The sequence below is a fragment of the Actinocrinis sp. genome (assembly GCF_035653575.1).
In the GTDB taxonomy this organism is placed as follows: Bacteria; Actinomycetota; Actinomycetes; order Streptomycetales; family Catenulisporaceae; genus Actinocrinis.
This window is the reverse complement of record NZ_DASRBQ010000022.1, coordinates 1-57,671: the sequence shown is the minus strand read 5'-3', so window position 1 is coordinate 57,671 and position 57,671 is coordinate 1. Positions and strand designations below refer to the sequence as shown.

Annotated in this window: 37 protein-coding genes (1 of these 37 running past the window's edge); 20 read left to right on the top strand and 17 right to left on the bottom strand. The window is 71.1% G+C overall.

Going from position 1 to position 57,671, the window contains the following annotated elements:
- The 4 genes from VFA06_RS03570 to ppk2 all read right to left on the bottom strand — a co-directional run.
- A protein-coding gene (locus tag VFA06_RS03570; RefSeq protein WP_324838925.1) for a DUF3349 domain-containing protein crosses the window boundary here: on the bottom strand, positions 1-61 show its 5' end (the start). It extends 248 nt beyond the left edge of the window; the window shows 61 of its 309 coding nt (coding positions 1-61); it begins with the start codon at positions 59-61; its stop codon lies beyond the left edge, outside the window.
- Between the two features lie 83 nt (positions 62-144).
- Positions 145-420 (bottom strand): hypothetical protein, encoded by a 276-nt coding sequence (locus VFA06_RS03565; RefSeq protein ID WP_324838924.1) that lies wholly within the window; start codon positions 418-420, stop codon positions 145-147.
- A gap of 97 nt (positions 421-517) precedes the next feature.
- Positions 518-1,672, bottom strand: a complete 1,155-nt coding sequence (locus VFA06_RS03560) for an inorganic phosphate transporter (protein WP_324838923.1) — start codon at positions 1,670-1,672, stop codon at positions 518-520.
- Between the two features lie 91 nt (positions 1,673-1,763).
- The gene (gene ppk2, locus VFA06_RS03555; RefSeq protein ID WP_349260038.1) at positions 1,764-2,699 is read right to left on the bottom strand and encodes a polyphosphate kinase 2; all 936 of its coding nucleotides are present in this window, start codon (positions 2,697-2,699) and stop codon (positions 1,764-1,766) included.
- A 296-nt stretch (positions 2,700-2,995) separates the two neighbouring features.
- On the opposite strand from ppk2, the gene VFA06_RS03550 reads away from it, so the two are divergent.
- Positions 2,996-3,934, top strand: a complete 939-nt coding sequence (locus tag VFA06_RS03550) for an alkaline phosphatase family protein (protein ID WP_324838921.1) — start codon at positions 2,996-2,998, stop codon at positions 3,932-3,934.
- Positions 3,935-3,957: 23 nt separating this feature from the next.
- Here the strand turns inward: VFA06_RS03550 and VFA06_RS03545 are convergent, their stop codons facing one another.
- A complete protein-coding gene (locus VFA06_RS03545; protein WP_324838920.1) occupies positions 3,958-4,278 on the bottom strand; it encodes an AzlD domain-containing protein in 321 nt (106 codons plus the stop codon).
- On the bottom strand, positions 4,275-4,940 hold the full coding sequence (locus VFA06_RS03540) for an AzlC family ABC transporter permease (RefSeq protein WP_324838919.1): 666 nt from the start codon (positions 4,938-4,940) through the stop codon (positions 4,275-4,277). Before VFA06_RS03540 ends, VFA06_RS03545 begins: the two co-directional genes overlap by 4 nt.
- Positions 4,941-5,004: 64 nt before the next feature.
- Here VFA06_RS03540 and VFA06_RS03535 point away from each other — a divergent pair, with 64 nt between their 5' ends.
- The 6 genes from VFA06_RS03535 (at position 5,005) to VFA06_RS03510 (ending at position 14,355) form a co-directional block, all read left to right on the top strand.
- On the top strand, positions 5,005-5,577 hold the full coding sequence (locus tag VFA06_RS03535; protein WP_324838918.1) for an XRE family transcriptional regulator: 573 nt from the start codon (positions 5,005-5,007) through the stop codon (positions 5,575-5,577).
- Between the two features lie 148 nt (positions 5,578-5,725).
- Entirely contained in the window at positions 5,726-7,153 is a 1,428-nt protein-coding gene (locus VFA06_RS03530) for a glycoside hydrolase domain-containing protein (protein ID WP_324838917.1), read from the top strand.
- A gap of 256 nt (positions 7,154-7,409) precedes the next feature.
- Complete coding sequence (locus tag VFA06_RS03525; RefSeq protein WP_324838916.1) at positions 7,410-8,414, top strand: ABC transporter ATP-binding protein; 1,005 nt, start codon at positions 7,410-7,412, stop codon at positions 8,412-8,414.
- Positions 8,411-9,775 carry an ABC transporter permease gene (locus tag VFA06_RS03520; RefSeq protein WP_324838915.1) on the top strand — a complete coding sequence of 455 codons (1,365 nt, stop codon included), beginning with the start codon at positions 8,411-8,413 and terminating at the stop codon, positions 9,773-9,775. The genes VFA06_RS03525 and VFA06_RS03520 overlap by 4 nt, the downstream gene beginning before the upstream one ends.
- Positions 9,776-9,787: 12 nt before the next feature.
- The gene (locus VFA06_RS03515; protein ID WP_349260034.1) at positions 9,788-12,553 is read left to right on the top strand and encodes an alkaline phosphatase family protein; all 2,766 of its coding nucleotides are present in this window, start codon (positions 9,788-9,790) and stop codon (positions 12,551-12,553) included.
- A gap of 197 nt (positions 12,554-12,750) precedes the next feature.
- Positions 12,751-14,355 carry a dolichyl-phosphate-mannose--protein mannosyltransferase gene (locus VFA06_RS03510; RefSeq protein ID WP_324838913.1) on the top strand — a complete coding sequence of 535 codons (1,605 nt, stop codon included), beginning with the start codon at positions 12,751-12,753 and terminating at the stop codon, positions 14,353-14,355.
- Between the two features lie 16 nt (positions 14,356-14,371).
- On the opposite strand, the gene VFA06_RS03505 is transcribed toward VFA06_RS03510, so the two are convergent.
- On the bottom strand, positions 14,372-14,779 hold the full coding sequence (locus VFA06_RS03505; RefSeq protein WP_324838912.1) for a hypothetical protein: 408 nt from the start codon (positions 14,777-14,779) through the stop codon (positions 14,372-14,374).
- A gap of 206 nt (positions 14,780-14,985) precedes the next feature.
- On the opposite strand from VFA06_RS03505, the gene VFA06_RS03500 reads away from it, so the two are divergent.
- Genes VFA06_RS03500 through VFA06_RS03480 form a run of 5 tightly spaced genes read left to right on the top strand, consistent with a single transcriptional unit; the run spans position 14,986 to position 31,932 of the window.
- Complete coding sequence (locus tag VFA06_RS03500; RefSeq protein ID WP_324838911.1) at positions 14,986-15,774, top strand: electron transfer flavoprotein subunit beta/FixA family protein; 789 nt, start codon at positions 14,986-14,988, stop codon at positions 15,772-15,774.
- A gap of 15 nt (positions 15,775-15,789) precedes the next feature.
- Complete coding sequence (locus VFA06_RS03495) at positions 15,790-16,734, top strand: electron transfer flavoprotein subunit alpha/FixB family protein (protein ID WP_324838910.1); 945 nt, start codon at positions 15,790-15,792, stop codon at positions 16,732-16,734.
- Positions 16,731-18,380, top strand: a complete 1,650-nt coding sequence (locus tag VFA06_RS03490) for an acyl-CoA dehydrogenase family protein (RefSeq protein ID WP_324838909.1) — start codon at positions 16,731-16,733, stop codon at positions 18,378-18,380. The genes VFA06_RS03495 and VFA06_RS03490 overlap by 4 nt, the downstream gene beginning before the upstream one ends.
- Before the next feature lie 10 nt (positions 18,381-18,390).
- The gene (locus tag VFA06_RS03485) at positions 18,391-26,400 is read left to right on the top strand and encodes an SDR family NAD(P)-dependent oxidoreductase (protein WP_324838908.1); all 8,010 of its coding nucleotides are present in this window, start codon (positions 18,391-18,393) and stop codon (positions 26,398-26,400) included.
- Positions 26,401-31,932: a carboxyl transferase domain-containing protein gene (locus VFA06_RS03480; protein ID WP_324838907.1), complete on the top strand. Its 5,532-nt coding sequence runs from the start codon at positions 26,401-26,403 to the stop codon at positions 31,930-31,932.
- On the opposite strand, the gene VFA06_RS03475 is transcribed toward VFA06_RS03480, so the two are convergent.
- Complete coding sequence (locus VFA06_RS03475) at positions 31,883-32,737, bottom strand: 4'-phosphopantetheinyl transferase family protein (protein ID WP_324838906.1); 855 nt, start codon at positions 32,735-32,737, stop codon at positions 31,883-31,885. The two genes, VFA06_RS03480 and VFA06_RS03475, sit on opposite strands and share 50 nt — an antisense overlap.
- Before the next feature lie 148 nt (positions 32,738-32,885).
- Here VFA06_RS03475 and VFA06_RS03470 point away from each other — a divergent pair, with 148 nt between their 5' ends.
- Positions 32,886-34,655 (top strand): AMP-binding protein, encoded by a 1,770-nt coding sequence (locus VFA06_RS03470; protein ID WP_414639816.1) that lies wholly within the window; start codon positions 32,886-32,888, stop codon positions 34,653-34,655.
- Positions 34,656-34,790: 135 nt separating this feature from the next.
- The gene (locus tag VFA06_RS03465; RefSeq protein WP_324838903.1) at positions 34,791-36,026 is read left to right on the top strand and encodes an FAD-dependent monooxygenase; all 1,236 of its coding nucleotides are present in this window, start codon (positions 34,791-34,793) and stop codon (positions 36,024-36,026) included.
- Between the two features lie 45 nt (positions 36,027-36,071).
- Here VFA06_RS03465 and VFA06_RS03460 read toward each other — a convergent pair whose 3' ends face one another.
- The 4 genes from VFA06_RS03460 to VFA06_RS03445 all read right to left on the bottom strand — a co-directional run bounded on the left by VFA06_RS03460 (position 36,072) and on the right by VFA06_RS03445 (position 43,171).
- Positions 36,072-36,797 (bottom strand): ABC transporter ATP-binding protein, encoded by a 726-nt coding sequence (locus VFA06_RS03460; protein ID WP_324838902.1) that lies wholly within the window; start codon positions 36,795-36,797, stop codon positions 36,072-36,074.
- A complete protein-coding gene (locus tag VFA06_RS03455; RefSeq protein ID WP_324838901.1) occupies positions 36,790-37,740 on the bottom strand; it encodes an ABC transporter ATP-binding protein in 951 nt (316 codons plus the stop codon). The genes VFA06_RS03460 and VFA06_RS03455 overlap by 8 nt, the downstream gene beginning before the upstream one ends.
- On the bottom strand, positions 37,737-39,260 hold the full coding sequence (locus VFA06_RS03450) for a hypothetical protein (RefSeq protein ID WP_324838900.1): 1,524 nt from the start codon (positions 39,258-39,260) through the stop codon (positions 37,737-37,739). The genes VFA06_RS03455 and VFA06_RS03450 overlap by 4 nt, the downstream gene beginning before the upstream one ends.
- Positions 39,261-39,874: 614 nt before the next feature.
- A complete protein-coding gene (locus VFA06_RS03445; RefSeq protein ID WP_324838899.1) occupies positions 39,875-43,171 on the bottom strand; it encodes a hypothetical protein in 3,297 nt (1,098 codons plus the stop codon).
- A gap of 239 nt (positions 43,172-43,410) precedes the next feature.
- Here VFA06_RS03445 and VFA06_RS03440 point away from each other — a divergent pair, with 239 nt between their 5' ends.
- A complete protein-coding gene (locus VFA06_RS03440) occupies positions 43,411-44,142 on the top strand; it encodes a dienelactone hydrolase family protein (RefSeq protein WP_324838898.1) in 732 nt (243 codons plus the stop codon).
- Here VFA06_RS03440 and VFA06_RS03435 read toward each other — a convergent pair.
- Complete coding sequence (locus VFA06_RS03435) at positions 44,033-45,970, bottom strand: AMP-binding protein (protein ID WP_324838897.1); 1,938 nt, start codon at positions 45,968-45,970, stop codon at positions 44,033-44,035. The genes VFA06_RS03440 and VFA06_RS03435 overlap by 110 nt on opposite strands.
- A gap of 442 nt (positions 45,971-46,412) precedes the next feature.
- On the opposite strand from VFA06_RS03435, the gene VFA06_RS03430 reads away from it, so the two are divergent.
- On the top strand, positions 46,413-46,805 hold the full coding sequence (locus VFA06_RS03430; RefSeq protein WP_349260037.1) for a helix-turn-helix transcriptional regulator: 393 nt from the start codon (positions 46,413-46,415) through the stop codon (positions 46,803-46,805).
- Between the two features lie 69 nt (positions 46,806-46,874).
- Positions 46,875-47,315, top strand: coding sequence for a VOC family protein (locus VFA06_RS03425; RefSeq protein WP_324838895.1), 441 nt, complete (start codon positions 46,875-46,877; stop codon positions 47,313-47,315).
- A 22-nt stretch (positions 47,316-47,337) separates the two neighbouring features.
- Here the strand turns inward: VFA06_RS03425 and VFA06_RS03420 are convergent, their stop codons facing one another.
- Together VFA06_RS03420 and VFA06_RS03415 are read right to left on the bottom strand one after the other, a co-directional pair.
- A complete protein-coding gene (locus VFA06_RS03420) occupies positions 47,338-49,692 on the bottom strand; it encodes a sensor histidine kinase (RefSeq protein WP_324838894.1) in 2,355 nt (784 codons plus the stop codon).
- Complete coding sequence (locus VFA06_RS03415; RefSeq protein ID WP_324838893.1) at positions 49,689-51,080, bottom strand: hypothetical protein; 1,392 nt, start codon at positions 51,078-51,080, stop codon at positions 49,689-49,691. The genes VFA06_RS03420 and VFA06_RS03415 overlap by 4 nt, the downstream gene beginning before the upstream one ends.
- Before the next feature lie 163 nt (positions 51,081-51,243).
- On the opposite strand from VFA06_RS03415, the gene VFA06_RS03410 reads away from it, so the two are divergent.
- The 3 genes from VFA06_RS03410 (at position 51,244) to VFA06_RS03400 (ending at position 55,714) form a co-directional block, all read left to right on the top strand.
- Positions 51,244-51,918, top strand: coding sequence for a response regulator transcription factor (locus tag VFA06_RS03410; RefSeq protein ID WP_324838892.1), 675 nt, complete (start codon positions 51,244-51,246; stop codon positions 51,916-51,918).
- Positions 51,919-52,150: 232 nt separating this feature from the next.
- Positions 52,151-54,031 (top strand): CHRD domain-containing protein, encoded by a 1,881-nt coding sequence (locus tag VFA06_RS03405; RefSeq protein WP_324838891.1) that lies wholly within the window; start codon positions 52,151-52,153, stop codon positions 54,029-54,031.
- 297 nt (positions 54,032-54,328) lie between these two features.
- Positions 54,329-55,714 carry an ammonium transporter gene (locus VFA06_RS03400; protein ID WP_349260036.1) on the top strand — a complete coding sequence of 462 codons (1,386 nt, stop codon included), beginning with the start codon at positions 54,329-54,331 and terminating at the stop codon, positions 55,712-55,714.
- Between the two features lie 7 nt (positions 55,715-55,721).
- Here VFA06_RS03400 and VFA06_RS03395 read toward each other — a convergent pair whose 3' ends face one another.
- Both VFA06_RS03395 and VFA06_RS03390 read right to left on the bottom strand, forming a co-directional pair.
- A complete protein-coding gene (locus VFA06_RS03395) occupies positions 55,722-56,825 on the bottom strand; it encodes a LacI family DNA-binding transcriptional regulator (protein WP_324838889.1) in 1,104 nt (367 codons plus the stop codon).
- Positions 56,826-56,874: 49 nt separating this feature from the next.
- The coding region (locus VFA06_RS03390; protein WP_324838888.1) for a cellulose binding domain-containing protein at positions 56,875-57,671 on the bottom strand (797 nt) is incomplete at its 5' end.

The following is a 57,671-nucleotide window of genomic DNA, read 5'->3' as shown; positions in this document are numbered from 1 at the left end:
CCTGCGGATAGCCCTTGCGGACGAAGTCGATGATGGATTGCAGCAGCGGTGGGATCGGCATCGCGGACCTCGGGTGCGGGATGGGCGAAGCAGGGCGGGCCTAGCGATCCGGGCCGGCGGACCGGCCCGTGGGGTTACGCGGGGTTAACTGTGGCTGACGATGCTGTAGATACCCCACCCGATCGCGGCCAGCACCACCGCGAAGCAAAGCACCGCCAAGGCGAGTCCCGGCGATCCGGCCGAGGCGGCCCGGCCGCCGCCGTCCGGCCCCTGGCCGCCCCGCGTCGTTCCGGACTCGGCGCCGCGCGCCGGGCTCAGCGCCCGCAGCCCGACCGCGAACAGCGCGGGCAGCCCGGCCCCGGCCAACAGGCCGACGACCACGATCTTCCACAGCGCGGTCAGATTGATCCAGGAGTTCATCGCGGCCCGCCTCGCTTCCCTGCTCTCGCTCGATCCTGAGATGTCGTGTACGCGGAAGCCGGGCGCACGAATGCCGGGCGCACAGCGAGCGGGCGCGTCATGCGGCGGCGCCGATAACTTCGGGCGCCGGAGCCACCGAGCCGGTCCATTCGGCGTTGACGTTGCCCGCCGTCACCGGGGTGCGCCGGGAGTTGAGGTAGAAGGCCAGCGCGCAGGCCACCAGCACGACGAAGATCACCGAGACTCCGGCCGTTCCGCCGATGCCGTGCGCCGCCTCGTACGCGAGCGCGCCGACCGCGCCCGCGGCCGGGAGGGTGAACACCCAGGCGGTCGCCATCCGGCCGGCCACGCTCCACCGCACCTCCGCGCCGCGCTTGCCCACTCCGGAGCCGAGGATCGAGCCGGTGGCCACGTGCGTGGTGGACAGCGAGTAGCCGAAGTTGCTGGAGAGCAGGATGGTGGCGGCGGAGGCGGACTCGGCGGCCATGCCCTGCGGCGCCTCGATCTCCACGAGGCCCTTGCCCAGCGCCCTGATGACCCGCCAGCCGCCGACGTAGGTGCCGAGGCTGATGGCCAGCGCGCAGGAAATGATGACCCAGGCGGGCGCCTTGTGGCCGGAGGCCAGCGACCCGTTCGCGATCAGCGCGAGGGTGATCACGCCCATGGTCTTCTGCGCGTCGTTCGTGCCGTGCGCGAGCGAGACCATCGAGGCCGAGCCGATCTGCCCGATCCGGAAGCCTCGGTCGCGCGCGCCCGCCGTGACGCTGCGCGTCAGCCGGTAGACCAGATAGGTGCCAAGGGCGGCGATCGCGCCGGCGATGATCGGCGAGAGCACCGCGGGCAGGACCACCTTGGACACCACGCCGTGCCAGAGCACCGCGTGCCCGCCCGCGGCGGCCAGCGTGGCGCCGACGACCCCGCCGATCAGCGCGTGCGAGGAACTTGACGGGATGCCGAAGAACCAGGTGGCCAGGTTCCACAGGATGCCGCCGACCAGGCCGGCGAACACCACGGTCGGGGTGACCAGGTGGCTTTGCACCAGGCCGCCGGCGATCGTGGCCGCGACGCTGAACGAGAGGAACGCGCCAACCAGGTTCAGCAAACCGGACAGGGCCACCGCGACGCGCGGCGGCAGGGCTCCGGTCGCGATCGAGGTGGCCATCGCGTTGCCGGTGTCATGGAAGCCGTTGGTGAAGTCGAAGGACAGAGCGGTGACGACGACGAGGGTCATCAGCAGGTCGTTGCTGCTCACGTCGCGAACGTATGCGTGCGATGACTGAGACGGAAGGGACCATCGTCATAAAACACCCGCACGTCGCCGAATGTTCATCCGGCCCGCCGCCTCAGCGCGACAGCCTCGGCAGGATCTGCTGGGCGTCCGCGGTGCGCTCGGACAGCAGCGCCGCGGAGCCGACGATCAGCGGGTCCGGCGGCGCGGCGATCTCAGGGTCCTTGTCCGGGTAGTCGTAGAGCGAGAGCACGTGGCGCATCGCGCCGAGCCTGGCGCGCTTCTTGTCGTTGCTCTTGACCACGGTCCACGGCGCGTCGGCGGTGTCCGTGTAGAAGAACATCGCCTCCTTCGCCTCGGTGTACTCGTCCCACTTGTCCAGCGAGGCCAGGTCCATCGGGCTCAGCTTCCACTGGCGCACCGGGTCGACCTGCCGGATCACGAAGCGGGTGCGCTGCTCGGCCCGGGAGACCGAGAACCAGAACTTCACCAGCCGGATACCGTCGCGCGCCAGCATCCGCTCGAACTCCGGGGCCTGGCGCATGAACTCCAGGTACTGCTCCGGGCCGCAGAAGCCCATGACCCGCTCCACCCCGGCGCGGTTGTACCAGGAGCGGTCGAACAGCACGATCTCGCCGGCCGCGGGCAGGTGCGCGACATACCGCTGGAAGTACCACTGGCTGCTCTCGCGCTCCGAGGGCTTCTCCAGGGCGACCACGCGGGCGCCGCGCGGGTTGAGGTGCTCGGTGAACCGCTTGATCGTGCCGCCCTTGCCCGCCGCGTCCCGGCCCTCGAACAGCACGACGAGGCGCTGACCGGACTCCTTGATCCAGTTCTGCAGCTTCAGCAGCTCGATCTGCAGCAGGCGCTTGTGCAGTTCGTATTCGGAGCGGGAGAGGCGCTCGTCGTACGGGTAGTCCTCGCGCCAGGTGTCCACCGGCGAGCCGTCCGCGTAGTACAGCACTGGATCGTCGTCGTCGCTGTCGTCCACGCGCAGGTCGGCCGCGGCGGCGAGGTCCAGCGGGCCGCCCGGCTTGGGGCGGGCGCGCAGGTTGGACAGGTCGGTCTTCAGGCCGCGCGGCTGATCGGTCGGCTGGTCGGTCGGCTCGGTGCTCACGACGGAAGGATCACCCGGACCGGGCGCGCTCGCCAGGGGGCGGGCCAAGGCTGCACCCGTTGTTCATCCTGCGGCCACCCGCGCGAAGGGTCGGCGAATAGGGGACGAATCCTTACCGATCGGGCTTGCCCGCAGGCGTTTATGCCAGCACTCTGCGATTTTGGGTCGACCACCCGCGAACTGATCAGGGCTCGCATTCACCGGTACTCGGACTTTGCTAGGAGTCGCTTATGCGCAGCAGGATTCTCGCCCTGGCCGCGACCGTGGCGCTGGCGATCGGCGGCGTCGTGGGCGCCGCCGGGTCCAGCCAGCCCGCCGCGGCCGCCACCGGGCCGTGCGGCACGCTGAGCACGCCCCCGACCTACACCCACGTCATCTGGGTGTGGATGGAGAACCACAGCTACAGCGACATCATCGGCAGCTCCCAGGCTCCGTACATCAACTCGCTGGCTGGGCAGTGCGGCCTGGCCACCAACTACCACAACGTCTCGCACCCGAGCCTGCCCAACTACGTCGGGGCCACCTCCGGCCTCGCGGTCAGCTCGCTGAAGAACTTCGACTCCGACTGCAACCCGTCGACCAAGTGCAGCACCTCGTCGGCGAGCATCTTCGGCCAGGGTGAGAGCTGGAAGGCGTACGAGGAGTCCATGCCCTCGAACTGCGACAAGTCCAACTCCGGCGAATACGCGGTGCGGCACAACCCGCCGCCCTACTTCACCTCGCTCAGCGGCTGCTCCACCTTCGACGTGCCCTACACGCAGCTGGCGAGCGACCTGTCCGCCGGCACGCTCTCGGCCTTCTCCTTCGTCACGCCGAACCTCATCGACGACATGCACGACGGCACGATCGCGCAGGGCGACAGCTGGCTGTCGAGCAACCTGCCCACGATCCTGAACAGCTCCGAGTACCAGAGCGGAACCACCGCGGTGTTCCTGACCTGGGACGAGGGCAGTGGCGGCAGCTCCGGCGAGGACTGCTCAGCCAACACCACCGACAACAGCTGCCACGTCGCCACGATCGTGATCAGCCCGAGCACCCGGGCCGGCAGCACCTCGGGGACGCTGTTCAACCACTACTCACTGCTGGGCACCGCCGAGCAGCTGCTCGGCCTGCCGGCGCTCGGGCAGGCCGCCTCCTACCCGACCCTCACCTCGGCCTTCAACCTCTGACCTGATTTCAGTCAGGCGCCGCGTTAGGGCGCCAGCCGCAGCAGCGCGGTGGTGGCCGCCGCGGCGATGACGACAACGAGGATAGGCGCCTTACGCCAGGCAAGCAGCCCGCCGACGGCGACGCCGGCGGGTCTGGCGTATCCGGCGAAGTCATGGCCCTGAGTCAGTGCGGTCGTGGCGACCAGCGCCGTGAGCAGGACCACGGCCGCGCTCTCCAGCAGGCGGCGGGCCAGCGGCGGGAACTCGACCCGGGAGCGCAGCAACGGGCCGACGAGCCGGAAGACGAAGGTGCCGGCCGCGAGCGTCAGCATGGCGCTGACGAGCAGGACGCGGTTGCCGGTCATGCGCGGACGAAGCGGATCAGCAGTCCGCTCAGCGCCAGCAACTCGGGCAGCCCGGCAGGCAGGTAAACGGAGGCGACCAGCGCGATGGCCGCACCGACCAGCGCGGCCTCGCGCGTGACTCGCTCGCGCAGGGCCGGAAGGATCAGCGCCAGGATGACCGCCGGAAATGTCGCGTCCAGCCCGAACGCGCCGGTATCGCGTACCTGGGTGCCGCCCAGGCTGCCGAGGAACGCCCCGAGCGGCCAGGCGATGAGGATTCCCAGCCCGCACAGCCGGTATGCGGCGCGCTTGCGGACGAGGTCCGGCTGGGAGAGCGCGAGCACGACCGTCTCGTCGTTCATCAGATGCGTGCCCAGGAGCCTGCGCCAGCCCGGCTCGATCACCTCGGGCAGCGCCAGTCCGTAGGGCACATGCCGGGCGTTGACCAGCAGCCCGGCGGCGACCGCGGCGAACGGGTTGCCGCCGGCGGCCGTGATGCCGACGAACAGGAACTCCGAGGACCCGGCCAGTACGAGGGCGCCGGTCAGCACGGGCAGCCAGAGCGGGAAGCCGGCCGCGACCGCCGACGCGCCGTACGAGACGCCCACCATGGCGACGGAGCCGCAGATCAGAGCGATGCTGCGGAGCAGATCGGAATCCAGTGTTCTCCACGCCGAACGCATGTCCGTCATAGTGAACGCGGCGCGGCCGTTTGTCAAAGGGAACGCCGTTCATCAAAATGAACGAATGGCGGAACACCCGACAGCGGCATCCCGGCCCTCGGCCGAGGCCATCGCGGCGGCGCTGCGCCGCGAGCGGCGCCGGACCGGCCTGAGCCTGAGCGAGGTCGCCCGCCGGGCGGAGATCGGCAAGTCCACGCTCTCCCAGCTGGAGGCCGGCACCGGCAATCCGAGCCTTGAGACGCTGTGGGCGCTGTGCGTCGCGCTCGACATCCCGTTCGCCCGGCTTTTCGAGCAGCCGCGCCCCAACGTCCAGGTAATCCGCTCCGGGCAGGGACCGGTCGTCGCGGCCTCGCAAGCCGACTACCAAGCCACCCTGCTCGCCGCCTGTCCGCCCGGTGCGCGCCGCGACGTGTTCAGCATTCGAGCCGAACCCGGCAGCCAGCGCACCTCCGCCCCGCATATGCCGGGCGTGGTCGAGCATTTGGTGCTGTGCGCGGGCAGTGCACTCGCCGGTCCCGAGGAGGAGCCCGTCCAACTCGCCCCCGGGGATTACATCGCCTACCCCGGCGACGTGACGCACATCTTCCGCGCGCTGGAGTCGGGAACCTGGGGCGTCCTCGTGTCCGAACACGTCTAAGAACACGTCTAAGCTGTCACTCTCACGCTGCGCCGCGCTTGCGCACTGCTAGGATCTGCGCGGCTTGGAAGCGCTTGCCGAGTGATGACCGGGGGCATCGGTGCACATACGTTCGTGGCTTGATTCGCGGCGTTCGCGTATTTTCGGCGTGGCTGCCATCGCGGTCGCGGGGAGCGCCGTGGCGGCCGGCTCGATGTGGGGCGATGCCGGTTCGAGCGGAGACTCGCGGCCTGCCGCGGCGACTTCCGCCGCCGGGGGCGCGGTCGCGCAGGTGCTCTTGCCCGGGCCCGCATCGACAAGTCACGCGGCGGGTTCAGCGAGCTCGCGCCACAGCGCCGGCACCTCCAGCGCACCGGGTGAGGTCTCCGCCGCAGCCCGCGCCGTTTCCTACCTCGGGCACACGTTCACCGTTCCGGCCGGATGGCATCTGGTCGACTTGAGCGGGGACTCCTCGCGCTGCGTGCGCTTCGATGTGCACGCGGTCTACTTCGGCAGCCCGTCGGCCGAGCAGCGCTGCGCCGGTCAGACCAGCGGCTCGGTGCAGGGCGCGGTGCTGGTGGTGCCCTCACCCACCGCGACGAGCGCGAGCGCCACCGACGACCCGTTGAACCAGCGGATCACCGCCACGCTGCGCGGCGTGCAGATCACCGCCTCCTACGGCACCGACCGCTCCTCCGTGCTCTCGCTGCTCTCCCAAGCCGGCGTACCGGCGCCGGCCGAGGCGCCGACGAGCGAGTCGACCACCGAGGTGTCCGACCGCGTCGCGGCGAATCTCAGCGCGATTCACAGCTCGGTCACGCCGCAGATCGTCGGGGCGATGACGCAGGTTTTCACAGGGCTCGGATTCGACGCGTGCACCGCGCCGAGCACGACGGACATGGCCGCGTGGACCGGATCGCCGTTCGGCGCCGTCGGCGTCTACATCGGCGGCGCCGAGCGAGCGTGCGCCCAGCCGAATCTGACGGCCTCGTGGGTCACCACCGAGACCAAGGCGGGCTGGCGCCTGATGCCGCTCTACGTCGGGCCGCAGGTGGCGTACGGCACCGTCACCAACGCCGCGGCCCAGGGGAAGGCGAGCGCCGACGACGCCGCGACTCAGGCCTCTTCATTGGGCCTCGGCTCGGGAGCGCTGCTCTACTACGACATGGAGGGCGGCAGCTACACCGCCGCCCAGAACGCCACCGCACAGGCTTTCGTGAGCGCCTGGACCGCCGAGCTGCACGCCCTGCACTACCACGCGGCGCTCTACGGCAACGAGTCGGGCGCGGTCGGCGCCATGGTCGCGGTCTGGGGCAGCGCCGTCGAGCCGGATGTCTTGGACGTGGCCAACTGGAACGGCAACGCCGACGACGACCCCGGGGCCGACCCGGCCGACCACTGGCGCGGCCACCGCGTGCACCAGTTCCAGGGCGACGACACCCACGCGACCTACGGCGGTGTCACCATCGACATCGACCATGACTATTTCGGACTTGCCGCGCCCTGCGGCCCCTCGCTGCCGGGTGCCGTCGTACAACCGCGATTCATGACGAGCTGCGCGGCCTCTCCCGCGCCGGCGCCGTCCGCATCGCAGTAATCGCGGCAATCGCGATAAATCGCCGTTTTCGCTTCACGTAACCGGATTTCTCGGGCATAGCGGTCGCCCCTTGACGGTCGGCCGTGTAGTTGGCGTACCCGCTGAGCGCTCCTGACAGCCCGTCAGGTGTGTAAGGCCTCGTTCGTGTCCGCCGGTTTCTCTTCCGTTCCCTCACCATTCAACCGACTCAGGTCCCTACGTCATGTGACGTGCCTACGTTCCTGGGGGCTGGCCGAGGGAGGGGCGTGAGGGACGCATGGAGACGAGCGTTGCGATACGGGGCCGCGGGATCACCAAATGCTTCGGTGACGTCGTCGCGCTCGACCGCATCGACCTGAACGTCCCGCACGGCCAGATCCACGGGCTGGTAGGGCCGAACGGCGCGGGCAAGACGACGCTGCTCGGGCTGCTGCTCGGCCTGGCGGTCGCCGACGAGGGGCGCCTCGAGATCCTGGGCACGCCGGTCGGACGCGCGCTCGCGGCCCCGGACGGCGTCGCAGGCTTCGTCGACGGCCCAGGGCTCTACCCCACGCTCACCGCCCGGCAGAACCTGGCCGCGCTGGCCGCGCTGCGCCGCCGCGACGCGCGTGCGGCCGGGGCCGGCGACGTGGCCGACGTGCTGGACCAGGTGGGGCTCACCGAGGTGGCCGACGACAAGGTCCGCGGCTTCTCCCTCGGCATGCGCCAGCGGCTCGGCCTGGCCGCCGCGCTGCTGAGCAAGCCGCGGCTGCTGGTGCTCGACGAGCCCTCCAACGGGCTCGACCCCGCCGGCAAGAAGCATGTGCGCGGCGTGCTCGGCCGCCTCGCCGCGGACGGCACCACGGTGATCCTCTCCAGCCATCGGATGGACGACCTCGAGGCGCTGTGCTCCGAGGTCACCATTCTGGCGACCGGACGCGTGGTCTTCTCCGGGCCGCTGAGCAAGCTTTCCGCCGAGAACAGCGAGCTCGACTACCGGCTGCGCACCTCGGACCCGCAGGCCGCCCGCACCGTGGCGCTCGAGACCTCCGGCATAAGCGTCATCGAGGGCTCCGACGCCGTCAACCGCCACGACACCGAGGTGCTGGTGGTGCGCGCGCAGGTGCCCGCCCTGGACGAACTGGTGGCGCGGCTGGTGCGGGCGGACGTCGCAGTGCGCGAACTCGCGCCGGTCATCTCGCCGCTCGAGGCCGCATTCCTCGCCCTCACAGAGCACGAACAAACGGCTCAGGAAGAAACAGCGCACGAAGAAACAGCGCGGGAAGATGAGGCCGACCGATGACCGCGACGATCGCCGAAGCACCTGTCGCCGGCGCCCGGCCTCCGGCCGCGAGCCCGGTCCCGGTCTCCCGCGCGTACCGCTTCGAACTGGTCAAGCAGTTCTCCCCGTGGCGGGTACGGCTCCTGATCCTGGCCTGCTGGCTCGGCCCGGGGATCGCGGTCTTCGGAATCAACCAGCAGAGCAATCTGCCCTCTGACACCCTCTTCGGCCGCTGGATGCACACCACCGGCTGGGCCGGGCCGCTGGTGACCCTCGGCTTCTCCGGAACCTGGGCGCTGCCGCTGCTCACCTCGCTGGTGGCCGGCGACGTGTTCGCCTCCGAGGACCGGCTCGGCACCTGGCGGCACCTGCTGGTCGCGGTCCGCTCGCACCGCCGCATCTTCGCGGCGAAGGCGCTGGCCAGCCTCACCGTGATCCTGCTGCTCGTGGCCGGCCTCGTCGCGTCCGGCATCGTCGGCGGGCTGCTCGCGGTCGGTAACAAGCCCCTGATCGGCCTCGACGGTCACGCCCTCGCCCCCGGCGACGCCGCCGGCAAGGTCCTGCTCGCCTGGGCCTGCGCGCTGGCCCCGACGCTGGCGCTGGCGGCCATCGGGCTGCTCGGATCCGTCGCGCTCGGCCGCTCGCCGATGGGCCTGCTGCTGCCGGTGATCGTCGCGTTCGCGATGCAGCTGGCGCAGATGCTGCCGCTGCCGGTGGCCGTACGCCTGGCGCTGCCGGGTTACGCCTTCATCTCCTGGAACGGCCTGTTCGCCCAGCCGCAGCAACTCAGCCCCCTGCTGATCGGGGTCGCGGTCAGCCTGGCGTGGGCCGTCGTCGCGACCGCGCTGGCGTACCTGCTGTTCCTGCGCCGGGACTTCACGAACCTCACCAACGACGGCACCGGGCGCAGGGCCCTGACCGTCGGCGCGCTGCCGCTGGCCGGCCTGCTCGCGGCCACGATCGGCCTGCTCGCCGTCTCGACCGGCGCCACCGGCTCCGGCATCGATCAGGACAAGGTGCAGCAGTCGGTCGCCACCGCGTTCGGCCACCTCTACCGGCTGCAGGAGCAGCAGCTGCACCGTCCGGCGGTCACCGAGGCGCAGCTGCAGACGACGGCCTCGTGCGCCAAGAGCGAGGGGCTGGCCGCCCAAGAAGGGCCGGGCAACGACTGGCGCTGCACGGTCACCTGGCACATCCCCGGCGTCGCGATCACTGGTCAGGCCATCTACCAGCTCGACGTCACCGCGAACGGGCGGTACATCGCCGACGGCGATGGACCGAAGGAAGTTAACGGCTACTTCCTGGTTCAGACCCCTGATGGGACTGCGCCGAACCCGCTGTGGCAGTTCGACGGCAACGTTGATCTGCTTCCTTCTCACTAAAGGAATGACTCAATGCAGGTAACGCGCCGTAGACGGCCTGTCGGGAAGTCTCAGGGTGTTCCCGACGGCCAGCGTGGCCGACGAAGCTTCACGAAGGCCGGTGTGGCCTCGGTCGCGCTCGTCTTCACCGGTGCCAGCATCGGTTACGCGTCGACCGTGCAGTTCGGCACCCAGCATGTCAGTGAGCTGACCGGCAAGGGCGAGGTCATCTCGAGCGACCAGTACATCAAGCCGATCGGCACCCGGCTGGTCATCAACCAGGGCAAGATCATGGGCGCGACGGTCAGCCCGGACGGCACGCACGTGGCCGCCACGGTCGCCGACGGCGGCGTCGCCCTGGTCGTCATCGACCTGCGCAGCTACCAGGTGGAGCAGGTCATCGGCCACAACACCACGGCGAACCTGCAGATCAGCGGGAACGACGTCGGCCAGACCTCGCCGACCTACTCCCCTGACGGCAAGTCGCTGTGGATCGGCCGCACCGACGGCTACACCAAGTTCGACGTGGGCTTCGGCGGCCTGCTGTCCAACCCGGTCGACATCGCGATCCCGGCCAACGGCGCCGAGCACGCGCTGTCGGCCAAGGCGGTCTTCTCCGCGGACAGCTCGACCGTGTACGCGGCGGTCAACGGCCAGAACCGCGTCGTGGCGCTCAACGCGGCGACCGGCGCGATCGAGCAGAGCTGGAACACCGGCATCGCGCCGCGCGGCATCGTCCTGGTCGGCGGCAAGCTCTACGTAAGCAACGAGGGCGGCCGCACCGCCGTCGCCGGCGACACGACCATCAACTCCTACGGCACCAACGTGCCGGCGAACCCGCAGACCGGTTCCTCCACGACCGGTACGGTCAGCGTCATCGACACGGCGAACCCGTCGGCGGCCGTCGGCAGCATCGCCGTCGGCCTGCACCCGACCGCGGTGTACGCGGCCGGCAGCACCGTGTTCGTGGCCAACACCAACAGCAACACCGTCTCGGTGATCGACACCACCAAGAACAAGGTGGTCCAGACGATCTCCACCCAGCCGTGGCCGGAGGCCTCGGTCGGTTACGAGCCGGACGCGATCTCGCTGACCTCCGACGGCCGCCTGCTGGTGACCCTCGGCCGGGCGAACGCGGTGGCGGTCTACCGCTTCACCTCGGCGCACGAGCCGGTCAGCTACGTGGGCCTGCTGCCGACCGACTACTTCCCGGCGGAGGTGGCCACGGTCGGCAACCAGATCGTGGTCGCCAACACCCGCGGTGTCGACGCGCTGCGCCCGACCGTCGCGGCCGGCCACAACACCCACGACACCACCAGCAGCCTGACCCGGTTCACGCTCCCCAGCGACCAGGCGATCCGCAGCTACACGGGCAAGGTCTTCCAGTACAACGGCTGGACGCCCGGCTCCGTGCAGTACGCCAGCGGCAACGGCAACAAGAAGCCCGTTCCGGTCCCGGCGCGGATCGGCGACCCCTCGACGATCAAGCACGTGTTCCTGATCGTCAAGGAGAACCGGACCTACGACCAGGTCTTCGGCGACCTTCCGCAGGGCAACGGCGACTCCACGCTGACCCAGTACGGCGAGGCGGTCACGCCGAACCAGCACGCCCTGGCGCAGCAGTTCGGCCTCTACGACAACTTCTACGACGTGGGCACGAACTCCGCCGAGGGTCACAACTGGCTGATGCAGGCGGACGACCCGGAGTACACCGAGTCCTCCGCCGGTGAGTACCTGCGCAGCTACGACACGGAGAACGACGTCCTGGGCCACCAGGAGTCCGGCTTCATCTGGAGCGGGGCGCAGGCCGCGGGCAAGAGCGTCAAGGACTACGGCGAGTTCCAGTCGATCGAGAACAAGCCGGCCGGCGGAACCTGGCAGAACTACTACTGCGACGCCAAGACCATGGCCGCCACCGGCGCCCCCAGCGCCTACCCGATCCAGGTCGGCTCGGCGATCCCGTCGCTCAACGCCGTGTCGGTCCCGGGCTTCCCGCTGTTCGACACCACGGTGCCGGACGTGTACAAGGCCCAGGTCTGGAAGCAGGACTTCGAGAAGAACGGCCCGGCCAACCTGAACATGTTCTGGTTGTCCAACGACCACACCGGCGGTTCGGCCAGCCCGGCCGCGCAGGTCGCCGACAACGACCTGGCGACCGGCGAGATCGTGGACGAGATCACGCACAGCAAGTACTGGAAGGACTCGGCAATCTTCATCGTCGAGGACGACTCGCAGGCCGGCCTCGACCACGTGGACGGCCACCGCGCCCCGGTCCAGGTCATCAGCCCCTGGGCCCAGCACGGCGTCGTCGACGACCACTACTACTCGCAGATCACGATGGTCCGCACCATCGAGCAGATCCTCGGCATCCACCCGATGAACCAGCTCGACTCCGCGGCCACCCCGATGACCGACGCGTTCACCTCGAAGCCGAACTACGCGCCGTTCAACGCCGTACCGAACCAGACCTCGCTGACCCTCGGCGTCTCGCCCCAGCCGTCCTGCGGCTCGGACGTGCCTCCCGGCCAGACCTCCTCGTCCGTCGCAAAGGCGAACGTAGCGGCGACGGCCGTGCCGTCCGCCGAGGCGTCCGTGGCGGCCCTGTGGAAGGCATGGGCGTCGCACCAGCACCTGACCGGTCCGGGCGCCGTTCCGGACTACGCCAACCCGGAGCAGATGAACCGGTACGTCTACTACCAGACCACCGGCTGGACCAAGCCGTACCCGGGCGACAAGAAGATCTACGCCCCGAACGAGGTGCCCGGTGGCTTCCTGCCGTCCGCGGACTCAGACAACTGAGACCTCTTCGGACGGATGCCGGTGATCACTTGATCGCCGGAACCTGATACCGCTGCACCGAGACGCTCGGCCGGATCTCCCGGCCGGGCGTCTCCCTTTTCACGGGCTTTCATCGCCGCCGCGAGCCTGTCTGCGCGTCTTCCTCAGCAGACGGTTCGGGGGCTGACGAACGAGCGGCCGCGTCCTACCATCCCGCGGTGACCGAGACCGGAACCGAGGACGAGACCGGGGACGTCGCCGCCGGCGGCAAGCGACTGCGCCGGCGGCTCTGGGCAGGCGGACCGCGCGACGCGGTGGCTGCGCTGGCGGCCAACGCCGCCGTGCGCGGCTGGGCAGGACCGCTGTCGGTCACGGCGCTCGGCGCGTGGTTCCGGTTCGCCGAGCTGGCCAGGCCGCAGGACGTCGTGTTCGACGAGACCTACTACGTCCCGCAGGCCTTCGGCATCCTGCGCTTCGGCGCTGAGCACGCGGTCAGCAATTCCACCGACAGCGAGATCGCCGGCGGCAAGACCACTGACATCTTCGTCTACGGCGGCCAGTTCTCCGCGCATCCGCCGTTCGGCAAGATCCAGATCGCGGCCGGCGAGTGGCTGTTCGGGCTCAACCCGTTCGGCTGGCGGTTCGCCACCGCGCTGGTCGGCACGCTCAGCATCCTGCTCCTGGCCAGGATCCTGCGCCGGATGACCGGCTCCACGCTGCTCGGCTGCGTCGCGGGTCTGCTGCTCGCCCTCGACGGCCTCGAGCTGGCGATGAGCCGGACCGCGATGCTGGACATCTTCGTGATGTTCTGGGCGTTGGCCGGATTCGGCTGCCTGGTCGCCGATCGGGACCAGATGCGCGCACGGCTTCAACACCCGCAGAATGCAACCACCGCAGATCACGTAGACGCTCGCGACCCGAATTCGACGCAGGGCGTGCGCTGGTGGCGCATCGGCGCGGGAGCTTGTCTGGGTCTTGCGACCGCGTGCAAGTGGAATGGCCTGTTCTTCCTGATCGGGTTCACGTTGCTGAGCATCGGCTGGGAGTATGCGGCGCGGCAAGCGACCCCGCGCAGGGCCGAGTCCGTTCGTGCCGCCGCGTCCACGCTGGCCATCGTCTGGTTCACGGCCGCCGAGGCGTACCTCCTGACGTGGACCGGCTGGTTTTCCTCAAACATCGGCTGGGACAAGTACTACGCGCAACAGCACGGCGTGCGCACGCCGGTCGTCTCGGCGCTGTATTCACTGTTCGAGTACCACCGCGAAATGCTCTCGTACAACGTCGCGCTGGCCACACCCAACGCCTACCAGTCGCGGCCGTGGACCTGGCCGCTGCTCATTCATCCGGTCCGGCTCTACTACGCGGCGCCGCAATACGCGGAGAGCGGCTGCCAGCAGACCGGTGGCTGCGTGCAAAACGTGCTGGCCGTGGGTACACCGGCGATCTGGTGGGTCGCGATTGCGGCGCTGGCCGCGGTCCTGGTGTGGTGGCTGCGCAGCCGCGACTGGCGGGCCGGCGCCGCGCTCGCGGGCGTGGCGGCGGGATGGCTGCCGTGGTTCGCGTTCGCCGGACGAAGCCAGTACTCGTACTACGCGGTCTCGTTCGAGCCCTTCGTCATCCTGACGCTCACGCTCTGCCTCGGCCTCGTCCTCGGTCAGAAGGGGGCGCCGCGCTGGCGCCGTGTCACCGGCGTCGCGATCACCGCCGGATACCTCATCGCGGTGGCGGCGAACTTCGCGTACCTGTACCCGATCCTGACCGGTGAGCCCATTTCCCACGCCGCCTGGCTCGCGAGGCTGTGGTTCTCCGGCTGGTTCTACTGAGCGCGAAAACGCCGCGCTAGTTGAAGGTGATCGGGCCGCTGATGTCGCGGGCCTGCACGACGTTCCCGTGGATCCGTGCCTCGCCGCTGATGGTGTTGGTGACCTGCCCCGCGTGCTCGAGGGTTTCGGTCATCCAGGCCCGAAGCGCTTCGGCGACCGCCGGATCGAGCCGCGCCTGCGCGATGAGGTGCTCGGCGGTTTGGGCGGCGGCGGTGTGGTCGCCCGTCGCGGCCTGTTCCAGTGCGTTCTGAGCGGAATGGGACCGCTTGAAGGCGCGGCGTGCGAGCGCGAGCAGGCCGCTCCATGCGCCCTTGCCAGCTTCGCCGGCCGCGGCTCGCACGATCAGCGCGGTAAGAGCATCGACCGATAGCGGATCCATCAGTGGACCATCCTCCCCAACCTGACAACCCGTCAGCTGAATCACGTACAGCGTAAGCCGGATCCCACGTGATCGGCTGGGCGTCGCGGCGATCGGCGGACGGCGCGTGGTGCGGCGAACGGCGCGATCCGGCAGTCACATGCCGGGCAGTGACAAAGGTCCCGACGAGACCGGGAATCAGGACCCTGTAGGCGATTCGGCCCGCTGGCTACGGTCGTGGAATACCGCCGTAGTCCACAGGGAGCCGGCAGATGAAGATCCTGTGCCTGGTCAAGTCAGTGCCCGCGTCCACCGTCGACGCCGGCTTCCGCGCCGATCTCACCCTCGACCGCGACAGCGTCGAGGGACAGCTTTCCGAGCTGGACGAGTACGCCGTCGAGCAGGCCGTCCGGCTCGCCGAGGCCGGGCTGGCGCAGCAGGTCACCCATGTGACCATGGGACCGTCCGCGGCCTCCGCCGGCCTGCACAAGGCCCTGGCCATCGGCGGTGACGACGCCGTCCACATCCTCGACGACGCGCTGCACGGATCCGACGCCCGGACCACCGCGCTGGTGCTCGCCGCGGCGGCGGAGCGCTGCGGCTTCGATCTCGTGCTGTGCGGCATGGGTTCGACCGACGCGGAGATGTCGGTGGTCCCCTCCATGGTCGCCGAACTGCTCGGGCTGCCCGAGCTGGCGTTCGTCTCCGAGCTGAGCCTGGAGGCGGGCACCGTGCGCGCCACCCGGCGCACCGACCGCGCGATCGAGCAGGTGGCGGTCGCGCTGCCGGCCCTGGTCTCGGTCACCGACCAGATCGGCGAGGCGCGCTACCCGACCTTCCGCAACATCGTCGCCGCGCGCAAGAAGCCGGTGCAGGTCTGGACGCTGGCGGACCTGGGCCTCGACCCGGCGCTCGCCGGGCTGGCCGGCGCGGCCACCGCGGTGCGCGAGATGAGCGCCCGGCCGCCCCGCGCCGCGGGCACGGTCATCGCCGATTCGGACGCCGCGGCCGCGGCGCTGGCCGACTTCCTGGCCGATCGCAAGCTCCTTCCGCACCCCTAGCTCTGAGGACCCGCCATGCCGTGCTGCCTGGTATTCGCCGAACGCGTCGGGAACGACGACGTCGCGACATCAACCCTCGAACTGCTCACGTTGGCCCGGCGGCTCGGCGAGCCGATCGCGGTGGTCGGCGGCGATCCGAGCGAGAAGGTGATCGACCGGCTGGGCGCGTACGGTGCGGCAGCCGTCTACATGTATGACAACGCCGCCGACGATCCGGCGGCGCAGGCGCGCCTGCTCGCCGAGGTCGCCCGGCGGGAGGGACCGTGCGCGGTGCTCATCGCCACCGGTCCCGAGGGCAAGCGGCTCGCCGGCCGGCTGGCGGTGCGGCTGGACTGCGGGATCATCACCGACGCGGTGGACATCGAGCCCGGGCCGGTCGCGGTCCAGTCGGTGGGCGCCGGCGCGTGGCGGGTGCGCAGCGCGGGGCTGGGCGCGACGGTCGTGATCACGGTGCGCCCGAACTCTACGAGCCCTGAGATCGCCGCGACGACGCCGAAGGTGGAGCGGATCGAAGTGGAGGCGAAGGAACAGGACCGGGCTGTGCGGGTGGTTTCGCGCACGCCGCTGGAGGGTGGCAAGCGCCCGGCGCTCACCGAGGCCTCGACCGTGGTCTCCGGCGGACGCGGCGTCGGCTCGGCGCAGGGCTTCGGCCTCATCGAACAGCTCGCCGACGCCCTCGGCGGCGCGGTGGGCGCCTCTCGCGGCGCGACCGACGAGCAGTGGTACCCGCGCGAGTACCAGGTCGGGCAGACCGGCAAGACGGTCTCCCCGCAGCTGTACCTCGCCGCCGGGATCTCCGGCGCGATCCAGCACCGCGCGGGCATGCAGAGCTCCCGCACGGTCGTCGCCATCGACACCGACCCCAAGGCGCCGATCTTCCAGGTGGCCGACTTCGGTGTGGTGGGCGACCTGTTCTCGGTGATCCCCGCGCTGCTCGAAGAGATCGGGAAGCGGTCGTGAACGCGGCGGCGAGCACCACGGGACTGGACGCCGCCTCGCTGGGCCTGATGCTCGAGGCGCTCGACGACTTCACCGAGAACGCGCTGCCGTGGGAGCGGCGGCTGGAACTCGACCACGAAGACGTCTGCCCCGAGCAGACCGTGCGCGCGATGTGCGGCGAGGACCTGGGCGTGCAGCTGGCCTTCTTCCCGGAGGAGTACGGCGGGATGGGCGGCGGCGCGTTCGACTCGTACCGCATCTGCGAACGGCTCGCCAGGATCGACATCGGCCTGGCGACGTCCGTGTTCGCGACGTTCCTCGGCTGCGACCCGATCCTGTTCGGCGGCACGCCGGAGCAGAAGAAGCTCTGGCTGTCGCGCATCTGCGCCGACGGGGCCCTCTTCGCCTACGGCGCGACCGAGCCCGAGGCCGGAAGCGACCTCGGCGCGCTGCTGACGACCGCGACACCGGTCGACGGCGGCGGCGCGTACCGGCTGCACGGGCGCAAGCAGTGGATCAGCAACGGCACGATCGCGGACGTGTACACCGTGCTGGCGCTGACGCCGGGCGGGCCGTCCTGGTTCGTGGTCGAGAAGGGCGCGCCCGGCTTCTCCAGCGCGCCGCCCGAGGACAAGCACGGCATCCGGCTCTCCAACACCGCGGCGCTCTTCCTGGACGACGTCGTGGTGCCGGCCGAGAACCTGGTCGGGTTGAAGGAGGGGCGCGGACTGGTCCAGGCGCAGCTGGTGTTCGGATACACCCGCGTCATGGTCGCCGCCTTCGGCCTGGGCGGCGGCTGGTCGGCGCTGGACCGCGCGATCGAGTACTCGACGAACAGGGTGCAGGGCGGGGCCGCGCTGTGCGAGAAGCAGGGCTACACGCACAAGCTGATCGTCCCGCACGCGGTGCGGCTCGAAGCGGCCCGCGCGTTCCTGGAGGAGACCGCGGCCGCGCTGGACTCCGGGGCCGGCGGGCTCAACACCGAGGGCGCGATCGCCAAGTACCTGGCGACCGAGGCGGGCGACGCGGCGGCCGACGCCGCGATCCAGGCGCACGGCGGGTACGGCTATACGCGTCCTTACATGGTCGAGAAGATCAAGCGGGACGTGCGGATCACCCGGATCTACGAAGGCACCTCCGAGATCATGGAGATGACCATCGCCCGCGACCGCTGGCAGAACCACCTCAAGACCGGGGGCGCCTACTACCGCGACGCCGCGGCCGCCATGCGCGAGTTCGGGCCGCAGCAGGGTGCGCACACCGCGGCTCTCGCGCTCGCCTGCCTGGCCGCCGTGCTCGACGCGTGCCGCGTCGGCCGTCTCACCCGCAGCCAGCACGTGCTGCTGCGCTTGGGCGAGCTGATCGCCTACGCCGAAGGCTCGGCCGCGATGGCGCGCCGGGCCGCGGCCGCCGGGGCGGGCACGCTCGGCGCCAAGGCGGACCGGCGGTTCACCCCCGACGTCCTGTCCGCGATCAGCCGGATCTTCGCGCGCGAGGCGGCCATGAAGGTCGCCGAGGAGGGCGCGCGCCTGGTCGCCGGCGCTCAGGAACAGGGCTCTGATCTCACGGCGCGGCTCCCGCTAGACGAGGTGCGGGGCGCACAGGCCGGACTGCTCGCGGACATGGACCTCGTCGCCGACGCGCTCTACGAGCGCACCAAGGGCTGAGGGCAGGACGATGGACGTTTACACCCGCGAACCGATCGCGGTCGTCGGCATGAGCGCGATCATGCCCGACGCCGCCGACCTTGCGGCCTTCTGGGCCAACCTGACCGCCGGCCGCTACTCGATCGGCGACGTACCGGCCGGCCGCTGGGATCCGGAGCTGTTCTACGACCCGGATCCGGCAGTACCCGACAAGACCTATTCGCGCATCGGAGGATGGGTGCGGCAGTTCGTCTGGGATCCGCTGGGCTGGCGCCTGCCGGTGCCGCCCGCGGTCGCCGAGCAGCTCGACGACGGCCAGAAGTGGGCCGTCGCCGGGGCGCGCGCGGCGCTGCTCGACGCGGGCTGGCCCTCGTGGACGGTCGATCCCGAGCGCGTCGCCGTCATCCTGGGCAACGCGATCGGCGGGGAGAAGCACTACGACACGAACACGCGCCTGTCCTTTCCCCAGTTCGCCCGCTCGCTTTCCACCGCGCCGTCGTTCGCAGCCCTCGATGTCGCGGTGCGCACGGCGGTGATCGAGGAGACGCGGCGGGACTTCCTGGCCGGGTTCCGGCCGGTGACCGAGGACACCATGCCAGGCGAGCTGTCCAACGTGCTGGCCGGGCGGGTGGCGGCTCTGTTCAATCTGCGCGGCCCGAACTTCACCACGGACGCGGCCTGCGCCTCGGCCCTGGCCGGGGTGGCGTCGGCGGTACGCGGACTGCAGGCCGGCGACTACGACGCGGCGGTCACCGGCGGCGTGGACCGCAACATGGGCGCGAGCGCGTTCATCAAGTTCTGCAAGATCGGCGCGCTGTCGGCGACCGGGACCCGGCCTTTCGACGCGGGCGCGGACGGCTTCGTGATGGGCGAGGGGGCCGCGCTGTTCGTGCTCAAGCGCCTCGCCGACGCGGAGCGCGACGGCGACCGAATCTATGCGCTGATCACCGGCATCGCCGGTTCCAGCGACGGCAAGGGCAAGGGGATCACCGCGCCGAACCCGGTCGGCCAGCGCCTGGCCGTGGAACGGGCGTGGCGTGACGCCGGACAGGATCCGTGCTCGGCCACGTACGTCGAGGCGCACGGAACCTCCACGGCGGTCGGCGACGCGGTGGAGCTCGGCGTTCTCGACGAGGTCTTCCTGAAGGCGGGCGCCGCGCCGGGCTCGATCGCGCTCGGCTCGGTGAAGTCGAACATCGGGCACCTGAAGGCCGCGGCGGGCGCGGCGGGGCTGGCCAAGACCGTGCTCAGCCTGCATCACCGGACGCTCGCGCCAAGCCTGCACTTCGACCGGCCGAATCCGGGCGTGGACTGGGCGGCGACGCCGTTCCGGGTGAACACCACGCTGCGTGAGTGGCCTGATCCGACCGGCGGGACTCCTCGCCTCGCCGGCGTGAGCGCGTTCGGGTTCGGCGGCACGAACTTCCATGTGGTGCTGGAGGAGTACGTGCCCGGACAGCACCGGCCGCAGGGAGCCGCGCGCTCGTTCGCGTCTGCCGTACCGGCGACTTCCACGGCCACGACCGCTGTCGCCTCGTCGGCAGCCGTCACCGCGCCGACCATTACCGCGCCCACCAGCTCGCCCGCATCCGCGCCCACGCCGACCGCTCCGTCCTCGGCGGCTCCCGCACGCACGGCGCCGATTGCCGCTCCTCCCGCGCGCATCACTCCCCCGCCGGCCAACATCGCGATGGTCGCCGGGCGCGACGACGCCGAGGTCGTCAAGGGCCTGAAGGCGCTGCGCGCGCCCGCTCCTCCCGACGCCGCCAAGGCCGCCGCCCCGGTGCGGGTCGCGATCGCCTACACGGGCAAGGAGGACCTGGCCGCGAAGGCCGCCAAGGCGATCCAGGCTTTCACCGCGCCCGCGATGTGGCGCGCGCTGCGGTCGCAAGGCGTCTTCCTGGGCCGCGGCGCTCCGGGGAAGGTCGCGTTCCTGTACACCGGGCAGGGCTCGCAGTACGTCAACATGCTGGCTCAGCTGCGCGAGAGCGAGCCGATCGTCGCGGACACGTTCGCCGAGGCCGACGCGATCATGACGCCACTGCTCGGCCGCCCGCTCAGCTCGTTCATCTACGGCGCCGACACCGAGGCGCTGGAACTGCGGCTGCTGCAGACCGAGATCACCCAGCCCGCCGTGCTCACCGCCGACCTCGCGCTCACCCGGCTGCTGGCCTCGTACGGATTCACCCCCGACCTGGTGATGGGCCACAGCCTCGGCGAATACGGCGCGCTCGCCGCCGCCGGATCGCTGAGCTTCGCGGCGGCGCTCGAGGCGGTCAGCGCGCGCGGACACGAGATGGCGTCGCTGGAACTCGAGGACAACGGGGCGATGGCCGCCGTGTTCGGGCCGCTGGAAGAGATCGAGCTGATCGTCTCGCGGGACCCCGGGTACGTCGTCATCGCCAACATCAACAGCACCAAGCAGGCCGTCATCGGCGGCGGCACCATGGATGTCACGCGGGCGATCGCCGCGTTCCGGGCGGCCGGTATGACCGCGACCCGGATCCCGGTCAGCCACGCCTTCCACACGCGGATCGTCGCCCCGGCGAGCGAACCGCTCAAGGCCGCGTTGCGGCGGTTGAACATCGCGCCGCCGCAGCTGCCGATCGTCTCGAACGTGACCGGCCGCTTCTACCCGGCGGACGCGGGCGTGGAGACCATGCTCGACCTGCTCGGCCGTCAGGTCGCCTCGCCGGTGCAGTTCATCGCCGGTCTGCACACCCTCTACGAAGCCGGGGCGCGGGTCTTCGTCGAGGTCGGTCCGAAGAAGGCGCTGCAGGGCTTCGCCGACGACGTGCTCGGCTCGGCGCATGAGGATGTGATCGCGTTGTACACCAACCATCCCAAGACCGGCGACCAGACCTCGTTCACGAACGCGCTGGCCGGTCTCTACGCCGCCGGGCTGTATGCGGGCTCTGCTGAGCCGCAGGCGGAGGCGGCGCCGAGGCACGCGGAGCTTTCCACGCCGCAGCGCGATACCGCGACGGCGCAGGGCACGCGACTTTCCACCACCGCCTACGCCGAGCTGGGCAAGGTGTTCGCCGAAGCGATCGAGCAGGGCCTCAGGCTGTTCAACGGCGAGACCCCGCAGGCCTCCAGCTCCGGCGCGGCCACCTCGCCCGCCGAGCCGTCCGCGGCGAGCGAACCGGTCGCCGTGACCGGTGCCGCGCTGGGCCTGCCCGGCGTCGAGCGGGTCTTCGACGACGCGAACGTGGCGCGGATCCTGGCCGGGCAGCAGTTCATCGGCAGCGTGCCGCGGGCGGTGCGCAGCGCGATGGTGGACCGGCGCATCACCCGGCTGGTCAAGCGCGCCGCCGGCGACCCGACCTTCGAGAGCATCGACGACGAGGCCGAGGTCATCAAGCTGGCCGGGCGCAACGCCCCGCTGGACGTGGTGGCTGAGTTCGGCGTCGACGCCGAGCGCGACGCAGCACTCGACGTATCCACAAGGCTGGCCGTCGGCGCGGGCTTCGACGCACTGCGTGACGCCGGCATTCCGCTGGTCATGCACTACCGGACCACCACGCTCGGCACGCGGCTGCCGGACCGCTGGGGCCTGCCGGAGTCAATGCGCGACGACACCGGAGTCGTGTTCGCCTCCGCGTTCCCGGCCTATGACGCGTTCGCCGCAGACCTCGAGCACTACTTCACCGACCGCGGCCGGCGCGAACAGCTCACGGCGCTGCTGACCGTGCGCGACCGCATCGCCGAGACGGACCCGGCGCGTAAGGAGGCTGACGTGCAGATCGCGCGGCTGCGCGAGCTGCTGGCGGCCGAGCCCTACCGGTTCGATCGCAGGTTCCTGTTCCGCGCCCTGTCGATGGGCCACTCGCAGTTCGCTGAGATCATCGGCGCGCGCGGGCCCAACACCCAGGTCAACGCGGCCTGCGCGAGCACCACGATGGCGCTCGCGGTGGCCGAGGACTGGATCCGCACCGGGCGCTGCCGCCGCGTGATCATCGTCTCGGCCGACGACGCCACCAGCGACGCGCTGCTGCCGTGGATCGGCTCGGGATTCCTCGCCTCCGGGGCCGCGGCCACCGACGAGTCGGTGCAGGACGCGGCGCTGCCCTTCGACCGGCGCCGGCACGGCATGATCGTCGGAGCCGGGGCCGCCGCGCTGGTGGTCGAGTCCGCGGAGGCCGCCCGCGAGCGCGGCGTGCAGCCGATCTGCGAAGTGCTCGCCACCGTCGTCGCGAACAGCGCCTTCCACGGCACCCGCCTCGACGTGGACCACATCTCGCAGGTCATGGACCAGCTGCTGCGCCAGGCCGAAACCCGGGGCGTGCAGCGCGACCAGATCGCCGCGCACACGGTGTTCGTGTCGCATGAGACTTACACCCCGGCCCGCGGCGGCAGCGCGGCAGCTGAAATCAACGCTCTGCGACGCACCTTCGGGCCACGGGCAGACGAGGTCGTGATCACCAACACCAAGGGCTTCACCGGGCACGCGATGGGCGCCGGCATCGAGGACGTCGTCGCGGTCAAAGCCCTGGAGACCGGCATCGTCCCGCCGGTGCCCAACTTCAAGGAGCGCGACCCCGAGCTCGGGGACCTCAACCTGTCCCTCGGCGGCGCCTACCCCGTGCGCTACGCGCTGCGGCTGGCCGCCGGATTCGGCTCGCAGATCGCGATGTCACTCCTGCGCTGGACGCCCATGCCGGACGGCCGCCGCCGCGCGCCGACCGAGCTCGGCTACGCCTACCGCATCGCGGACCCGCAGGCCTGGCGCGGCTGGCTCAGCTCCGTCAGCGGCAGAGCCGAAGCGCGCTTGGAAGTGGTGACCCGGCGCCTGCGCGTCGCCGAGGACATCACCGCGGGCATGACGACAGCACCCGTGGGCACGATCGCGCCCGCGACCGCACCCGAACCCGACCTGGTGATGGACGAACCGCGGATCGAACCGGCCGTACCCGAACCAGTTTCGCAGCGGCCTGACATCGGCACCGGTGCAGGCGCCGCCACCGACGAGGTGGCCACGGCGGTCGTCGAGATCGTGTCTCAGACCACCGGCTACCCGCCGGAACTGCTCGAACCCGACCTGGACCTCGAAGCCGACCTCGGCGTCGACACCGTCAAACAGGCCGAAGTCTTCGCCGCCGTACGCCGACGCTTCCACCTCGAACGCGACGAAAACCTGCGCCTGCGCGACTTCCCCACCCTCAACCACGTGATCGACTGGGTCAAGCAGCGGACCGGCACGCCGGAGCAGGAGCCTGAGACGGTCGTGATCCCGATCACGTTCGCCGAGCCGGCCGCCGAGGAAGCGGTCACGCCGGAGCCGGTTTCACAGGGAGCTGACACCGACGAGGTGACCACGGCCGTCGTCGAGATCGTGTCCCAGACCACCGGCTACCCGCCCGAACTGCTCGAACCCGACCTCGACCTCGAAGCCGACCTCGGCGTCGACACCGTCAAACAGGCCGAAGTCTTCGCCGCCGTACGCCAACGCTTCCACCTCGAACGCGACGAAAACCTGCGCCTGCGCGACTTCCCCACCCTCAACCACGTGATCGACTGGGTCAAGCAGCGTCAGACGGCTGCGGCGGCGTCCGAGCAGCCAGCGCGAGGCGAGGCCCCGCAGGCCGCGGACGAGCAGGACGTGAACGTGCTGCGGCGGGTGGCGCACCCGGTGGCGCGTCCGGCGCTCGACCTGTGCAAGCCGACCGGGGCCACGCTCGGTTCCGGTAGCCGCGTCGTGGTCATGCCGGATTCCGGCGGAGTCGCCAAGCAACTGGTCTCCCGGCTGGAGAAGGAGGGCTGCGAGGTCGTGCTGCTCTCCCCCGACGGCACCTCAGACGTCACCGGGAGCGTCCAGGGCGTCTACTGGCTCGCAGGGCTCGATGACGAGGGCCCGGTCGAGACGATGGACCTGCCGGCCTGGCGCGCCGCGCTGAACCTGCGCGTCAAGCAGCTCTACCGGCTGATGCGCGCGCTGTACGAGCAGTCGCCGTTCCTCGTCACCGGCACCCGCCTCGGCGGCTACCACGGGTACGACGACGCGGGAGCGAAGGCCGTCATGGGCGGCGCGATCACCGGCTTCGCCAAGGCCTACCGGCGCGAGCAGCCCGAGACCCTCGTGAAGGCCGTGGACTTCCCGCGCAGCCGCAAGACCGCGTGGATCGCGGACACGCTGATCGAGGAGACGCTCAAGGACCCCGGCTGCGTCGAAATCGGCCACGCCGACGCCATGCGCTGGACGGTCGGCCTGACCGAGGAACCGCGCAGCGGCCAGGGCAGTCCGCTCGGTCCGCACTCGGTCTTCGCGGTCACCGGCGCGGCCGGCGGCATCGTCAGCGCGATCGTGGCCGACCTGGCCCGGCACATGCCCGGCACCTTCCACCTGCTCGACCTGGCCGAGTGCCCGGAGGAGGGCGACGAGGATGCGCGGCTGTTCAGCGCGGATCGCGAGGCGTTCAAGCTCGTGGTGGCCGAGCGGCTCAAGGCCCGCGGCGAGCGCCCGACCCCGGTCCTGATCGAGGCCGAACTCTCTCGCCAGGAGCGCAGCAACGCCGCGCGCCAGGCGGTCGACGCGGTGCGCGCAGCCGGAGGAACCGCCCACTACCACCGGGTTAACCTCACCGACGCGGCCGCGGTCGCGGCGACCATGTCCAGCATCCGCGAGCTGTCCGGGCGCGTCGACGTGCTCGTACACGCCGCCGGAATGGAGATCAGCCACGCGCTGGCGGACAAAGAGCCGGCCGAGTTCGACCGCGTCTTCGACGTCAAGGCGGACGGCTGGTTCAACCTGCTGCGCGGCGCCGGCGAGCTGCCGATCGGCACCGTCGTCGCGTTCAGCTCCGTGGCCGCCCGGTTCGGCAACGCCGGCCAGACCGACTACAGCGCCGCCAACGACCTGCTGTGCAAGTGTGTCAGCGGCCTGCGGCGCACCGGCTCGCAGATCCGGGCCCTGGCCGTGGACTGGAGCGCGTGGGCGGGCATCGGCATGGCTTCGCGCGGCTCCATCCCCGCCGTGATGAAGCGCGCCGGGATCGAGCTGCTGCCGGCGCGGGCCGCGATCGACTGGCTGCGCGCCGAACTGACCGAGAGCGGCGAGTCGGGCGAGGTCGTCGCCGCGGGCGCGCTCGGGGCGCTGGCCGCGCCGCCGGACGAGTCCGGCGGCGTGCTGCCAGAGCGGTTCGACACCGCGCAGGCCGGGCCGATGATCGGCACCGTCGAGTCGTTCGGGACCGACGGCCTGATCGTGCGCACGACGCTCGATCCGCTGGGCCAGCCGTTCCTGAACGACCACCGCATCGACGGCACCCCGGTGCTGCCGGGGGTCATGGGCATCGAGGCCTTCGCCGAGATCGCCCGGCTGGCCGCGCCGGACTGGCTGGTCGGGGACGTGGAGGACGTCGAGTTCCTCGCGCCGCTGAAGTTCTACCGGGACGAGCCGCGCGAGATCACCGTGCGCGCGCTGTTGCGCCCGGACGGCCCCGACCTGGTCGCGCAGTGCTCGCTGGAAGCGGAGCGCACGATGCCGCACGCGGTCGACGAGGAGCCGGTGACGATTCGCACGGTCCACTTCACCGGGAAGGTGCGGCTGACGCACCGGCCGGAGCGCAGCGAGCGGGAAGGAGCCCCGCGCCGGGCCGATAGCGCGGTCGCGGTGCCCGCAGCCGATATCTACCGGCTTTACTTCCACGGGCCGGCGTACCAGGTCGTCGCCTCAGCTTGGGGGCAGGACGGCGCCACCGCGGCCGCGCTGGCCGACGGGCTGCCGCCCGATCACGAGCCGCAGCAGTCCCCCACCCTCGCCGCGCCGCGGCTGGTAGAGCTCTGCTTCCAGACCGCGGGCCTGATCCAGGCCGCGCAGGACGGAGAGCTCGCGCTGCCGCGCCACGTCGACCGGGTCCGGGTGTGGCCGGCGAGCGAAGGACCGGCCTTCGTGCGGGTCCAGCGCAGCGGGGAGCACTTCGACGCCTCGGTCCTCGACGCCAAGGGAGGTGTCATCGTCCGACTCGAGGGCTACCGGGCGACGCCGTTGCCCGACCCGGTGCCCGCCGACGTGCGGAACTCGCTGGCCGGGGTGGTCTGAATGCCGGCGATCACCCGACTGGCCATCCTCAACCGGGGTGAGAGCGCGAAGCGCGCGCTGGACGCCGCCGCGGAGCTGGGAGCCGACGAAGGCACGCGGATCACCTCGATCATCGTGCGCACCGAGGCCGACGCCGACGCCTGGTTCGTCGGGCTCGCCGACGAGGCGGTCTCGCTCGGCCCCGCCACGTTCACCGATCCGGTGGACGGGCGGCGCAAGGCGGCTTATCTGGACGAGGAGCGGGTGATCGCCGCGCTGAAGCGGGCCGACTCCGACGCGGTGTGGGTCGGCTGGGGCTTCGTCGCCGAGCACGCGGGCTTCGCCCGCCGCTGCGAGCAGGAGGACATCGCCTTCGTCGGGCCGGACAGCCAGACGATCGCGCTGCTCGGCGACAAGCTGGCGGCCCGCCGGCTGGCCATCAAGGCCGGCGTGCCCGTGGTTCCCGGGGCCACCAGCGACGTGGCCGGCGTGGCGGACGCGGCCGAGCAGGCCGCACGGATCGGCTATCCGGTGGTCTTAAAGGCCGCGGCCGGTGGCGGCGGCCGGGGAATCAGGGTCGTGCGCCAGCCGGAGGCGCTCGCCGAGGCGCTGGACGCCGCGCGCGCGGAGGCGACCCTGGCCTTCGGCGACCCCACGCTCTTCATCGAGCGCCTGGTGCCGCAGGCCCGGCACGTCGAGGTGCAGATCATCGCCGACGACTACGGCAACGTGTGGGCGCTCGGAGTGCGGGACTGCACCGTGCAGCGGCGGCATCAGAAGGTTATCGAGGAGTCCGCCTCCCCGGCGCTGGACGCGGAGGCGGAACGCGCGATCAAGCAGGATGCGATCCTCATGTGCCAGGCGGCGGGTTATCGCAACGCCGGCACCGTCGAGTTCCTGGTGGACACGCAGAGCGGTCGCCATTACTTCCTGGAGGTCAACACCCGGCTTCAGGTCGAGCATCCGGTGACCGAGCGGACCACCGGAGTCGATCTGGTCAAGCTGCAACTGCACGTCGCGCGCGGCGGCAGGCTGGAAGGCGAGCCGCCACCGGCGCACGGCCACGCGGTCGAGGCCCGGCTGTGCGCGGAGGATCCCGAGCGGGGCTTCGCCGCGGCGCCCGGCCGCATCGAGCTGTGGCGGCCCCCGGGCGGTCCGGGGATCCGCGTCGACTCCGGAATCGTCGAGGGCGACGAGGTGGTCCCGGACTTCGACTCGATGATCGCGAAGGTGGTGGCTTGGGGACGGGATCGCGAGGAGGCGCTGGCGCGGCTGCGCCGGGCGCTCGACCAGACCGCGGTGGTGGTGGCCGGCGGCACTACGAACCGGCTGTTCCTGCGGTCCCTGTTGGACCGGCCGGAGCTGCGTGCGGGAGCGGTCGACAACCTGTGGCTCGACGGCCTCGTGGCCGAGGGCGGGCATCTGGCCGCGCCCGAGCCGATGGCCGTGATCCAGGCCGGTATCGAGGCGTACGACATCGATCACGCGGCGAGGGCGGCGGTCTTCCACGCGGCCGCGGCGCGCGGGCGGCCGGAGCGGTCCGGAGACGTCGGCCAACGGGTCCGGCTTCGCTATCGGGGGCGCATGTACGCCCTCGAAGTGTTCCGCACCGGTCCACACGCCTATCGCGTCGCGGTCGGCGACGATGTCGTCGACGTCGAGGTCGAGCGTCAGGGTCCGTATGAACGGCGCGTTCGCTGCGCCGCGGTCACCTGGCGGCTCGTCTGCGTGACGCAGGGTTCTTCTTTCCTCGTGGACGCGGGCGGGGCGACCCACCGGGTCTATCGAGAGGACGGCGGCCTGGTGCGGGCCGAGTTTCCCGCCTATGTCGCCGCCGTGCGGGTCGCGGCCGGCGACAAGGTGGCCGAGGGTGACCCGCTGCTGGTGCTGGAGAGCATGAAGATGGAGGCGACGCTCACCGCGCCGTTCTCCGGGCAGGTCACCGGCGTGGACGTGGTCGCCGGCTCGCAGGTCACGACCGGCGCACCGCTGCTGCGCATCCGCGAGAAGGCCGCGCCGAGCACCGCTCGAACCGGCGGTCTCGCCGACTTCGCCGCACTCGCGTCCACGGACGAGACCGACACCTGGGACTGCGCCGCGGTCTACGGCGCGCTGCACCGGTATCTGCTCGGCTTCGACCTCGACGAGGCGGCCGTGCGGCGCGTCGTCGCGGCGCAGCGCGAGCTGGCCGTGACGCTGCCGGCGGACGACGCGGCGCTGCTGCGCGCGGAGGAGGAGTTCCTCGATCTGTTCGCGGACGTCAGCGGCCTGTATCGCCCGCAGCCGGAGGCCCACGACGGCAACAGCTCCGAGGCCGGCCAGGACGCCAGCGCGCACGAGTATCTGCTCTCGTATTTGCAATGGCTCGATCCCGAACGCGCTGACCTGCCGCCGCGCTTCATCGCCCGGTTGAAGCGGGCGCTGGCGCGATACGGCGTGCACAGCCTGGAACGCAGCCCGCAATTGGAGGAAGCCGTCTTCTGGCTCTACTCCTCGGTGCTGCGCGCGGATCTGCTCGCCCCGACCGCGGCCGCGGTCCTGGAGCGGCGCCTGTCGCGCCACGACGCCCTCGCGCACGCCGCCGGCCCGGGGCTGCGCTCCCTGCTCGACCGGCTGGCCGCGGCGGCCCAATCGCGGCACCCCGTCGTCGCCGACCTGGCGCGTGACGTGCGCTTCCGCTACTTCGACGAGCCGCTGCTCGAACGATCTCTGGCAGGGTTCTACCAGGAGATGGACGAGCATCTCGACGCGTTGGAGGCGGAAGCCTCCGGAGACGACCGGGTCCGGCGCATCGAGCGCCTGGTGCGGTGTCCGCAACCGCTACGCGGCCGGCTGCTGCTGCGCTCGGTGAAGGCCGCCGGCTCGTTCCGCAAGGCCCTGCTCGAGGTCTACATCCGCCGGTTCTACAGCACCAGGTCCCTTACGTCGGTCTCATTCGACGAGCGCGACGACATGGTGCTGGCCACGGCCGACTTCGAGCACGAAGGCGAACGCTTCCACCTGGTCGCCGGGTTCGTCGAGCTGGACGATCTGCACCAGGCCGCGGCGGCGGTCGCGCATCACCTGGCCGGTCGCCCGGGTGCGGACGGCGAGGTCGTCGTCGACCTGTCCACCTGGCGTTCCGGGTTGCGGCCGAGCGCCGACGCGATGGCCGCGCGCATCGCGGACGCGCTGGGCGACTGCGACTTCGGGCGCTGCCCGCGGCGCGTCGAGGTCACCGTGACCAGCGAGAACGGCGACGCCCCGGAATACCGCCGGACCCAGCACTTCAGCTTCCGGCCCCGCGGCGACGGGGCGCCGGGGTTCGAGGAGGACACGCTGCACCGGAACCTGCACCCGATGATCGCCGAGCGGATCGAGCTGTGGCGCCTGGCCAACTTCGAGGTGCAGCGGCTGCCTTCCGTCGAGGACGTCTTCCTGTTCCGGTGCACGGCGCGGGAGAACGCGGGCGACGTCAGGCTCTTCGCGATCGCCGAAGTCAGGGACCTGACGGCGGTGCGCGACGAGAGCGGCCGCGTCGTCTCGCTGCCGCGGCTGGAGCGGATGGGCCTGCAAGCGCTGGCGGCGATGCGGCAGGCCATGGTCGGACTCGATCCCGGCAGGCGCCCGCAGAACAACCGCATCGTGCTCTACGTGCGGCCGCCGTTCGACGTGCCGCGCGAGCTGTGGCGCGAGCTGGCCCGCCCGTTCGCCCCGCTGGCGGTCGGCGTGGGCTTGGAGAAGGTCGTCATGCGCGTGCGGATCCCGCAGGGCGACCGGCTGCGCGACGCGGTGCTGCACCTGGAGGGCGTGGGCGGCGAAGAAGTACTCGTGCGCGAATTCCCGGTCGGCGACGCACCCGTCAGCCCGCTGACGCAGTACCGGCAGAAGGTCCTGCGCGCGCAGCGCATCGGCGTCCCGTATCCGTACGAGATCATCCGCATGATCAGCCCCCAGGCCGGGACGCGCAGCGCGTTCCCCCGCGGCGGCTTCGCCGAGTACGACCTCGATGACAACGACGAACTCTCGCCGGTCGAGCGGCCGCCGGGAGCCAACAGCGCGAACGTCGTCGTCGGCCTGGTCACCAACTACACGGCCAAGGTTCCGGAAGGCATGACGCGGGCGGCGATCCTGGGCGACCCGACCCGCGGCATGGGCGCGCTCGCCGAGCCGGAGTGCCGCCGGATCCTCGCCGCCCTGCGGCTGGCGGCCCGGCTGCGGGTGCCGGTGGAATGGTTCGCGGTCTCCTCCGGGGCCCGCATCGCGATGGACAGCGGCACCGAGAACATGGACTGGATCGCCGCGGTGCTGCGCGGGCTGATCGAGTTCACCCAGGCGGGCGGCGAGGTCAACGTCGTGGTGACCGGCATCAACGTCGGTGCGCAGCCGTACTGGAACGCCGAGGCCACCATGCTCATGCACACCCGCGGAATCCTGATCATGGTGCGCACCGGCGCGATGGTGCTGACCGGAAAGCAGGCCCTTGATTTCTCCGGCGGCGTCTCGGCCGAGGACAACCTCGGCGTCGGCGGGCTCGAGCACATCATGGGCCCCAACGGCCAGGCCCAGTACGGCGCGCGCACCGTGACAGAGGCCTGCGGCATCCTGCTGCGGCACTACGAACACTGCTACGTGGTGCCCGGCGAGCGGTTCCCGCGCCGCCGGCCGACGACGGACCCGGCCGACCGCGACGTGCGCCTCGCGCCGCACCACCCGGCCGACGGCTCGGACTTCACGCTGGTCGGCGAGGTGTTCTCGGCGGACCGCAACCCCGAGCGCAAGAACCCCTTCGACACCCGCTCGGTGCTGCGCGCGGTGGTCGACGCCGACGCCGAGCCGCTGGAGCGCTGGCGGCGCTGGCGCGACGCGGAGACCGCCATCGTCTGGGACGCGCACATCGGCGGCATCCCGGTGTGCCTGCTCGGCCTCGAGTCGCACGCGCTGACCCGACACGGCTTCGTGCCCGCCGACGGTCCGCCCGCGTGGACCGCGGGCACGCTGTTCCCGCAGTCCTCGCGCAAGATCGCGCGCGCGGTGAACGCGGCCAGCGGCAACCGGCCGCTGGTGGTGCTCGCCAACCTCTCCGGGTTCGACGGCTCACCGGAGTCGATGCGCCGCTGGCAGCTGGAGTACGGCGCGGAGATCGGGCGCGCGGTGACCAATTTCCGCGGGCCGATCGTCTTCGTGGTGATCTCGCGCTACCACGGCGGCGCGTTCGTGGTCTTCTCCAAGCGGCTCAACCCGTCGCTCGAGATCGCCGCGCTGGACGGCTCCTTCGCGTCGGTGATCGGCGGCGCGCCCGCGGCCGCGGTGGTCTTCGCCCGGGAGGTCGACGCCCGCACCGAGCGCGACCCGCGGGTGGCCGGCGCCTCCCGCACGCGACTGCAGGAGGTCAGGCGGCGGGTGCGCGCGGAGAAGCTCGGCGAGGTGGCCGCCGAATTCGACGGCGTGCACACGATCGAGCGAGCGCTGCGGGTCGGCTCGGTGGACCGCATCATCCCGGCCTCGGGACTACGGCCTTACCTCATCGACGCGTTGGAGCGAGGGATGGCACGTGAGGGCGAACCGCGCTGACCGGGGCGTCGAGCCAGCTGTGCACAGGCGTGGCGGCAGTGAGCGCCGCGATCGCGTCGATGCCGACGGGGGGCGGCGTCGGCGCGGCCGTGGCGACGGTGAGCAGGAAGTCGTTGTAGCGTGCCCACCAGCCGGTGAACGTCCGTGCCCGATCCACGCGCACGGTCAGCGGGCACCAGCCGGAGTCCTCGGCGAACCGAGTTGCGGGCATGGTCACGCTCACCTCGACCGTCCGAGTGTCTCTGCGCAGTCCCGTACGCAGAACCTTGAGTGCACTTTCCTTAGCCGACCACAGCAGATTCGCCCGCAGATCGTCGTCGCGGATGAAGCGGCGCTCGGCCGCGGTGAAGTAGTCGCGCACGAAGGCGGCGCTGCGCGGTTCGACCAACTCCAGGTCGCAGCCGACGGCGCCGGGTTCGAGGCCGAGCAGGCACACCGCCCAGCCGGCCCGGTCGCTCAGCGAGATCCCGACCGGCAGCGCACGGCGGTCGGCCCAGGCTTCCGGTGCGCCGGTCGGGTGGTGCCGCACCTCCAGCAGCGCCGGGTCGAGCGCACAGCCCGGGAGGGCGGCCATCGCCTGCTTGGCGGCCCATCGTGCCGTCTGGAACTCGCGGCGCCGCTTGGTGAAGCGCATCCGCGCGCAGACCTCGGATTCTCGCTCGGAAAGCCAGTCCCCGCCCTGGGGCAGATCCTGCTCGCCGCGCGCGAGCCAGCGCAGCGCCCGCTCCTCGCCCACGTGGCCGCGCCGCGACCGCGGTTCGCGAACCGGGCCGCCCCGGCGATCGGGACTGGCAGCAGTGCTCATGGACGGACTCCCTCCGCGGCGTCCCGTCCACTATCGCGGGATTTCAGCCGGCCGGTCAGGACCGAGGGTCGTGTCCGCCCCTGCCGTTCGGCCCGTCGCGTCCGGCCGGGAAGGCTCGGCCGCCGCCTTCCAGTGAGCGGAGGGAACTATGTCAGAGCACGAAGCCACAACCCACGAAGTCACAGCCCGCGAAGCCGCAACCCAAGAAGCCCCAGGGCGCGTGGCCCCGGAGCGCGAAACCACCGCGGCGTTCCGCGCCGCCCGCGACCTGCTGCTCGCGCACCGCGACGACTACGAGGGCGCGTATGAGAAGTTCACCTGGCCGGCGCTGACCGAGTTCAACTGGGCGCTGGACTGGTTCGATGTGATCGCCGAGGGCAACGAGGCGCCGGCGTTGCGGATCATCGAACCCGACGGTTCGCAGCTGTCGCGCTCCTTCGCGCAGCTGTCTCAGCGCTCGAACCAGGTCGCCAACTGGCTGCGCGCCCAGGGCGTGCGGCGCGGGGACCGGATCCTGGTGATCATGGGCAACCGCGTGGAGCTCTGGGAGACGATCCTGGCCGCGATGAAGCTCGGAGCCGTACTCATCCCGGCCACCCCGCTGCTGACCGCCAACGATCTGCGGGACCGCATCGAACGCGGCGAGGTGCGCCATGTGATCGCGGTGAGCGGTGACGAGGACAAGTTCGCCGGCATCGAGGGCGCATATACGCACATTGTGGTCGGCCCGCCGGTGTCGGGATGGATCTCCTTCGCCGAGGCCGATACGGCCCCGGTCGACTTCACACCGGACGGTGTGACCCGCGCGGATGACACGCTCCTGCTTTACTTCACCTCGGGCACGACCGCGCGGCCCAAGCTCGTCGCGCACACGCACGTCTCGTATCCGGTCGGGCACCTGTCCACGATGTACTGGCTGGGCCTGCGTCCGGGCGACGTCCACCTCAACGTTTCCTCGGCAGGCTGGGGAAAGCATGCCTGGAGCAGCGTGTACGGGCCCTGGAACGCGGAAGCCTGCGTGCTCGTCTGCAACTACACGCGGTTCGATCCGGCCTGGCTGCTGGAGCAGATGAATCAGCACGCGGTCACGAGCCTGTGCGCACCACCCACCGTGTGGCGCATGCTGATCCAGGCCGATCTGTCGGTGCTGCGCAGACCGCCGCGCACCGTCGTGAGCGCGGGAGAACCGCTCAATCCCGAGGTGATCGAACAGATCCAGCGGGCCTGGCAGGTCACCGTCCGCGACGGTTATGGCCAGACCGAGACCACGCTGCAAGTCGGGAACACACCGGGGTCGCCGGTCAAACCCGGCTCCATGGGCCGCCCCGCTCCCGGCTACCGGGTCAAGCTCCTCGACCCGGTCACGGGCAGTGCCGCGCGGGAGGGCGAGATCTGCCTCGACCTCAACCCCCCGCCGCTCGGCCTGATGGCCGGCTATCTCGACGACCCGCAGCTCACCGCCGAGGTGACGGCCGGGGGCTACTACCACACCGGCGACATCGGGTCCTGCGACGACGATGGGCGCATCACCTTCATCGGCCGCGCGGACGACATCTTCAAGGCCTCGGACTACCGGATCTCCCCGTTCGAGCTGGAGAGCGTCCTGGTGCAGCACGAGGCAGTGGTCGACGCCGCCGTCGTCCCCGCGCCCGATCCACTGCGGCTGGCCGTCCCGAAGGCCTTCGTCCTGCTCGCGGCCGGCTGGGCGCCCACCGAGGCCACGGCACGCGCCATCTTCGAGCACTGCCGCGAGCGCCTGGCGCCCTACCAGCGCATCCGCCGCCTGGAGTTCACCACCCTGCCGACGACCGTCTCCGGCAAGATCCGCCGCGTCCAGCTCAGGCAGGCGGAGGCCGACCGGCCGCCGGGCGCCGGGCCGCGACCCGCCGAGTTCTACGACGAGTCGGGCCGCCGCTGACCGCGCGGCGACTTGGCCGTCTCCAGCAAATCTCTGCTGAACTCCAACGCCGTTCGCGAGATGCTGTCCGGTGATTGCGGCGGACGGGGACGCACGCCGTCACGCTCGCTCCTCGGCGCGGCGAAGGGGAATCGCATGCAGGGCGGTCGGGTCGGCATCGTCGGCGGCAGCATCGCGGGATGCGCGGTCGCGCTCGCGGCCGCACGCGGGAAGGCCGACGAGACGGTGGTGTTCGAACGCGCCACCGGCGAACTGCGGGAGCGCGGCGTCGGCCTGGCTGTCAACGAGGACCGCTACGCGGAGCTGGAGGCCGCCGGGTTCGTCGACGACGGCATGCCCTGGGCGGCGGTGAGCTCCCGGCGCTGGTTCGCGCAGGGCGAGGAGTCGGCGCTCGGGCGCGAAATCGCGACCGTGCCGTTCCGCGCTCGGGCGTACAACTGGGGATCGCTCTGGCACGAACTGCGGCGGCGAATTCCCGCGGCGGTCGAATACCGCGCCGGCGCCGCGGTCGTCGAGGTGCGCGACGGTGCGGACGCCGCGACGGTCGCCTTGGCCGACGGGAACGAGGAGCGGTTCGATCTCGTCGTCGGCGCCGACGGTTACCGGTCGATCGTGCGCGCATCGCTGTTCCCTGATACTCAGCCTGAGTACGCCGGATACTTCCTGTGGCGCGGCACATTCCCGGTCGAGCGCCTCGCGGAGCTGGACGGACTGCTTCGCCGCGGGGAGCGGTGGTCAGCGCAGGAGGCCGCGACTGTCGGCGTGACTGGCGGCCACATGATCGCCTACCGCATCCCCGACACCACGGGGATCAACCAGGTCATGAACTGGGGCCTGTACGGTCAGGCACCGGCGTCGGCACTCGGCGTAAAGCTGGACGAGCCGACCAGCATCCCGCCGGGCACGATGACTGACACGCTGCTGGACTACCTGCTCGCGCAGGCCGATGACCTGCTGCCGCCGTACTGGGCCGCGATGGTGCGTCTCACCGACCGGGAACGGTTCTTCGTCCAGCCCATCTACGACCTCGAAGTTCCTGGATACGTCGGCCTACGCACACTGTTGGCCGGCGACGCGGCGACCATCACCCGTCCGCACGCAGGTGCCGGCGCGACCAAGGCGCTGCAGGATGCTGCGACCCTCGATCGCTTGTGGGCCCAGGCGTCCGACTGGCCCGAGCTGCTGACCGGCTACGGCGCGGCCCGGCTACCGGTCGGCCGCGCCGCAGTGGACCTCGGCCGGCGAATCGGCCGGGATCAGGTCGTTGACGCGCCGCAGTGGACCGACCTCGACCCGGCCGGTTTCCAGGCCTGGCTGGCGTCTACGATGCGCTCCGACACCGTCGGCGGGCGGTCCCTCGCGGCGCGCTAGCCGCTCGGCGGGCCGGTCTCCGAAGTGAGCGGCTGAGGTGTCGAATTAGATAGATGCGGGACGGAGGTGGCCGTCGCGCAGGTCGAATACGTCATCGGCGAGTTCAGCCATCCGTGCGTCATGAGTGGCGACCAGCACGGTGACCGTTCCCGAGTCGACGATGCGGCGCAGCAGGCGCATGATGAGCAGTCCGGTTTCGGCGTCGAGGTGGCCGGTGGGTTCATCGGCGATCAGCACGCGTGGACGCTGGGCGAGCGCGCGGGCGATCGCGACGCGCTGCTGCTGGCCGCCGGAGAGCTCGGCCGGCCGATGCCGCGCGTGCGAAGCGATGCCGACCTCCTCCAGCACCCGCGCGACCCGCTCCTCCCGCTGCTGCGGCGGGATTCCGGCGATCCGCAGCGGAACCCCGACGTTCTCCGCGGCGCTCAGGAACGGGACCAGCCCGAAGGACTGGAAGACGAAGCCGACCTCGGTGCGGCGCAGCAGCAGGCGCTCGCGGGCCGTCATCGCGGACACGTCGCGGCCGCCGACCCGGATCCGGCCGCCGGTCGGCAGGTCCAGGCCGCCGGCGATGCCGAGCAGCGTGCTCTTGCCGGAGCCTGACCGGCCGCGAATCACGGTCAGCCGTGCCGGCTTGAGCTCCAGATCGACCCCGCGCAACGCCCGCACCGCGGTGTGCCCGCTGCCGTAGGTGCGCTCGACCCCGCGAAGCTCGATCAATGCGTCACCGTCTGCCGAGTTCGAGCTGCGCGACGCGCCGGTATCAGCCATCGTTGTTTCCCCGTGCCTCATCCTCCGCCGCCGGCTCGCCGTCCACGTGCTCCAGCGCTGGGTGTTCTGCGGCCACCTGATACGGCCACACGCCGATGTGGCCCGGTTCGTGGGTCAGCCGCACGCGGTCCCGGATTCCAAGCGGCTCGCTGTATTCACGCGGCAGTTGAAGGCGGCCGTTTCGGTCGACCATCGCGTATTCGACGCCTTCCGTGTCCCCGTGCGCGACGGCCCGCAGGGTCTCAGTAGCGGTGCGGCCGTCGCGAATCGCCACGGTACGCCGCACGTGCGACGCGATTCCGCCGTCGTGGGTCACGATCAGCACCGTGACGCCGTGCTCGCGGTTGGCCGTTCGCAGCGCGCCGATCACGACTTCGGCGCTTTCCGAATCCAGCTCACCGGTCGGCTCGTCCGCCAGCAGCACGGACGGGTTGTTGGCCAGGGCCACCGCGATCGCGGTGCGCTGCCGCTCGCCGCCGGACAGCCGCGCCGGGATCCGGTCGCGGCAGTGCCCGACGCCCAGCGACTCGAGCAGGTCCGCGGCCCGCGCCTGCCGCCGACGGCGCCCGGTCCGGCTGAAACGCAGCGGCTGCGCGACGTTCTGAGCGGCGGTGAGGTGGGGCAGCAGGTTGCTGAGCGGGTTCTGCCAGACGAATCCCACCGTCGTGCGCCGGTAGGCCAGCCGCTGCCGGTTCGTCAGGCCGGCGAGTTCCTGTCCCGCGACGCGCACCGATCCCGCGGTTGGCGCGTCGAGCCCGGCCAAGATCCCCAGCAGCGTCGATTTACCGCTTCCAGACGCGCCGACCAGGGCGGTCAGCTCGCCGCTGGCCACGGTCAGGTCGAGTCCCTGGAGCGCCTGCACCTCCAGCGCCTCGGTGCGGTAGATCCGCACGAGCTGTTCGCACTTGATCGCAGGCTCCTGCGAAGACGGCGATTCGATCACCGGACCTCCCCCTGTTCCAGGACTCGCGCACCTCTCGGCACGCCGGCGCGGCCGATCGAACTCACCGCCGGTATCAGCCCACTGAGCACCAACGCGGGGACCGCCACGGCGAGGGCCGCCGCAGTCAGGGCGCCCGCGTCCGCTGGGACCGCCAAGCCGAGGGCGGGCCGGACCGTCCACAGCAGCGGCACTGTCGCGACCGCTCCGATCAATGCACTGACAAGCACGAGCGGCGTCGATTCGACCAGAGCGATTTCCGTCGCCTGCCGGGCGCTCAGGCCCATCGCCGACAGCCTCGCCGCGTCTGCCGCGCGGCCGGCTTCAACGACCCTCGTAGCGAACAGGGCAGCCACGCAACCGGAAACGACGGCGGCGATCGCGAGCACGTCCAGGGCTGTGGTCGTGGCGGAGCCGAGCGGGTCGAACCGGCCTGCGTGTGGCGCCCGCGCCAACTGAACGGCGAGATCCGCGGTGCATCCTGCGGTCGTGAGCACTAACGCCGCGATCTGCGCGCCGATAGGACGTCGCGCCGCCCGTGCGACCCCGAGCAGGCCGACGATTCCGGATCCGCGGGCCGCCCACCGGTGCGTCCTGCGCAAGGCCGCTGGCAGTGCATTCACGATAGCGAGGGCCGCGAGCGCAGCCATGAGGACCGGTGCGGCAGCGGCATAGGGGTTGATCGCGCCGCCTTCATCAATGCCCTGTGTCCTCGCGAGATCGAGACCTGCGGCGCACGCCACAGCGACTGTACATTGCGCGACGACGCGCCGGCTTCGTGTGCCTCTCGTCCGCCGCCGGGTCGTCATCGCGGCGTTCATTTTGCGCGGCCAGTGCATGAAAAGGGTGCACAGTGCAGGCGCGCATGCCGTGACCAGGGCGGCGCCGACGATGTGTCCGTATACGCTGCTCGGCGTCAGCCCTGGGAGAACGAAGCCGAGGAGAGCCCCCGCGCCCGCGGCGGGAAGGGATACGACGAAGCCGTCCGAAAGGCTTTCGAGCACCAGGAAATGGACCGGTGCGCCACGTGCGCGCTGGACCCGCGCCTCCGCTCGCCGCGCCTCGGTCGCCGCGAGGGCGAGCAGGATGGCGGTGATCGCCGCGATCAGCCCGATGCTCGTCTCCGGCATCGCCAGTTCGAGTGCCGCGGTGTGCTGCTCTTTCGCGAACGCGTGCAGCAGCGGCGCGAGCGGAGAGTACAGCGTCACCGGGACGCCGTCGGGCTGATCGTAGGCAAGCGCCGATTCGATGCCTGACATGGTGGTCAGTCGGTCGCCGAGGGCCGCGGCATGGTCCGCGTCCACCCGGTCCGTCGCGACGGTGAAGCCCCACCACAGCTGGAAGAGGGCCGCGGCGTGGTCGGCGAGCAGCGCGTCCGCCTGAGCGGGGCCGATGAGCGCGGACACGGCCCAGTACGGACTGCCCGCGTTCAGGTGTTCCAGTTGCGGCGCGCCGAGCGCGGCGTCGGAGGCCCAGAACGCGGCGGCGGGATCGGTGGGCGTCACCAGGCCGACCACGCGCACGCTGACCAGTCCGGATCCGTCCGGGGCCAGGAGAGTCAGCACGGAGCCGATCTGGGCGCCGAGCCGCGCCGCGGTCGCGGTGGTGAGATCGGCTTCAAGCGGTGTATCCGGAGTCGGTTCGGCAGTGCCCGGCGGTGGAGCGGACGGGCGGCGGCCCGCCAGCAACCGCGAGTGCAGCGCGTAGCTGTCGCGGTATATCAGCCTCATACGAGCGGGGACGGCATGAGGCGCCGCGGCGGCCGGCCAGGATGCCATCGGGGTCTCCGGCGTCTCGAACGCGGTCCACATGGATGATGGTGCTGCCGAAAGCGGAAAGTGCGCGGCGAGTACGGCGTGCACCTGCGCGGTCGACGCAGTGAACGAGGCGACTGTGGGCTGCGACTGAGTGCTGTAGCCGGACCAGTCGGTTGTGGCCGTGACGGTCGATTCAGTGGACGATGCGGCTGCGATCTCGCTGTGCAGTGCGCGAGTACGAGACGCCAGATCCATGCGCATCCCGGCGGTGATCGCGAAGCAGCCGAGTCCGGCCAGCGCGGCGAGCGCTGCCGCGGCAGGGCGCCGCCACGCGTTCGCCGCATACCACGCCACGATCCGCGACGCCGCGGCCACCCTAGTCAAAGCTCTGCTCCTTTGGCCGCGGCTGAGAGCCGGCGTTCGCGCAACGCGGAGGAGAACGGTCCGGCGATCGCGACCGCCGTCAACCCGAGGGCCGCGAGCGCGGCCTCCCACGGGAGGAAGACGATCAGCGCAGGAGGCGATGGCGGCTGCCCGTCCGCGGCGAGCACGAACTCGGGAATCAGCAGTCGCGCGACCACCCATCCCAGGCCTGCGCCGAGTAATGCGGCGGGCACCGCCACAGCGCCGTTGAGCAGGCAGCGAATCGCCAGGCGCTGGCGACCGTCCGCTCCGAGCAGCGTCAGGATCCTGTCCTGCTCGGTGCCGGTACCGGCCGCCAGGCTCGCGGCCAGGCACAGGGCGGCCAGCAGCGGCAGTCCGGCCGCGCCGACCAGCATCGGCGTCGTCGCGGCGCGGGAGAGCGGATCCGCGGCCAGTTGGCCGGCGGCCCCGGCGGCAGTCGTGACCGCGGAGCCGGGCGGCAAGCCCGCGGGAACCGTGCCAGGTGCGGCGCTCAGCCACCATTCGTCGGTCGGGAACACGGCGCCGCCCCGCGCCACCGCCGCGGCCGCGAGGGTCGGCAGATCGGTGATCAGCGCCCCGGGACCGGTTTCCGGGAGGGTCGGGAACGCCTCGACGGAGCCGACGATCCGCGCGGACAGTGCGGCGCCGTTGACCGTGATCGGCACCGTGGCGCCTACTGCGGTCCCGGTCGAGTCCAGATAGGCGCGAGTGGCGATCGCCGGCAGCGCCGCCCGAGCGGGCCTCGCGCTCAGCGACAGCGAGGCCTCGATCGGTGTGCACTGATTCTGGCCCGACCAGTCTTCGCCCACGCCGGTGTAGAAGTCGACGACTGTGCCATCACCGGGCGCGACGCGAGGCGTTGACGCGCTTGGCTCCTCGTAGGGCATGGTCGAACTCAGTGAACTGCCGAGGAACGAAGCACCGCAGTGGATGTCGCCGCCACCCCAGGTGGTTGTCACCTGCCACGATGCCAAGGCCGCGGCAGAGCCGGCCACCGTCGCGCCTGCTGCGCCCACGCCACGCCCGGCGAGTGCGGACACTGAGAAGTCGGCCTGCGCGGAGGCCGTGCTCGGCGCCTGGTAGGCCAGGTCCAGCCGCAGCACTCTGATCGGGTAAGCGACGCGCGTTTGCCGGGCCGGATCCGCCGCGGTGAGCCTCGCGGACAGCGTGTGCTGCGCGCCGTCAGCAGGCAGGCTGCCCAGGTCGAGCCGATAGGTCATGCCGACTCCGTCCTGCACCGTCGCCGCCACGGTCGCCGAGGGGAGGGTAGGAGGGCTGGCGGTGAGGCTAGCGCGAAGAGCGAGGTCGACAGGTGCGCCCGGCAGGGTTACCCCGATGGATCTCGTCGCCGGATCCGGCGCGGCGCCGAGTTCCCGCCACACCGCATCAGGCTTTTGAGACGCCAGATCAGGCCGCAGCAGCACGGTGTTCGCTGCCGCGGCGGCGTCGAGCGCGAGCAGCGATGCGCCTTGCGACTGCGCGATCCGCACGACCGGCGTCGCCGCCCGGACCCCGGGCGCGTGCGTCACCTCACCGACCTGGTCAAGCGACAGCGGCGCGGCCGTGTCGACCCGCACCTGCGCTCCGGTGGCATACGAAGCCTGATCGATTTGGGAGCGCTGCCCGCTCGCGTGCTCAGCCAGCGCGAAGGTGCTGCCGCCGACCGCGGCCACGCAGATCAGTGCCGGGAGCGCGTAACCCAGCGGCCTGCGGCTCAGTTGCCAGCAGGCGAACACCACCGGCAGCCACCGGGCAGCGCTCGCGCCGGATTCGGCCCGCCGGGCCGCCGCGGGCAGCAGCCGCCCCACCAGCGCCGCGACGGCGACGACCACGAGCGCCGGAGCCGCCGCGACCACCGGATTGGCGCCTAGCAACCCGTTCGTCCCGGTGCCGAGCAGCGGCGAGCCGGAAGCCTGCCACAGGGCGAGCGCGGCGAGCACGAGCAAGGCGAGATCGGCGCCGTCACGCAGCGCGCGGGCCAGCGCGGGCTGCCGGCCGCGGGCCACCGCGAGCTGAGCCGGCGGGGCCGGGCGAGCCGCGCGGACGCACACCACCGCCGCTGCGGCGACCGCGATCAAGGCGGCGGCGAGCCAAACCGCAGCGGACCGGCGGTGCACACCCGCCTGCGCGCCGAACGCCCCGGCCGCTGCCGCCAGAGCCAAGAGGCCCACCTCCGGCCAGTAACCGGCGGCCAGCCGCGCACCCGATGCGCCTCGCGCCCGATTCAACGCGTCCTGCGCGGCGCTCTCGCCGGTCAGCAGCGAGGCGGCCGTCACCAGGCCGGCCGCCGCCACGAGCGCCACCAGCAGGCAGGTCCCGAGCAGTTCGGCGTGCGCGGCCGCTTCCCGAGCGTCCAACGCGGACAGGTCAGCGGCCAACGAGCCGCCGACCACGTACCGGGGAAAAGACACGGCACTGAACGCCGTCGCCATCGTCGCGGCCTGCGCGGCCGAACGCACCGGATCACGCGCCGCCGCCGTGGTCGCAAGGACCAGCCACATTCGGCTGTCGACGCTCAGCGCGCCGGTCCGGAACGCCGAGTCGTCCACCGCGAGTGGCGCGAACAGGGTGTACGGACCGTCCGCGCGGAAGCCGGAAGTCCCCACGTCGTCCCATGCCCACCAGGACGCCGGAGCGCCAGCGCGCCGAAACTCCCCGACCACGCGCAGCCGGATCGTCGTATTGCCGGCCGCATCGGGCAACGCGATGACGGAACCGATGCTCATATGCAATGCGGTGAAGACGCCCTCGGGTGCGGCAACCGGGACCGCGGCCCCCTGCGCGGTCGGCCCCGGCCAGCTCCCGGCGACGAGCACCGCGTGCCGCGCGAGACTGCTCGCGGCGAACGCCTTGATGAACGAGTCCGGCGCGGTGCCACGCACTGACCGCAGCGACAGCGAGTCAGAGCGCGTGATCAACTCGGTGGAGTACTCGCCGCCGCTGACCGCATCGCGCACCGCGCGAGGCAAGGCACTGAGCTGTCCGGCCGGTGTGGAATCGCCCGCGCCGCCGGATCCGGCCGAGTTACTGACAGAACCCTGAGTAGCTGTGATCGCGGCGTCCGGCATGGCGGCCAGATCCGTCGCGGCGGCCTGTGGCAGTAGCGCGGCCCACGTCACGATCACCAGAGCGGCGTACGCCGAAGCCATCGCGGTGATCGCACCGAGCGCCGCGATCGGCACTCGGCGCGCACCGAGTCGCCGTGTCGTCGCGCGCGCTGCGGCGGCGAGCTCGAACGCGACCGGCTGATGGCGCGCGTCGCGGCTCGTCAACGCCCCGATCCAGCCGCTGAGAGCGCTCTCATGCCGACGAGTTTCTCAGCCCTCGACTTCCCGTGCAACTGGCCGGCGCCGGCACCGCCCCGAGTGCGTGCCCGTCGTGGTTCGCGTGACACAGTGCGCTGGCGTGGCCCTAGCGGTAACTCAGCTGCCCGGGAAAGGTCGCGGGCTTGCTCTCCGGGCGGCAACGATGGCCCTGTCGTCGGGTGCCTGGCGGACATAGGGTTCTAACCATGGGATTGCTCGACTCTTGGACTTCCGGTAGCCACACGGCCGACGGCGTCACGCATCCGACGTACCGCAAGGGCAGCGGACCGGGCGTGATCGTGATCCACGAGCTGCCCGGGATCACGCCCGAGGTCATCGCGTTCGCCGAGGAGGTGGTGGCACGGGGGTTCACGGTCGTGCTGCCGTCGCTCTTCGGCCGCGACGCGGCCGCGGCGAGCGGCCGGGAGATGCTGCGCAGCGTCGCCCAGGTCTGCGTCAGCAGGGAGTTCAGCCTGTTCGCGCTCGGGCGCACCGTCCCGGTGGCCGCCTGGCTCAGATCCCTGACGCGTGAGCTGCACGCCGAGCTGGGCGGACCCGGCGTCGGCGCCGTCGGGATGTGCGCGACCGGTGGGTATGCCCTCGCGATGCTCGCCGACGCGCCCGTCGCCGCGCCCGTGGTCGCACAGCCGGCGTCGCCGGCGCCGATCGGCAAGGCGCGGAAAGCCGACCTCGGGCTCAGCCCGGTCGACTGGGAGTCGGTCAAGACCAAGGTCGCGGCCGGGTGCCAGGTGCTCGGCCTGCGTTACGAGGCCGACCCCGCCGTCGGCAACCGCTTCGACACCCTGCGCCGCGAACTGGGCGACAACTTCATCGCGGTGGAGTTCCCCGGCCGCAAGCACTCCACGCTGACGGAGCACCGCCAGCAGGAGGGCGTTGACCGGGTGCTGGCATTCCTCGAGGACAAGCTCGAGGCGTAGCCGACGGCCCAGGGCCGATGACCGTCTCGGGCCCCGGCCCCGGCTCAGCCCCCTGCCACGGCCCCAGTTCCGGATCAGCCGGAGCCGGAGCCGGGAACGGGGCCGGGCCCGCGTCCGTCGCCGCAGCCATGGCCGCGCGCGAGGTGTACTCGTCGCGCACCAGGCGTCGCAGCACCTTGCCGATGATGTTGTGCGGCAGCTGGGTGCGGAACTCGACGAGCTTCGGCACCTTGTACGCTGCCAGGTGCTCCTGGCAGTGCTCGATGATCTCCTGCTCGGTGATCTGCGCGCCTTCCTTGAGCACGACGCAGGCCAGTACCGTCTCGCCGCGGTACGAGTCGGGCACGCCGACCACCGCGGCCTCCTTGACCGCCGGCAGCTCCATGAGCACGTCCTCGATCTCGGAGGGGAACACCGAGAAGCCGCTGGCGATGATCACGTCCCGCTTGCGATCGATGATGGTCAGGAAGCCGTCCGGGCTCATCACCGCGATGTCGCCGGTGTGCAGCCAGCCGTCGTGCAGCATGTTGTCGGTGTCGTCGGGCTCGTGCCAGTAGCCAGCGAAGACCTGCGGGCCGCGCACGGCCAGCTCGCCGGCCTCGCCGGGGCTCACCTCCCGGATGCCCTCGTGCTCGTCGACGATCATGACGTCGGTGTTGGGCAGCGGGATGCCGACGGTGCCCGGGCGGGCGTTGACCCCGATCGGGTTGCAGCTGACCACCGGTGAGGCCTCGGTCAGGCCGTAGCCCTCGACCAGCTGGCAGCCGGTGGCGTCCTTGAACGCGTCGATGGTCTCGGCCGGCAGCCGCATCGCGCCCGAGATGCATGATCTGAGCGCTTTGAAGGGCCGCAGCGCCTTGCGGTCGGCGGCGAGCATCTGCGAGTAGATCGGCGGAACGCCGGGGAAGATGGTCGGGCGCAGCTTCTTGGTCGCCTTGAACAGCAGTTCGAGGTCGAAGGTCGGCAGCTGCACCGTGGTGGCGCCGATGAGCACCGCGGTGAGCGCGAACACCAGGCCGTAGGCGTGGAAGCCCGGCAGCACGCTGATCGCCACGTCCTTGCCGGGGACCAGGTGCGGGTCCCACGCGGCCACCTGGTGCACGTTGGCGACCAGGTTGCGGTGGGTGAGCATGGCGCCCTTGGGCCGGCCGGTGGTGCCGCCGGTGTACAGCAGCGCGGCGTTGGCCCGCTCCGGGTCGACCTTGGTCTGCGGCCTTGGCCCGATGGCCTGCTCGAAGACGTCGTTCCAGCTCAGCACCGGAGCGTCCGGCGGCACCTCGGCAGTCAGCCGCTCCCTGGCCTCGCGGGCGCGGCGCAGCGGCAGGCGCATCGCGAGGCGCAGCTTGCGCGGCAGGTACTCGGTCAGCGAGGTGAGCACGACGTGCCGGAGGTTCGTTTCCGCCCGGATCCGCTCGATGCGGTCGTAGGACTGGTCGAACGCGATCGCGACGGTAGCGCCGCTGTTGTGCAGCTGGTGGCGCATCTCGTCGGCGGTGTAGAGCGGGTTGAACGGGACGGCGACCGCCCCGATGCGCAGGACCGCGAACCAGGCGATGGTGAACTGCGGGCAGTTCGGCAGGATCAGCGCGACCCGGTCGCCGCGCCGCACGCCGAGCCCGGCGAGGCCGTCGGCGAACAGGTCGACGAGCTTGAGCAGCCGCGCGTAGGTGATCTCCCGGCCGAAGTAGACCAGCGCGGTACGGCGTCCATACTGCTCCGCCGCGTCGTCGAGCAGCCGGGTGACGGGCACGTCGGGTATGTCGATGGTGTGCGGCACTCCGCGTGCGTAGAAATGATGCCAGGAACGCGCGAAAGCAACTTCCGACACTGAAACCATCCGTGACCTGACTGCGACTGTGGGGATACGGTCATGTTGCGGCTGAGCCGCGCTATAGCCTCGCCCTGGTCCGCCGCTATGTCCAGCCGGTGTCGGCCCGATTTCGTTCAAGAGCCGGGAAAAAGAATCCGCAGCTCGCGGCCTACGCGCGGGCCGGCTTTCGCAATACACATACTCGACCGTATGGAACATGTGAACGAAATTCCGGGACGGCGGCGGAAAGCGGCTCGCGCGGCGGCGGGGCATAACACCGCATCACCGGGCGGCGGCCGCGGTTTTCCGGGCGCGGCGATTCCCGCGCCTCCCGCGATCGCATTCCCCCGATCCGGTGAACGCCGGCGCGACGTGGCAGGCTGAAGGCGTGACCGATACCTCGCTCGGCGGCGACCAGGACCTCGCGCGGCTCAAGCTGCTGCGCCGCGCGAAAGATGCGATGGACCGCGACTGGGCGCAGCCCCTCGACCTGAACGCCGTCGCCGCGATCGCGGGCTACTCGCCGTACCACTTCATCCGGCTGTTCAAGCAGGCCTACGGCGAGAGCCCGGGGCGCTACCTGTCCAGGCGCCGGGTCGAGCGGGCGCAGGATCTGCTGCGCAGCGCGAACCTCACGGTGAGCGAGGTGTGCACGGCGGTCGGGTTCGAGAGCCTGGGCAGCTTCTGCACCCGTTTCAAGCAGTTCACGGGGCAGACGCCGACCCAGTTCCGAGACGCCGCGCTGCGCGGCGGGCCGGCTCCGGTGCCCGGCTGCTTCGTCCTGCTGTGGGCGGGCGGCTTCGACGGCGGCGACGCAAGTTTCGAGAAGCCGACTTCGCCCGCGCGCTCTTAGGCTGGCCGGGAAGCGGCAGGCAGGCGGACAGGCGGCGGGAGCGAGCCGCCCCGAGCAAGGAGCGCAATCATGATCACCGGGCTGACGATCTCGACGGTGTGGGTGCTCGACCAGGACTCCGCCCTGGAGTTCTACACCCAGAAGCTCGGCTTCGAGCTGCGTTTCGACGTGGAGATGGGGCCGGGCGCGCGGTGGGTGACTGTCGGCGCGAAGGGCCAGCCGGACCACTCGCTCACCCTCATGCTGCCGGGGCCGCCCGCAGTGGACCCCGAGTCCGCCCGGCAGCTGCGCGAACTGGTCGCGAAGGGCGTGCTCGGCGCCGGGGTGATGAGCACGGACGACTGCCAGAAGACCTACGAGGAGCTGTCCGCACGCGGGGTGGAGTTCATCCAGGAGCCCAAACGGCGGCCGTACGGCGTCGAGGCGCTGTTCCGCGACGACTCAGGCAACTGGTTCAGCCTGACCCAGCGCGCCGAGCAGTTCGACGAGAACGCTGCCTGGAGCGGCTGAGCCGGGCGGCCGCCAACCGGCCTCAGGGCATTGCGTTGCTCTTGCGGCTGGCGGCGAGCGCCGGGGGTTCGTCTTCACCGGACGCCGTCGGCACGCTGCCGGAGACCTTGGTTCCGGCGCCCGGCTCAGACTCGATCTTCAGGACACCGCCGGCCGCGCCGATGCGGTCGGCCATGTTCTGGATCCCGTTGCCGGTAGAGCCGGCGGCGTCGAACCCGGGCCCGTCATCGGCGATCTCGAAGAGCAGCCGGGAGCGCTCGCCCTCCCACCGCAGCGTGGCCACGACCGCCGAACCGGGGCAGTGCTTGACAGCGTTCTGAATCGCCTCGGCGCAGCAGAAGTACACGGCCGACTCGGTCTGCGGACCGAATCGGGCCCGGCGCGTCTCGTCGTCGACGTGGAAATCCACGTCCGCGCCGAGGGACTGCGCGAGCTCTTCCAGGGCCCTGATGACCCCGTGCTCGCCAAGTGCGGTGGGCGCCAGGCCGCGCAGCGTCTGGCGCAGGCTCAACGTGGCGTCGTCGATCTGCGAGCGCAAGCGCAGCAGCGCCTCACGCGCGGCGTCACTCCCCGATGCGACGAGATGCGATACCAGGCCGAGCGAGAGCCGCACCGCGGTCAGGCCGGGTTGCGCTCCATCGTGCAAGTCACGTTCCAGCTCGCGGCGCTCGCTGTCCTGCGCCGCGACGATCCGCCAGCGTGAGGCGCGTATCTCGGCGGCGCGCTCCTCGATGACGCGCAGCCGGTATTCGAGATCGATGGTCAGCCGCGCGTTGTGCATGACGACGCCTGCCGCGCGTGCGAGGTGATCGAGCAGCGTGCGCCGCTCGTTCGCCGGGGTGCGGCCTGCTTGGGCCGGGATGAGGAGCCTGCCGACCGGTGATCCGCGGTACTCGACGGCGATGGTTCGTTCCGCCTCTTCGACGCGGACCGCTTCGGACGGCCACTGATACCGGGCCTCGGTACCATCCTCGAGATCGAGACAGGCGACCGCGTAGCGAGTGCGCAGACCTTGCGCGACGATGCGCGCCAGGTCGGTGAGAGCCGACTCGCCCGGTCCGCCGCTGCCGCTGGCGGAGAGGGCTGATATCTGCGCGAGCACGTCGTAGGGGGCGGTGCGCCGGCCGTACAGCAGCCGGTCGGCGAGGCGTTCGAGTCGGACGCGCACCGGGTGGAACGCGAGCGCGACCAGACCCGCGGCGGCGACCTGCGGCGGGGCGAGCCAATCCGAGTCGAGGCCGAACCAGGCGTCCACGCGGACGACTCCGAACACGTACACGGCGCCGATCACCGCCGCCAGCAGGCCGTAGATCAAAGCTCGATTGAACAGCAGCTCGAAGGTCCACAGGCGCAGCCGCAGCAGCCCGACCAGGATGGCGCAGGGGGCTGCGACGGAGAGGAGGCGGAAGATCCAGAAGACGACGGTCTGGGAGCCGACCCCCTCAAGTCCCGGCAGATGCCCGGTCATGCCCGGCATCCCCGCGGTGATCCCGGGCATCTCCTTGGGCAGGCCGGGAGTGTCCGCCAACGCCTGTGTGCCCAGCGCGATTCCGACGAGCAGCACCGCTGCGGCGAGGGTTCCGCCCAAGGCCCACAACAGGATTCTCGACTGCTGCCGGCCTTCAGCCGTCGCGGGTCGAATCAGACGGCTGCGCTGCGCGACACCGCCGCAGAGCGGCGCGATCAGCCCGAAGAGGATCAGGAAGCTGAGCGTGTGGGGATACGCGGTGCCGGACGCACCGAGAGCGAGCGCCAGAAGCCCCGCGAGCAGGGTGATCGACACGCGCGCGGCGTGACTGCGTACGTTGATCCACTCAAGCTTCCCGGTCGGGAAGACGACCAGGGCCGCGAGGTACGCCGCAACCCCGATGCCGTGCAACAGGATCGTGTGCACCCAGTCGAACAAGCCGCTCGACCAGCCTGTCATCGCGGCCAGGGCGTCGATGCCGGTGTGGGCCTGGAGGTTGAACGCGGCCGCCGTCCCCATCAGACCGATCACGAGGAACCGCGAGGTCCAGTCGCGGCCGGCCAATCGCGTGGCTGCCGCGGCGACAAGGAGAAGCGCCGCGCTGTAGACGTAGTCGAGCACGACTCCGGTGACCGGATAGCTGTGCGCAGCGCCTGCGACCAGGCCCCGGCCGAACCAGGTCCACGCTGAGCCGTGCTTGCCGCCGGCCGCGGCCTGCGCCCACCTGTGCAGCGCAGCGGAGTGTGCCGCCATCGCGACGACGAGCCCGATCAGAAGCCAGATACCGACGAGAGCGGCGTACTGAGCGGCCGCGGCGTGCCACGAACCGGCACGGAGCCGGGCCCCGGCCTTCCCCGCCTCGGGCTGCTCAGCGGCCGGCAGGACCGGCTCAGGAGTCGAGGTTGTCATGCGCGGACCGCCCCGTCTTTCGTCGCCGCGCTTTCCTCGCTCGCCGTCAACGGCACCGCGAGCTCGTAGCGCGACCATTCCCGGCCGCTGGTGGCGCGCAAGGTCCCCTCCAGCGCCTCGACGCGGTCGGACAGCACCTCCGGCAGCTCCGGCGTCGCTGGCCGCGCCGATTCGCCGTCACCGGAAGGCTCGTCGCCGTCGAGGATCACGATGGTCAGCGACGCGTCGTCGACATCGACGTCCACGCGCAGCGGCCGTTCCGTCCCGGCAGGAAGCGAGCCGACCATCGCCGTGACGCAGAAGTACACCCCGGACTCCACTCGCGCCGGGAGCCTCGGCAGGCTCGGCGCGTTGAGCACGGCGCGCCGCGGCAGGTCGTTGAGAAGGTTCTCCAGCGCCGACGCCAGTCCGTGGTCGGTGAGCACGGCCGGGTAGACGCCGTGCACGATCCGGCGGAAGTCGCCGATCGCGGAATCGATCAGCCTCGCCATGCCGGCCAGCTCGTCGCCCCAGCGGGACGTGCGGCCGGCCTCGTCGTCGAGCAGCGCGGACACCGTGGCAGAACACTGCAACAGCGGATCGCCGACGTTCGCGCCGATCTCCCGGCCGAGCTGCTCCCGGGCGGCGTCGCGGGCCGCGAGCACCCGCCTGCGCGAGCTGTCGAGCTCGGCGGCCTGCTCGGTCTGCCGGCGCACGTGCTCGGCCAGCCGGGCGGTCAGTTCGGCGTTACGCAGCAGCGGCCCGGCCGCGTTCGCCATGTCCGCCGCCAGCCGCTCGTCGCGGGGAGTCAGGCCGCGGGTGGGTGCGACGGTTAATGCCAGCGCGCCGAGCGACTCCCCCGCGTCGAGTACTGAGACGAGGTGATCGACGCCCGGCGACGCCGCGAGTTCGGCGAGGTCTGCGACGCTTTCGCCGCCGCCCTCCAGAGCGCCGTCGTCCGGCCACCGCGCGGCACGGCGCAGCGTCCCGTCGGCCTCCCGGCACCAGACCGCGGCGGCCTGCGCCCCGGTCCCGGCCATCGCGAGCTGCGCCAGCCGCCGCAGCGCGGGCTGGTCCCGGCCCTCGTCCTGGTCTTGATCCCGGTCTTGGTCTACCGCGGACGCCGCGGCGACGAAGGAGGCGAGCGCGGCGTACGGCTCCCCCGTCGGCGGCCAGACGCGCCGCAGCAGCACGCGCGCGAGCGAACGGACCGGCTTCAAGCCGATCCCGCAGATCACGGCGGCCACGATCCACATCTGCAGGATCCAGTCGTCGGTCGCGGTCGACCACAGCGCGATGCCGCCCGCGACGACGAGTTCGTACACCGCGACCACGTATGCCGCGGCGAAGACCGTCTCGACCAGACCGCTCACGACCGCGCGAGCGCCGCCGCTCTCAAAACCCTGCATCGACTGCACCTCCCGGCCGACACGCCGACGACCGCGGGATCCGCGCCGCGCCGTGGCGGCTTAGCCGGCGGCGCTCTGGGAAACTTGTCGCGATTGACCGTGCAGCGCATCTGCGATCTGATGCGCTTTGGATACCAGACATCGCCGGGCGACGGGAGGGGCAGTGTCGATCCGCGTGGTCCTCGCCGAGGACAACTACCTGCTGAGGGCAGGCACCGCGGCGCTGCTCCAAGCGCTTGACGACGTCGAACTGCTCGCGGCGGTGGCGGACGGCGAGGCGCTGCTCGCGGCCGTCGAGGAGCACCGGCCCGACGTGGTGATCACCGACATCCGGATGCCGCCGGGCCACTCGACCGAGGGCCTGGCCGCCGCCGCGGCGATCCGCGAGCGCTACCCCGGCACCGGGGTGATCCTGCTGACCCAATTCGCCGACCCCCAATACGCCTACGAGTTCCTGCGCGCCGGCGCCTCCGGGGCCGGCTACCTGCTCAAGGAGCGCATCGGCGACATCGCCGAACTGCAGCGCTCGCTGCACCAGGTGGCCGCCGGCGGGTCCGCCCTCGATCCGCAGCTGGTCGAGGCACTCGTCACACGGCGCGAGCGGGCCGAGGGTTCACCGCTGGCCAGCCTCACCCGCCGCGAGCGCGAGGTCCTCGAGCAGATGGCCCAGGGCAAGAACAACGCCACGATCGCGAAGAGCCTGTTCCTGACCGAGCGCGCCGTGCAGAAGCACATCAACACCCTGTTCGCGAAGCTCGGACTCGGCGACAGCGTCGACATGGACCGCCGCGTGGCCGCGGTGCTCACCCTGCTCGACTCCAAATCTCAGCACCAGTGACCGAACCCTGACCAGGGCGCGCACGCCCCTGCCCGCGTGCCGCGCGCGAACCCGGCCGGGGGTGCACGCACACCCCCGCGTTCCGCATGCCTGCATGATCGTCTTCCCCGCCCCCGCCAGGCAGCATCAATAGTGCGATCAGGCACCGCACGGCCGGCAGGCAGAAGCGCAGGCGACCAGGCGACCAGGCAGCGGCCGGCCCGGAATTCGGCAGTCAGGGGTAGGGATCAGCATGAAGAAGGCACTCGCGTGCATCATGGCGACCGCGGTCGTCGGAGCCGCAGCGGCTTGCACGCCTAAGTCAGCGGGTTTGGGGACGATCGGCTCCGCGGCCAACGGGAAGACGCAGACCGGCACGGCGGCCCCGGGCACCTCCGGCGCGATGGACCAGAGCGGCGCGATGAACGGCAACACGACCACGCAGGGCGACGGCACGTCATCGCCGGCTGACTCCGCTTCGTTCACCCAGCCGGTCTCGTACGCGTTCCGCACCGTGAACGACGGCGCGGACCCGACGTTCAACCAGCTGCTCGGCATCAACAACTCCGGGGTCATCGCCGGGTACTTCGGCTCCGGGGCGCAGGGCCACCCGAACAAGGGCTACCGGGTGGGCAACGGCGGGGGCCACTTCGTGAACGAGAACTTCCCCGGCTCGGCGCAGACCCAGGTCACCGCGATCAACGGCCACGACGTGACGGTCGGCTTCTGGTCCGCCATGAACAACGCCAACCAGATGAACGACAACACCGGCTTCTACTACCGCGACGGCGCTTTCCACCGGGTCGCGTTCCCGACCGGCAACAACGCCAACCCGCCGGTGAACCAGCTGCTCGGCGTCAACGACTACGACAACGCGGTCGGGTTCTACACCGACGCGGCCGGCAACAACCACGGGTACGAATACAACATCGACCGCCACACCTTCCACACGATCACCGTCTCGCGGGCGACGAGCACCACCGCCACCGCGATCAACGACAACGGCGACGTCGCAGGCTTCTTCGCCGGCTCGGCCGGCGCGACCGAGGGCTTCCTGCTCACGGCGCACGGCACGCTGACCACCCTGGCCTACCCGGGCGCCGCGACGACGCAGGCGCTCGGGGTCAACGACCACCGCGAGGTCGTCGGCTTCTACCAGGTGGGCACGGGGAACGCCGCGCAGACGCACGGCTTCACCTGGACGGCGGCCGGCGGCTTCAAGCAGGTGGACGACCCGGCGGGGGCCGGCACCACCACGGTCAACGGCGTGAACGACGCCGGCGCCCTCGTCGGCTTCTACGTCGACGGCGCGGGCAACACGGACGGCATGCTGGCCACGCCGAGCCGTCCCGCGGTCCGCCACCTGTCGCTCGCGCCGATGCCGACCGGCAGCGTGACGCTGCACCGCGACGGCGACGGCAACGTCACGGCGACCGTGGCCGTCACCGGACTGACGCCGGGCTCGTCGCACACCGTGGAGATCGACGCGCCCGGTTCCTACGGCGCCACCACCCCGATCGTGCCCTTCGCCGGCCCGCTGACCGCCGGCGCCACCGGCGCGGCCAACGCGACGCTGCAGGCGACCGGCTCTGTCAGGACCCTGCCCTACGGCAGCCGATTCGTCATCCGGCTCGGCACGATCGGCAGCGACGCCACCAACTCCGGCAGCAATGGCAGCAACGGAAACACAGCGCTTGCCGCCGAGCCGATCGCGCGCAGCGGACAGCTCTCCTCCAGCCCGTGGGGTACGCGGTCGAGCCTGACCGGCATCGACGTGAACACCAACGGCGTCAACGTTGGCCCCTTGACCGGTCGGGCCACGATCGCTTACGACGCGGCTGCGCACACGCTCACCGTCACGCTCAACGCGGGCGGTCTGACGCCGGGCGCCCACGCCGCGCACATCCACAGCGGCAGCTGCCAGAGCCAGGGCGCGGTGCTCTACATGCTGATGGACTTCCAGGCGGACGCCCGCGGCAACGTGGTCGACCAAACCCGGACCGTCACCGGGGTCAACTCGATGCCGGCCAGCGGCACCTGGTACCTCAACCTGCACCAGGGCGACAGCAACACGATCGTCGCGAACGGCGCCCCCGCGCTGCCCTTCCGACCGCTGCTCTGTGCCAACGGATGACATCAGAACACTGAGCACTGTGCGGAGCCCTCGTACCGGAGGGCTCCGCACAGTGCTGTCTGCTCGCCGCGCTGAATGCTCGCTGCGCTGAATGCTCGCTGCGCTGTCTGCCCACTGCGCCGAATCCCCGGGGGCCGCGTCAACTAGTCGTAACGCCAGCGTTGCATTTGTCACCTGGCCGAAACATCTCGCGCCGCGTGCGGTAACGCTGCGCCGCGATCGTGTCGGAGCACCGCATCGCCCTGCTGACCTTGGCGAGAGCCGCGCCGACCGAAGGAATCGTTAACCGTGCCAACAGTGGACACCGGCAACACAGCGTGGGTGCTCGTGAGTTCCGCGCTCGTTCTGCTCATGACCCCCGGCCTGGCCTTCTTCTACGGCGGCATGATCCGCGCGAAGAACGTACTCAATATGCTGATGATGAATTTCATCTGCATCGCCGTGGTCACCGTCGCGTGGGTGCTCTACGGCTGGACGGTGGCATTCGGTAACGCGAACGAAGCACAAGGGAACGGTTTCTGGGGCACGCTCGCGCAGTGGGGGATGCACGGCGTCGCCACCGGCGCCGGCTCCGGCCATCCCGGCACCTACGGCTCGAGCGGCGTACCGATCTTCGCGGTCGCCTGCTTCCAGCTGATGTTCGCGATCATCACCCCGGCCCTGATCTCCGGCGCGATCGCGGACCGCACCAAGTTCGTCGGGTGGACGGTCTACGTGCTCGGCTGGGTGACGCTGATCTACTTCCCGGTCGCGCACTGGGTCTTCTCGCCCAACGGCTTCATCAACGCCAGGCTGCACGTGATGGACTTCGCCGGCGGCACCGCCGTGGAGATCAACTCCGGGGCCGGGGCGCTGGCCTGCGCCCTGGTGGTGGGAAAGCGCATCGGGTTCAGGAAGGACCCGATGCGGCCGCACAACGTGCCGTTCGTGATGCTCGGCGCCGCGCTGCTGTGGTTCGGCTGGTTCGGCTTCAACGCCGGCTCCACCTTCACCGCGGGCGGCCAGGCCTCGCTGGTGTTCCTGAACACGCAGATCGCCGCGTGCACGGCGGTGTTCGGCTGGCTGGCCGCGGAGAAGATCCAGCACGGCACGTTCACCACCGTCGGCGCCGCCTCGGGGGCGGTGGCCGGGATGGTCGCGATCACCCCGTCCTGCGCCTCGGTCTCCCCGATCGGCGCCATCTTCATCGGCCTGGCCGCCGGCTCAGTGTGCTGCTACGCGGTGAACCTCAAGTACCGGTTCGACTTCGACGACTCGCTCGACGTGGTCGGCGTGCACCTGGTCGGCGGCATCGTCGGCACGCTGCTGATCGGGCTGTTCGCCGCGCCGGAGGAGGTCTCGGGGTTCTCCAACGGCGCGCGGGCCGGGCTGTTCTACGGCGGCGGCCTGGACCAGCTGTGGGCGCAGGCCGAGGGAGCGGGCATCGTGTTCGCCTACACCTTCACGGTCTCCTACCTGCTGGCCAAGCTGGTGCACGCGACCATCGGCCTGCGGGTCAGCGCGGAGGCCGAGGTGACCGGGGTGGACCTGACCGAGCACGCCGAAACCGCCTACGACTGGGGCGGGCTGACCGGCACGCTGCACCGCGCGGCGGCCAGCGTCGCCGCGGCGACGGCGCCCGCTCGCGCGACTTTGAGCGCTGCGGACTGGGAATCCATGGAGGAATCAGAAGACGCCGTCTAGCACTCGTCTAGGAGCCGTCTAGAGTCACGGTCGCCGTTTGCGACGGTCGTGTCTTCGGACGCCGGTAGGGGCCGCTGCTTTCGCGCACGATCAGCTCCGGCTCGGCCCAGAGGCCGGGTTCGGGTGCGTTCTGCGGGTCGAGCAATCGATGCAGCAGACGGAACCCGGCCCGGCCGAGCCCTTCGAAGTCGAGGCGCACGGTCGTCAGCGCGGGACTGAGATATGCGGACTGCGGTGCATCGTCGAACCCTACGACGCTCAGCTCCTCGGGCACGCGCCGGCCGGTCTCGCGGGCGGCCCGTAGCACGCCGAGCGCGACGTCGTCGTTGCCGCACAGGATCGCGGTGACCGTGCGGTCCGCGAGGAGGCGGCGTGCGGCGAGGTATCCGGACCGCGGGGTCCAGCCGGCGTCGAGCTGTTCGGGCACGGTCCGGTCCGCCTCGTGCAGAGCGTCGCGCCAGCCTCGGGCCCGCTGCGTCTGATGCGTCGTGGAGGAGGGGATGGAGAGGTAGTGGACGGTCTTGTGGCCGAGGCCGAGCAGGTACCGGGTGGCGTGGGCGGCGGCGCCCCGGTCGTCGATCCAGACCTTCGAAAGCCTCGCCCCATCCGCGTCCGCCGCGTCGTCTGGCCGCTCGACCAACCCCACCACCGGATAGTCGGCGGGCAGCGCGGCCAGAGCGCGGACGCCCGCCGCCTCGAACGCGATCACGATCGCGGCGCGGCCCGGGTCGCCGAGCCGTTCGATCACGTCCTGCCTGCTGCGCGCGGAGTCCGGCTCCAGGACGCTGATCGCGACGGTGAACCCCGCCGCGCGAGCCGCCTCCTCGATGCCGCGCAACGCCGCCGCGCAGCCGTAGAGCGCGGTGTCGACGGTGAGCACGGTGACCGAGCGCACCGGCCCGCCCGCGAGCGCCTGGGCGGTGCGGCTCGGAATGAACCCGAGTTCGTCGATGGTCCGCAGCACGTGCGCCCGGGTGGACTCCCTGACGTTCGGCTTCCCGTTGATGACGCGCGAGACGGTCTGATGCGACACACCGGCGATCCTGGCGACGTCCCAGATGCTGAAGCTCGGGGTGGACGCCGGTGCGGCGATGTTACCGCTCTCGGTCACGCGATCATTCTCGGAAGCGGGCAGTCGGGTGTCAATCGAGGTAGGGAAGTCAGGAGCTGCAGTTAGCTCCGTTGAGGGTGAACGCGGTGGGTGAGGAATCGTTCGAGGTGAAGGTTCCCTGGAATCCGAAGGAGGTGTTGCCGCCCGGTGCGATCGTGCCGTTGTAGCTCGCGTTGGTGGCGCTGACCGCGGTGCCGGACTGGACCACTGTCGCGTTCCAGGCGTTGGTGACCTTCTGGTCGCCGGGGAAGGTGAACTTCAGGGTCCAGCCGTTGATCGCGCTGGTGCCGCCGTTGCTGATCGTCACGTTGGCCGTGAAGCCGCCGGGCCACTCGCTGGTCTTGGCGTAGGCGACCTGGCACGAGCCGCCGCTCTGGCCGCCGGTGACGCTCCAGCTGAAGGACGTGGTGCCGAAGGCTCCGGTCGAGTCCGTCGCGGTCACCGTCACGGTGCTGGTTCCCGCCGCCGCGGGAGTGCCGGAGATCAGGCCGGAGGAGCTGATCGCAAGGCCCTGAGGCAGTCCGCTCGCCGTGTACGTCAGCGTCTGCCCGGCGGCCGAGTCGGTCGCGTGGATCTGGAGCGCGGTGATCGGCGTGCCGACCGTGCCGGACTGGCTACCCGGGTTCGTCACCGTCACCGTGTTGCCGGTTGAGGAGCCGTTCGGCGTCAGGTAGATCGCGAAGGCGTCATGCGCCGCCTGGAAGGTGACCGGCACGGTGATCGAGCCGCTGGTGGCGCTGACCGTCTGGTTGTAGACCACCTGCGGGGAGCTGAGCGGGGCCTGGTCCGGGATGCGGTCCACGCGCACGTTCACGCTCCCGCTACCCGAGAGCCAGGACTGCGAGG

Bases quoted from the DNA above. Each gene is read 5' to 3' on its own strand.
- VFA06_RS03565 (WP_324838924.1), bottom strand. From the start codon at position 420: ATGAACTCCTGGATCAATCTGACCGCGCTGTGGAAGATCGTGGTCGTC.
- VFA06_RS03550 (WP_324838921.1), top strand. From the start codon at position 2,996: ATGCGCAGCAGGATTCTCGCCCTGGCCGCGACCGTGGCGCTGGCGATC.
- VFA06_RS03545 (WP_324838920.1), bottom strand. From the start codon at position 4,278: ATGACCGGCAACCGCGTCCTGCTCGTCAGCGCCATGCTGACGCTCGCG.
- VFA06_RS03540 (WP_324838919.1), bottom strand. From the start codon at position 4,940: ATGCGTTCGGCGTGGAGAACACTGGATTCCGATCTGCTCCGCAGCATC.
- VFA06_RS03535 (WP_324838918.1), top strand. From the start codon at position 5,005: ATGGCGGAACACCCGACAGCGGCATCCCGGCCCTCGGCCGAGGCCATC.
- VFA06_RS03525 (WP_324838916.1), top strand. From the start codon at position 7,410: ATGGAGACGAGCGTTGCGATACGGGGCCGCGGGATCACCAAATGCTTC.
- VFA06_RS03520 (WP_324838915.1), top strand. From the start codon at position 8,411: ATGACCGCGACGATCGCCGAAGCACCTGTCGCCGGCGCCCGGCCTCCG.
- VFA06_RS03515 (WP_349260034.1), top strand. From the start codon at position 9,788: ATGCAGGTAACGCGCCGTAGACGGCCTGTCGGGAAGTCTCAGGGTGTT.
- VFA06_RS03500 (WP_324838911.1), top strand. From the start codon at position 14,986: ATGAAGATCCTGTGCCTGGTCAAGTCAGTGCCCGCGTCCACCGTCGAC.
- VFA06_RS03495 (WP_324838910.1), top strand. From the start codon at position 15,790: ATGCCGTGCTGCCTGGTATTCGCCGAACGCGTCGGGAACGACGACGTC.
- VFA06_RS03485 (WP_324838908.1), top strand. From the start codon at position 18,391: ATGGACGTTTACACCCGCGAACCGATCGCGGTCGTCGGCATGAGCGCG.
- VFA06_RS03480 (WP_324838907.1), top strand. From the start codon at position 26,401: ATGCCGGCGATCACCCGACTGGCCATCCTCAACCGGGGTGAGAGCGCG.
- VFA06_RS03475 (WP_324838906.1), bottom strand. From the start codon at position 32,737: ATGAGCACTGCTGCCAGTCCCGATCGCCGGGGCGGCCCGGTTCGCGAA.
- VFA06_RS03470 (WP_414639816.1), top strand. From the start codon at position 32,886: ATGTCAGAGCACGAAGCCACAACCCACGAAGTCACAGCCCGCGAAGCC.
- VFA06_RS03465 (WP_324838903.1), top strand. From the start codon at position 34,791: ATGCAGGGCGGTCGGGTCGGCATCGTCGGCGGCAGCATCGCGGGATGC.
- VFA06_RS03460 (WP_324838902.1), bottom strand. From the start codon at position 36,797: ATGGCTGATACCGGCGCGTCGCGCAGCTCGAACTCGGCAGACGGTGAC.
- VFA06_RS03440 (WP_324838898.1), top strand. From the start codon at position 43,411: ATGGGATTGCTCGACTCTTGGACTTCCGGTAGCCACACGGCCGACGGC.
- VFA06_RS03430 (WP_349260037.1), top strand. From the start codon at position 46,413: ATGGACCGCGACTGGGCGCAGCCCCTCGACCTGAACGCCGTCGCCGCG.
- VFA06_RS03425 (WP_324838895.1), top strand. From the start codon at position 46,875: ATGATCACCGGGCTGACGATCTCGACGGTGTGGGTGCTCGACCAGGAC.
- VFA06_RS03420 (WP_324838894.1), bottom strand. From the start codon at position 49,692: ATGACAACCTCGACTCCTGAGCCGGTCCTGCCGGCCGCTGAGCAGCCC.
- VFA06_RS03415 (WP_324838893.1), bottom strand. From the start codon at position 51,080: ATGCAGGGTTTTGAGAGCGGCGGCGCTCGCGCGGTCGTGAGCGGTCTG.
- VFA06_RS03405 (WP_324838891.1), top strand. From the start codon at position 52,151: ATGAAGAAGGCACTCGCGTGCATCATGGCGACCGCGGTCGTCGGAGCC.